This window comes from Paenibacillus wuxiensis (genome assembly GCF_040195695.1).
Taxonomy (GTDB): domain Bacteria; phylum Bacillota; class Bacilli; order Paenibacillales; family Paenibacillaceae; genus Paenibacillus_B; species Paenibacillus_B suaedae.
In genome coordinates this window covers 115,344-162,923 of the sequence record NZ_JBEFZI010000012.1, presented here as the reverse complement: position 1 = coordinate 162,923, position 47,580 = coordinate 115,344, and the positions used below count along the sequence as shown (strand labels likewise).

Annotated in this window: 44 protein-coding genes, 2 pseudogenes and 1 other annotated feature (1 of these 47 cut by a window edge); of the genes and pseudogenes, 17 read left to right on the top strand and 29 right to left on the bottom strand. The window is 47.3% G+C overall.

Annotated elements, in window-relative coordinates; all coding sequences use genetic code 11:
* From ABN764_RS24960 to ABN764_RS24910, 11 genes are all read right to left on the bottom strand, one after another.
* Positions 1-3,294 (bottom strand): non-ribosomal peptide synthetase (locus ABN764_RS24960; protein WP_446673430.1); only part of this gene is annotated, 3,294 nt, incomplete at its 3' end.
* Between the two features lie 671 nt (positions 3,295-3,965).
* Complete coding sequence (locus ABN764_RS24955) at positions 3,966-4,532, bottom strand: DL-endopeptidase inhibitor IseA family protein (RefSeq protein ID WP_446673429.1); 567 nt, start codon at positions 4,530-4,532, stop codon at positions 3,966-3,968.
* A 151-nt stretch (positions 4,533-4,683) separates the two neighbouring features.
* On the bottom strand, positions 4,684-5,850 hold the full coding sequence (locus ABN764_RS24950) for an alanyl-tRNA editing protein (RefSeq protein ID WP_446673428.1): 1,167 nt from the start codon (positions 5,848-5,850) through the stop codon (positions 4,684-4,686).
* A 38-nt stretch (positions 5,851-5,888) separates the two neighbouring features.
* On the bottom strand, positions 5,889-6,320 hold the full coding sequence (locus ABN764_RS24945) for a hypothetical protein (protein ID WP_446673427.1): 432 nt from the start codon (positions 6,318-6,320) through the stop codon (positions 5,889-5,891).
* A gap of 197 nt (positions 6,321-6,517) precedes the next feature.
* On the bottom strand, positions 6,518-6,985 hold the full coding sequence (locus ABN764_RS24940; RefSeq protein WP_072730748.1) for an NUDIX hydrolase: 468 nt from the start codon (positions 6,983-6,985) through the stop codon (positions 6,518-6,520).
* 88 nt (positions 6,986-7,073) lie between these two features.
* Positions 7,074-7,697: an alpha/beta hydrolase gene (locus ABN764_RS24935; RefSeq protein WP_446673426.1), complete on the bottom strand. Its 624-nt coding sequence runs from the start codon at positions 7,695-7,697 to the stop codon at positions 7,074-7,076.
* Positions 7,698-7,862: 165 nt separating this feature from the next.
* A complete protein-coding gene (locus tag ABN764_RS24930) occupies positions 7,863-8,657 on the bottom strand; it encodes a hypothetical protein (RefSeq protein WP_446673425.1) in 795 nt (264 codons plus the stop codon).
* 200 nt (positions 8,658-8,857) lie between these two features.
* Positions 8,858-9,187, bottom strand: coding sequence for a hypothetical protein (locus tag ABN764_RS24925; protein WP_083545283.1), 330 nt, complete (start codon positions 9,185-9,187; stop codon positions 8,858-8,860).
* Between the two features lie 179 nt (positions 9,188-9,366).
* On the bottom strand, positions 9,367-10,143 hold the full coding sequence (locus ABN764_RS24920) for an alpha/beta fold hydrolase (protein WP_446673424.1): 777 nt from the start codon (positions 10,141-10,143) through the stop codon (positions 9,367-9,369).
* 57 nt (positions 10,144-10,200) lie between these two features.
* Positions 10,201-10,551, bottom strand: a complete 351-nt coding sequence (locus ABN764_RS24915) for a hypothetical protein (protein ID WP_446673435.1) — start codon at positions 10,549-10,551, stop codon at positions 10,201-10,203.
* 104 nt (positions 10,552-10,655) lie between these two features.
* Positions 10,656-11,126, bottom strand: coding sequence for a hypothetical protein (locus ABN764_RS24910; RefSeq protein ID WP_446673423.1), 471 nt, complete (start codon positions 11,124-11,126; stop codon positions 10,656-10,658).
* A gap of 218 nt (positions 11,127-11,344) precedes the next feature.
* Positions 11,345-11,570, top strand: a binding site (T-box leader).
* A 308-nt stretch (positions 11,571-11,878) separates the two neighbouring features.
* Here ABN764_RS24910 and ABN764_RS24905 point away from each other — a divergent pair.
* The 5 genes from ABN764_RS24905 to ABN764_RS24885 all read left to right on the top strand — a co-directional run bounded on the left by ABN764_RS24905 (position 11,879) and on the right by ABN764_RS24885 (position 15,306).
* The gene (locus ABN764_RS24905; RefSeq protein WP_446673422.1) at positions 11,879-13,216 is read left to right on the top strand and encodes a sodium-dependent transporter; all 1,338 of its coding nucleotides are present in this window, start codon (positions 11,879-11,881) and stop codon (positions 13,214-13,216) included.
* Between the two features lie 148 nt (positions 13,217-13,364).
* Entirely contained in the window at positions 13,365-13,862 is a 498-nt protein-coding gene (locus ABN764_RS24900) for a MerR family transcriptional regulator (protein ID WP_072732259.1), read from the top strand.
* Positions 13,863-13,867: 5 nt separating this feature from the next.
* Positions 13,868-14,308 carry an SRPBCC family protein gene (locus ABN764_RS24895; protein WP_446673421.1) on the top strand — a complete coding sequence of 147 codons (441 nt, stop codon included), beginning with the start codon at positions 13,868-13,870 and terminating at the stop codon, positions 14,306-14,308.
* A 30-nt stretch (positions 14,309-14,338) separates the two neighbouring features.
* Positions 14,339-14,809, top strand: coding sequence for an SRPBCC family protein (locus ABN764_RS24890; RefSeq protein ID WP_446673420.1), 471 nt, complete (start codon positions 14,339-14,341; stop codon positions 14,807-14,809).
* A gap of 26 nt (positions 14,810-14,835) precedes the next feature.
* Positions 14,836-15,306 carry an SRPBCC family protein gene (locus ABN764_RS24885; protein ID WP_268627657.1) on the top strand — a complete coding sequence of 157 codons (471 nt, stop codon included), beginning with the start codon at positions 14,836-14,838 and terminating at the stop codon, positions 15,304-15,306.
* Between the two features lie 156 nt (positions 15,307-15,462).
* On the opposite strand, the gene ABN764_RS24880 is transcribed toward ABN764_RS24885, so the two are convergent.
* Positions 15,463-17,874 (bottom strand): penicillin acylase family protein, encoded by a 2,412-nt coding sequence (locus tag ABN764_RS24880; RefSeq protein ID WP_446673419.1) that lies wholly within the window; start codon positions 17,872-17,874, stop codon positions 15,463-15,465.
* A 313-nt stretch (positions 17,875-18,187) separates the two neighbouring features.
* On the opposite strand from ABN764_RS24880, the pseudogene ABN764_RS24875 reads away from it, so the two are divergent.
* The 4 genes and pseudogenes from ABN764_RS24875 (at position 18,188) to ABN764_RS24860 (ending at position 20,983) form a co-directional block, all read left to right on the top strand.
* A pseudogene (locus tag ABN764_RS24875) lies at positions 18,188-18,939 on the top strand (formimidoylglutamase).
* Positions 18,923-19,273: pseudogene (locus ABN764_RS24870) on the top strand (sodium/glutamate symporter); the annotation flags it as partial. The pseudogenes ABN764_RS24875 and ABN764_RS24870, both read left to right, overlap by 17 nt.
* 255 nt (positions 19,274-19,528) lie before the next feature.
* Positions 19,529-19,825: a thioredoxin family protein gene (locus tag ABN764_RS24865; RefSeq protein ID WP_315744941.1), complete on the top strand. Its 297-nt coding sequence runs from the start codon at positions 19,529-19,531 to the stop codon at positions 19,823-19,825.
* Positions 19,826-20,113: 288 nt separating this feature from the next.
* Entirely contained in the window at positions 20,114-20,983 is an 870-nt protein-coding gene (locus tag ABN764_RS24860) for a class I SAM-dependent methyltransferase (RefSeq protein WP_446673418.1), read from the top strand.
* Positions 20,984-21,049: 66 nt separating this feature from the next.
* Here ABN764_RS24860 and ABN764_RS24855 read toward each other — a convergent pair whose 3' ends face one another.
* The 9 genes from ABN764_RS24855 to ABN764_RS24815 form a co-directional block, all read right to left on the bottom strand.
* Positions 21,050-21,193: a hypothetical protein gene (locus ABN764_RS24855; RefSeq protein ID WP_174810249.1), complete on the bottom strand. Its 144-nt coding sequence runs from the start codon at positions 21,191-21,193 to the stop codon at positions 21,050-21,052.
* A 57-nt stretch (positions 21,194-21,250) separates the two neighbouring features.
* Complete coding sequence (locus tag ABN764_RS24850) at positions 21,251-24,094, bottom strand: GAP1-N2 domain-containing protein (protein WP_446673417.1); 2,844 nt, start codon at positions 24,092-24,094, stop codon at positions 21,251-21,253.
* Entirely contained in the window at positions 24,091-25,353 is a 1,263-nt protein-coding gene (locus ABN764_RS24845; RefSeq protein ID WP_072728534.1) for a hypothetical protein, read from the bottom strand. Before ABN764_RS24845 ends, ABN764_RS24850 begins: the two co-directional genes overlap by 4 nt.
* 13 nt (positions 25,354-25,366) lie before the next feature.
* A complete protein-coding gene (locus ABN764_RS24840) occupies positions 25,367-26,005 on the bottom strand; it encodes a beta-mannanase (protein WP_446673416.1) in 639 nt (212 codons plus the stop codon).
* A gap of 20 nt (positions 26,006-26,025) precedes the next feature.
* Complete coding sequence (locus ABN764_RS24835; RefSeq protein WP_174808867.1) at positions 26,026-27,306, bottom strand: vWA domain-containing protein; 1,281 nt, start codon at positions 27,304-27,306, stop codon at positions 26,026-26,028.
* Between the two features lie 70 nt (positions 27,307-27,376).
* Positions 27,377-27,508, bottom strand: a complete 132-nt coding sequence (locus tag ABN764_RS24830) for a hypothetical protein (protein ID WP_446673415.1) — start codon at positions 27,506-27,508, stop codon at positions 27,377-27,379.
* 18 nt (positions 27,509-27,526) lie between these two features.
* Positions 27,527-29,962: a transcription initiation factor TFIID gene (locus ABN764_RS24825; RefSeq protein ID WP_446673414.1), complete on the bottom strand. Its 2,436-nt coding sequence runs from the start codon at positions 29,960-29,962 to the stop codon at positions 27,527-27,529.
* Between the two features lies 1 nt (position 29,963).
* A complete protein-coding gene (locus ABN764_RS24820) occupies positions 29,964-33,353 on the bottom strand; it encodes a tubulin-like doman-containing protein (protein ID WP_446673413.1) in 3,390 nt (1,129 codons plus the stop codon).
* Between the two features lie 55 nt (positions 33,354-33,408).
* Positions 33,409-35,190: a vWA domain-containing protein gene (locus tag ABN764_RS24815; RefSeq protein WP_446673412.1), complete on the bottom strand. Its 1,782-nt coding sequence runs from the start codon at positions 35,188-35,190 to the stop codon at positions 33,409-33,411.
* A 389-nt stretch (positions 35,191-35,579) separates the two neighbouring features.
* On the opposite strand from ABN764_RS24815, the gene ABN764_RS24810 reads away from it, so the two are divergent.
* The 3 genes from ABN764_RS24810 (at position 35,580) to ABN764_RS24800 (ending at position 36,919) form a co-directional block, all read left to right on the top strand.
* Positions 35,580-35,732, top strand: a complete 153-nt coding sequence (locus ABN764_RS24810) for a hypothetical protein (RefSeq protein WP_174808863.1) — start codon at positions 35,580-35,582, stop codon at positions 35,730-35,732.
* Positions 35,729-36,670, top strand: a complete 942-nt coding sequence (locus tag ABN764_RS24805) for a hypothetical protein (protein WP_072728540.1) — start codon at positions 35,729-35,731, stop codon at positions 36,668-36,670. The genes ABN764_RS24810 and ABN764_RS24805 overlap by 4 nt, the downstream gene beginning before the upstream one ends.
* 96 nt (positions 36,671-36,766) lie before the next feature.
* Positions 36,767-36,919 (top strand): hypothetical protein, encoded by a 153-nt coding sequence (locus ABN764_RS24800; RefSeq protein WP_174808862.1) that lies wholly within the window; start codon positions 36,767-36,769, stop codon positions 36,917-36,919.
* 671 nt (positions 36,920-37,590) lie between these two features.
* Here the strand turns inward: ABN764_RS24800 and ABN764_RS24795 are convergent.
* Together ABN764_RS24795 and ABN764_RS24790 are read right to left on the bottom strand one after the other, a co-directional pair.
* Positions 37,591-37,731: a hypothetical protein gene (locus ABN764_RS24795; protein ID WP_227774501.1), complete on the bottom strand. Its 141-nt coding sequence runs from the start codon at positions 37,729-37,731 to the stop codon at positions 37,591-37,593.
* Between the two features lie 130 nt (positions 37,732-37,861).
* On the bottom strand, positions 37,862-38,818 hold the full coding sequence (locus ABN764_RS24790) for a LysR family transcriptional regulator (protein WP_446673434.1): 957 nt from the start codon (positions 38,816-38,818) through the stop codon (positions 37,862-37,864).
* Between the two features lie 119 nt (positions 38,819-38,937).
* Between ABN764_RS24790 and hutG the strand changes: the two genes are divergently transcribed.
* Together hutG and gltS are read left to right on the top strand one after the other, a co-directional pair.
* Positions 38,938-39,918: a formimidoylglutamase gene (hutG, locus tag ABN764_RS24785; protein ID WP_446673411.1), complete on the top strand. Its 981-nt coding sequence runs from the start codon at positions 38,938-38,940 to the stop codon at positions 39,916-39,918.
* Entirely contained in the window at positions 39,902-41,092 is a 1,191-nt protein-coding gene (gltS, locus tag ABN764_RS24780) for a sodium/glutamate symporter (protein ID WP_446673410.1), read from the top strand. Before hutG ends, gltS begins: the two co-directional genes overlap by 17 nt.
* Positions 41,093-41,300: 208 nt before the next feature.
* On the opposite strand, the gene ABN764_RS24775 is transcribed toward gltS, so the two are convergent.
* Positions 41,301-41,438: a hypothetical protein gene (locus ABN764_RS24775; RefSeq protein ID WP_446673409.1), complete on the bottom strand. Its 138-nt coding sequence runs from the start codon at positions 41,436-41,438 to the stop codon at positions 41,301-41,303.
* Positions 41,439-41,534: 96 nt separating this feature from the next.
* Entirely contained in the window at positions 41,535-42,599 is a 1,065-nt protein-coding gene (locus tag ABN764_RS24770) for an ankyrin repeat domain-containing protein (protein WP_446673408.1), read from the bottom strand.
* A gap of 318 nt (positions 42,600-42,917) precedes the next feature.
* On the opposite strand from ABN764_RS24770, the gene ABN764_RS24765 reads away from it, so the two are divergent.
* Positions 42,918-43,289 (top strand): MerR family transcriptional regulator, encoded by a 372-nt coding sequence (locus tag ABN764_RS24765; protein WP_028532044.1) that lies wholly within the window; start codon positions 42,918-42,920, stop codon positions 43,287-43,289.
* Positions 43,290-43,291: 2 nt separating this feature from the next.
* Positions 43,292-43,609, top strand: a complete 318-nt coding sequence (trxA, locus tag ABN764_RS24760; protein ID WP_446673407.1) for a thioredoxin — start codon at positions 43,292-43,294, stop codon at positions 43,607-43,609.
* 387 nt (positions 43,610-43,996) lie between these two features.
* Here the strand turns inward: trxA and ABN764_RS24755 are convergent, their stop codons facing one another.
* From ABN764_RS24755 to ABN764_RS24740, 4 genes are all read right to left on the bottom strand, one after another.
* Entirely contained in the window at positions 43,997-44,326 is a 330-nt protein-coding gene (locus ABN764_RS24755; protein ID WP_072730762.1) for a BLB8/JUQZ-1 family protein, read from the bottom strand.
* Positions 44,327-45,044: 718 nt separating this feature from the next.
* A complete protein-coding gene (locus tag ABN764_RS24750) occupies positions 45,045-45,455 on the bottom strand; it encodes a hypothetical protein (protein ID WP_268627490.1) in 411 nt (136 codons plus the stop codon).
* Positions 45,456-46,089: 634 nt separating this feature from the next.
* Positions 46,090-46,260: a hypothetical protein gene (locus ABN764_RS24745; protein WP_446673406.1), complete on the bottom strand. Its 171-nt coding sequence runs from the start codon at positions 46,258-46,260 to the stop codon at positions 46,090-46,092.
* Between the two features lie 349 nt (positions 46,261-46,609).
* Positions 46,610-46,999: a hypothetical protein gene (locus ABN764_RS24740; protein ID WP_021255866.1), complete on the bottom strand. Its 390-nt coding sequence runs from the start codon at positions 46,997-46,999 to the stop codon at positions 46,610-46,612.
* A 413-nt stretch (positions 47,000-47,412) separates the two neighbouring features.
* On the opposite strand from ABN764_RS24740, the gene ABN764_RS24735 reads away from it, so the two are divergent.
* Positions 47,413-47,580: the start of a CAP domain-containing protein gene (locus ABN764_RS24735; RefSeq protein ID WP_446673405.1), read on the top strand. Its footprint extends 549 nt past the window's final position; the window shows 168 of its 717 coding nt (coding positions 1-168); it begins with the start codon at positions 47,413-47,415; the stop codon falls past the right edge of the window.

Genomic DNA, 47,580 nt, shown 5'->3' with positions numbered 1-47,580 from the left:
GTACAGCGGACTGTTCGGTTCCAGTTGATCGAGGAACCAGAGCCGCTGCTGGGCATACGATACCGGCATATGCACGCTTCGTTCCACCGCTTGAATCGGCGGGCGTTTCTCTCCTTCTCCCCCTTGCGCTAACAGCGTTAATTGGCGGGATAAGCCTTCGATCGTCGGGTGTTGGAACAGGTCGCGCACCGCCACCTCCACGCCGAACACCTCGCACAGACGCGAAACCGCTTGCGTTGCCAGCAGCGAGTGGCCTCCCAAATCAAAGAAGGAATCATAGATACCGATCCTTTCCACGCCAAGCAGCTGGCTCCATACCGCCGCAACAAGCTCCTCCGCCGGCGTTTGCGGCGCCGCATAGCCCTCTTGCGACGACACTGTCGGAATCGGCAGCGCCCTCGTATCGATTTTCCCGTTCGGCGTTATCGGTAAACTATCAAGTTGCACAAAAAACGTTGGCACCATATAGCTTGGCAATCGCTCGCTCAAGTATGCCCGCCATTCCTGCGCGCTGCCTTCTCCGACCAGATACGCCGCCAGTTGCTTTTCCCCCGGCCTGTCTTCCCGCACGACGACGGTCGCCTGTCGCAGAGTCGGATGTTGGTTGAGAATCGCCTCAATCTCACCAACTTCGATCCGGAATCCTCTGATTTTCACCTGTTTGTCCATCCGCCCTAAATAAACCAGATTCCCATCGGGCATCCGCTTCACCCAATCCCCTGTCCGGTACATGCGCTCTCCCGCAACGAACGGATTGGACACGAATTTGTCCGCTGTCATGTCAGGCTGGTTCAAATACCCGCGCGCAACGCCGTCTCCGCCCAGACAAAGCTCTCCCGGTACGCCGACAGGATTTAAGTGATTGTGCTGATTGACCACATACGCCGTCGAGTTGCCGATCGGTTTACCGATAGGGATCTGTTCCTCATACGCACGGTCAATCAAGAAACAAGTTGAGAACGTCGTATTCTCGGTCGGACCGTACCCGTTCCACAGCGACAATTCAGGAGAAGAACGCAGCACCTGATTGACATGAACCGGCGACAGCGCATCCCCGCCGATGATGAGATGCTGAAGACCCGCGAACATAGCAGCGTCTTTTTGAACGAGCTGGTTGAACAATGGAGATGTCAACCACATCGTCGTCAACTGATGACGATGTACAAACGCCGCCAGCGCGGGCGCATCCAGCAACGTTTCCCTTGGGATAGGATACAGCGATCCTCCGTTCAGCAGCGCGCCGAACACTTCAAACGTGCTGGCATCGAACCCGATCGCACCGGTTTGAGCCATTCTATCTTCGGCGCTGAAAGGGATGTAGCCCGCTTCTTTCACCAGACGAACCACGTTGCGCTGCTCCACAACGACGCCTTTCGGGTTTCCAGTAGATCCTGACGTATACATGACGTAAGCTGCATTTTGCGATGTCGTCATGACCGGCGGATTCCGATCGCTCTCCTGTGACAGCATTTTCTGATCGGCAGCGCTGTCCAGACAGATGCGCGTGATAGGCTCCGGCACCCATCCGCTTGCCTCGTTCAGGGTTACCATTAACTCAATCCCCGCATCGTGAGTCATGTAAGTCAAGCGCTGCTGCGGATACGACGGATCCATCGGCACATATGCGCCCCCGGCTTTCAAGATCCCCATGATCCCGACGATTAGATCCGCCGAGCGTTCCATGCAGATTCCAACCAGCGTCTCCGGCTTCACACCCTTCTTTCGCAAACAGTGCGCCAGTTGGTTGGCCCGCGCATTCAGTTCCCCATACGTCAGCTGGCGGGCTTCGTCAACGACTGCCACCGCTTCCGGCCGTGCCGCCGCCTGCTCCTCGAACAGCTCCTGAATCACCTGATCCCGTGGATACGCCGTCTTCGTCCGGTTCCATGCCACCAGTTGCTGCTGCTCCTCATCCTGAGATAAAAGACGAATGTCAGCCATTCTTTCTTCAGCATTATCCAGCACCGTATGAATAAAATGATCAAAATGACGAATCCATCTTTGAATTGAATCTTCATGAAAAATATCTTTATTATATTCAAAATTCGCTGCAATCGTTCCATTACTTTCCTGTTCAACAAATAAAGTCAGATCGAATTTGGAGACCTTCTTATCCAAAGGAAACGGAGCGAGCTTTAGCCCGTGCAAATCGAAAACATTTGTAGCATTGCCCAGAAAAATAGCCGCATCTTGCTTGCAAGCTTTTTGCAATACAAACCCCGCTTGGAAAACTGCTGGAATACTCATATCACGCTGAAGACTGTTTTCGCTAACCATAAGCGAGAAGGGATAATCCTGATGATTGGTACAATCCGTTAATTCTTCTTGTACTTGCAGAAGCAATTGTTTAAAAGAGTCATTTTCACTAAAACGCATCCGAATTGGAAGTAAATTCACGAAGTAACCACAAGAATGATGGAAATTTCGATTCTTTCTACCGTATCTGGGCGTTCCAACGATAATTTCGTTTTGCCCCGATAACCGATGTAAAAAAGAAAAGTAAAGCGCTAATAACACGCGATTCAAAGACTTGTCTACTTTGTTGCAAAATGCAGACAGCTTCTCGCTCGTTTTTGCCTCCAAGGCAAAAGGCACCAGTCCTCCGGCAAAAGCAGGAACAGGCGGACGCTTCTTATCAGCGGGCAGTTCCAGCACAGGAAGTTCGCCTGATAGTTTATGTTTCCAGAACTGCGCTGATGTTTGCCCGGCTTCGCTCTGTAACAGGCTTTCCTGCCAACTGACAAAATCCGAATACGAGAACTCCACGCATTGCAGTTGGGTATTCTCTTGCAGATCTCCGTTATATAAACGTTTATACAATAAACCAAACTCATCTAATATCAGAGATAAAGACCAGCCGTCAAAAACAACATGATGGAGTACGATGTACAGCACATAATGTTCCTCGCTAAAACACAGCAACCTGACTTTAAACAATGGCCCATTGCTCAGGTCAAAACTCTCCTGAGACTCTGCCAACAGGTACTGGTTAACTGCCGACTCTCCCCAGTCCCCTACTGCGATTGACTTGAAATCGAGAACTGGTTCGCTATACACTTTTTGCACAGGCTCTTCTTCCATTATAAAGACAGTTCGGTAACATTCATGACGTTTTACGAATTCAATAAAAGCATTTTGTACAGTTTCTATATCCAGCTTTGAATAAATATGCCACGCAAACGATTCATTGTAGCAAGTGTTGTTTGGATACATCGAATCATGCGATAAAAGCGGGATTTGTCCCTTTGACAACGGAATTGTTTTGATAAACGTTTTACTTGACAAGTAAACCATCCCTTTCCGAATATGATTTTTTACATGTTCCCATACTCTGTTTCCTCACATCCGTACAGTACAGTTATTGAATTCATAATCAATGACGCTCTATTCAAGACGGACGTCATCACTTCCTTCCCTTCAATTTACTGGCACCTTGTCGCCCTAATCGTGGCGACAAATGGTACCTTTTGTAATTATATAAAGGAATTATTAAGAATCATGTCGAAATTCGTTAATTTTTTGTAACACAATACGAATTGTTGTTTTTTTGACATAATTGTAAAGTTTATGATCAATACCCAAAATGTGCATCGACCAATCCAAAATATGAGTTATGAACAGCTTCACTCCAGAAAAACGAAAGTAACACAAAGAAAGCCCGTACCTTAAAGGCACGAGCCGCCGACATTTATGTTCAAGCTTAACGATATTTAATCTTCAAATCACCGACACAGGGTAATGTAAGTATCTGCTTGATGAAGGCTTCTACGAAACATCTGCTAGAGTTCAAGGGCCGCATTGCCCACATGCGAATATTGTGTTAGGCGATCGATCTGCCATCCACTTGCAAACCTCATGTTCGTAATGAAGAGCTCCTGGGGGACAATGGTTTTAGGCGCTAACCATCCTCTTAAGCAGAGCTTTCGATTGTATGATCAAAAACATGACGGGAGTTTTCTGCCCTATTATTCCTTCATTTCTGAGAATAATAAACCGTTCGACGCAATCCTCCAGCCTGCTTTTTGTATATATTCATATTCTATTTTTGAAGTTTTAACGTCTCTTTCTCCGTCTAAGCCTACATACATATCGAGAATTGCTTTTGTTCTGTTCCCATTCTGTTCGATGGTAACATTGCGTATAGAATCCTTTGATTTTTGGGAGTAACCTCCGTCGAATAGTTCCGCCAGAACTCCGTTTTTATCATGTTGTATACGGAAATTTCCCATGATTTCATCAATATACTTCGGAGTGTAAAATGGATCCAGCTTGTTTCTAATGTCCGCTTCAGTTGTTGCATCACAAATATAAGTAAAGTAGTGATCTTCTGATTGAAAGCTATCACACCTGGGATCTAACGCTTTATTACGATCCATCTGGCCAAATACAACAATCGTCGATAACTGGTTTTCGCCTTCTATGGCCAATCGAATCGCTTCTTCTTTCGTTAATTCTTGCTCGACATTTGTCGTACAGCCAACCAGCAGAAAAAGCATAGATAACGACAATAATACTAATTTTAATATTTTCAATTTGATCGTCCCTTTTCATTGTCCTGAACATTTTATGTATTTGCTAGTCAATGCCCTCGATGACAGGTGTAAATACGTCGCAACCCAGCTTTAGATAGCTGGTATCTTAGGCCGGGTCGCGTGTTGTCTGTCTAAAACAAATCTATTTCCCTTATAATGACTCTGCTGCAAATTGATAAAATGCCTCTGCATCCTCTCGAGTAGCAAATCCGGCCTGTGCCATCTTATCGCTGCCTCCGCCTTTGCCCCGATAATCGGCCAAATGCTGTTTGAAGAAGGCACCGCAGGCGAGACCATCCTCTCCTCCTCGGGCGAGCAGTACCTTATGATCTGAGTTGGACATGAAAAGCACGATAACGTCAGCTTGTTCAGTGAGCTTAGCAGCCAAGTTCTGCATGTCCTTCAGCATCTTATCCGCGAATTCATGCTTAACTAAGCTTCCCTGGCGGTCTGCCAACAGCTTCTCAGCCAGATATGCATCATTCTCAGCCTTCACCGCATTCAATTCAACTTGCAGCTGCTTCTGCTCCTGATCCCATTTCTCAATCCGATCCAAGATCTCTTCCTTTCCCGTATTGAATCGGGCCGCTAGACTGCCGAGAATCTCCACACCGGCATTAAATTCGTTCAACGCACGGTATCCACACTTAAAATAGATACGCATATGCCCCTTCTGCTTCTCAGCTCTCAACAGCTTGATCATTCCAATCTCACCTGTTGCTGAGACGTGTGTGCCGCCACAAGCGTTATACTCGATACCTTCGATTTCAACGATCCGAATATCGTCAGTTACCTTGGGCTGCTTCACAAGCGGCAGCTCCGCAGCTTGCTCTTGAGTCACAACATAATTCGTGACCTTGCGATTCAGGTAAATCTGATCATTAACCTCCAGTTCCAACATCATAAGCTGATCCTTCGGCAAATCAGGTCGGGCAACATCAATCGTGGCATAATCCTCACCTAGGTGGAAGCTGAGCGTCTCCGCCTGGCATGCTTCCAGACACATAGCTGACAGCAGATGCTGACCGCTATGTTGCTGCATATGGTCGAACCTTCTATCCCAATGCAAGCGGCAGTCGACCTCTTCCACCTCAGGAGAATGCTCGACTTTGTGCAGAATTTCCCCTTCCTCGAGAACGACATCAAGAACTGGAATTTTATTGATCCACCCCAGATCGCAGGGCTGTCCCCCACCGTGTGGATAAAAGGCTGTCTCATTCAATACCAGATAGGTTCCATCCTCCCGCTCCAATCTGCGAGTGATTTGTGTCTTCCACTCCCGGATATAGGCGGATTCATAATATAGCTTCTTCGTCATCTTTATGTCCTCACTGTTCCTAGATTACATTTACTTTACTATAAAAGAGCTCTATATTCTTCTGGTATTAACTGAAGTCTTTGCTGAATTGTTAGTAATATACGATACGATTCTAAATCTCGGGTTTCAAGACCGAATCTAGAATCATCCATTATGATCGGCTTATCAAATTCAATAACTTCTACAACTTCCCCAGTATAAATCTCTTCTTTATATTGCTTATATGTAAACTTTTCTTCTTGCTTCACTCTTTCGATTTTCGTAAGTACTCCGTCCATGAAGGAACATTCAAATCGTGTACTTATATACTCACCATCAGCATCTTTTCGATGCTTAAACACGATAATATCCTCACATACAAGGTTGAAAAACACGATATAACCAATATCCGTCCCTGTAAAAACAACTACTCTGTCCTCAAAACAATCATAAAAAAATTTCCCTGACGACCAAATACCTAAAGTGTCCATGCTGCATTCATCCTTCAAATGATTGATTATTCAACATGATTCCTCATTCTGAAGAATCTTTCTATATACAACACCATGAATATGTACAAGCATTTTTTGCTTTTCTAATCCCTCAAATAAATTCAACATATCACCAAATGGATCTTCGAAATACGAAGCTAAGTGTTTAAGAATTATTATATTTTCTGAATTTGATTTCAAAATTCATATTTAGCAGGTCGATCCATGTAATTGATTTTATACGTTTTCAATCCTTTATTTGTTCTCCTTACTAGATCTAGTCTCTCATACATCTTATAATACACTTCTCCATAGTTCAGTCCTTCGGGTAATGATTTTATCAATCGTATTTCAGCGATCTCTGATTCCGGTAATTCATCTATTTCCTCTACCTCTGCATAAAATGCCATCCCATAACTATCATGAAACGCATATATGCCTAATGGTGATAATTCAAATTTTATGGAGCCTGTTTCCTCATACAATTCTCTGCTTGCTGTTTCTATAATAAATTCTCCTTCTTCTCTTCTTCCTCCTGGAAGCTCCCAAACTTCTCGATTCCTGTTTCTAATTATAATTAGTTCATTTTTATATTTTGCTATCATAACAACAAACGTAATCTTGTCATGTAAAATGTCATCTAGCTCGTACCATAGAAAATCCATAGGATTGTCATCCCTTCATCTTTTAAGATTCTGAATGCTCTTGCTGGAACAAATACCAAAAGTACATGCCTCTACAGAATACGGCAAATTACCTCGAATCTCTTTCCGTTAATATCTTTTTATATGTATCTACAACATTCTTTAATATACTAAGGTTTTCTTCTACATTCCCGGTTTCTAATCCATGATTCGCACCTGGGATTTCAATAGTCTTTTGTCTTTCTTCAATTTGTGCAGCATTGTCCTTCGTAAATGAAGGATCATTCCCACCATAAATTACAATTCCATCGGATGTATTTATAAATGGGATTGTCCCGGCCAATGGGGTCAGGAATACATGATAGACATTAAATAGTAATCTTCGATGTACTTCTCCAGCAATTATGGTTCCTAAACTTTTACTTATAAAAATGACTTGATCATAATTGGTAATGATTCTATTTATTGATTCACAGCATTCATCTATAACTATAGGTAAGTCTTTTTTGTCTAAGTTCGTTCTTGCTGCTTGATAACCGTACTCTAAATTCAATACATCATACTTTTGTTGTAATGCAGCATTACCCGCATAATAGAGAAGCGGAAGCTCACAAGGATAATTCCAACCAGGAAAAAGTATAACTAGCTTGTTATTTCCTTCTTGAACTGTGAAATGTTTATGTTTTAATTCAGTCCCCCAAACCGATGGTACATGTATAATATCCAATTTCATTTTCACTTTATCTCCCTTCATGCTTCAGATAATTTTCGTCTAATGTTTTTATATACACGAAATGACCCAGCCTATGATAGCTCTTATCTTAGGCTAAGTCATCATTCCTTCCACGATTATACAGCTTACAATCAAAGGGCGATAGCCTTGATCGTGTTATTCTTGTTATTCTCCATTTACCGCGATCATCTGCACCACCGGTCGGCCGTCACCCTTCAGTTCGATGTTACCAGCGAGTAGTTGTGAAGACCCGTCCCCGTCTAGAAATATGGCCTCATTCAACTCCCCATCGGCAATACTTCCCTTAATCGCAGTACGAAATTTTTCTGCCGTACATTTGGTAGAAGTAACAACCAGGTATAATTCCCCATAATTATCATAGACCATACCACTGCGAAGGCGCTCGTCATCGGGAAACGGCAACCCTTCTTTTTCAACCGCAATTCTATACCAGTTGCTATCGTCCTTTATATTCATACTGATTCCACCCTGAGCCCAGAACTTCGCAACATCTGAGATATACAGATCATCGACGCTTGCAGCTCGTTGCACGTTGACTATTTTTGTGACCCGATCATAAACGATGGTTCCCCGAGCATATTTGACGTTAAACCAGCCTGATCCATATTCTTTCGGACTTCCGCTTACGGGCATACCATCCATAACCGCGATGCTTAGCAACTGATTTCCCCAAAAGAATCCACCATTTATCCCATTGGTTCCCGATCTCACGACGTTGTCGTTTATGCTATGAAGCGAAATACGACTCGGCTCCGTCTTCAGCACATGAAGAACAACACCGTTATCAGCAGTTATTTGAAAGTAGTTCACTTCTTTTGGATGATCGCCTTTACTTAAGTGCCATATCGTAACGACCTCTAAAATTAGATATAAAGCACATAAATAAAATGGAAAGGAACGTCTTATAACAGCGAATCTTTCATTCGTAATTCCTTTCATATCCGCTCGTCCCCTTATTCGTTACTTGATAATAGATATGACGTTCTTGGAAAATTCGCTGCGTAGATGGTGTTATAAGTGGTTGGCGCCTTCCATGATTATACATCTGACATTCAAGGAAAAATAGTCTTCTCTATACTTAAATATGGTGTTAGATGAGGCCATGACTCTCTTCGAGTTACTATCGATTCCTGTAATCGCTAACATTCAAAAAAGGGAAACACAGCTATGTACTTATTAAATTTACCTTCCCATTCGTTCCAATCACCTGATCTCAGAGTCCCTGCAATCTGCAGCCCTGATGGTTCTACTGATGCCCATAGAAAGAAGTCAGTTTTACCTTCTTCACCAAACCAACATGGCTGACCAATATGATTCATAATTATTTGTGATGGAAGCAAAGAATAAATTTCAGCCAATCTATCCCATGAATCGTTAGTGAATTTCTCAAAATCCAAACAATATACACGATCAATATTAATAATTGGTTCGTCCTTAATCTCGGAATTATCGTAAAAACAAATTATCAATTTTGTCTCTCCTTATATACACTCGTAAAAATTAACTCGTTACTGTAATAAAAGCCTGATAAAAACCATATCCGCAATTTTAGCGACCAACCTTTCTTTGAGTAAGCAAACCTTTCTCCCGTAGGTAGGAAAACAGGTTGAACTGTAAATCAACGACTTTTCGAAGTTCTGTCAATCCATTACTTTACAAGGGTAAGTCCATACGGTAGTTCTCGGTCATTAATCCAAGCTTCAACAATCTTGTTAAATAACTCAGGTTGGGCAAGGGATACTCCATGACCAACATTAGGTATGATAATACCTTTACAATGGATTGTGTTGTCTACGATGTCTAATAAGGATTTCCTCATCATTTTCTTTTCTTTTTCCCCAACAGTTATCAAGATCTTTGCTGTAGACTTGCTGAAATCTGTTGGTATCCGAAAAGACATGTTTTCTTCTAAAATCTGAATAAGAAGGTTCATATCCATGTTACTGGTTTCTTTATAATAGGTTTCAAACATTTCCTCACCAATGTATAACTGTTTGGCTTGAAGCTTCGAGAAAGTTCGATTTTTTGTTAGCCCATAAGTTAACCGGATGGCAGGTTGAATCATTTTATTTACAAATGGAGCCGGTCTAACAAGTACACTATTTATTATTGAATAATCTACTATATCTGGGTTCATACTTAGTATTTCCATAGCAACTTGTGCGCCTAAAGAAAATCCGATTAAAATAACCTTTTTGCCTTGTGCTTTAGTTAGAATCAAATTTAATATTTCTTCAGCACAATTCTGAATTGAAAAGTCTGTGCAAGGACTCTTCCCATGTCCAGGTAAGTCCGGAACTAAGCAATGGTAATCTTTAAAGTATTCAATTTGCTTCGCCCACATCCAACCACTCACTCCTCCCCCATGTAAGAAAACAATGAGAGAAGCTTCTGTATTTCCCGACTCTGTGTAATGTAGCTTCAATGGATTCCACCCTTTACTGTTTCATTTGATCTTACGAGTTGCGCAACAATGATCTATTTACACTTTTTGATGTTCTTCCATCCATTCTTCAAGTGCCACTTTAATTAAAAATCGATCTTTTGACGAGATACTTTTAATTTGATTCCATTTTCCATCAACAAGTTGCAAATGGTAATGACCATTTATATCTGAATCTGGGTACCAACCTAGATCTAAGAGTAAAGTGTCATCACTTTCAGGAATGTACCATTTTCCATTATTAATTTTCAGTTTAACGATCTGTAATAAATCTTCTGTGAAGTATCCCCAGTTCTCAATTAGGTAATCATTACCCTCACTAAGGATAGGATCTATATCGTAGAATTTGTTATAGGTTACGGCATAACCTGCTGGCACCTTAAGTTGCATTAGATTCAATTATCTCATCCTCTCATACATCATTTGGTAATTTGGATCAGCTACACTTAGTTGGAAAGAGAAAATAAGGGTTGTTTATTTTAGATGATGCCACGTTATGAATCATTGCCGATATTCAATACAGTTACTGTTATCCCAGTATTACTAGTGACAAAGTTGATTGACCACATGTGGCTTACTGACAATTTCCCACTAACTTTATCATTAGTTCTTTTTACTAAGAACTTTTGATCTACGTTATAAATTACTGGATAAACTTTATCAAGGCCATGTTTAAGCTTCAGCTCTCTAGCCGCTTCACTTACAGATTCACTACTTGCTTGAATCGGCTTCAATCCGAATTTCTCAACTAAATATAAGCTAGATTCATTTCCAGTCAATATCTCACTTTCAAACCCGTTGGAAACAATATAATCTCTTATCTCAGGATTACTTTCAACCTCTTCAGCCTGTACCATTTCCAATTGAAAGGCTTCTGTGACTTGATTAACAATGCTCTCAATTTCATTCGCATTAACAACTGGAAGTACAGGCGACATTAGCAAAATCAATATTACAAAAAACAACCCTAACTCCCCTTTCCGTTATTTTTTCGGAAATTTCCTGACTAAATATTACAACCGTTTGCAATTTCAAGTAAAGGCATATCATGGAAAAATAGGTCCAGTAGTATTCATTCAAAAGTTTATTTATATCGAAAAATAATACATTGAAAATCAAAAATTAGTTGACACAATTTTTAATGCGTGATAAAAATGTTAATATCCATTTCGGAAAACTACATATTTGGGCTATGAAAGGATAAAGTAGTGGAAATCTCCCTATCTCAGAGAGCTGATGGTTGGTGTGAATCAGTATATAGATTATTCATGAAGTTCGTCCTGGAGCATCTTTCATAAATCTCACGTTGTGAGGAAATGAAAGACGGTAGTGAATACCGTTATCAAATAAAGTGGTGAAGAATTTTTTTTCACAACTAGGGTGGTACCGCGATATATATCGTCCCTACGTATTTACGTAGGGACGTTTTTTATTTAGGTCTTACTATTGTTGTATCTTCATAACTAGGGTGGTACCGCGATATTTTATCGTCCCTACGTATTTGCGTAGGGACGTTTTTATTTAGGTCTTACTCTTGTTGTATCTTCACAACTAGGGTGGTACCGCGATATTTCATCGTCCCTACGTATTTACGTAGGGACGTTTTTTTATTTGAAAGGAAGTGGTTGTATGAGAAAGGATCTACGATAGAACAATATGAATAAAGACCGAATCGTAATAGACAAAGAAATAGAAGAAGCAGAGAGGAGATAAAGAGATGGATTCACAGCAATGGACATCGAAATTAGGTTTCATTTTAGCTGCAGCAGGTTCAGCAATTGGTCTTGGAGCGATTTGGAAGTTCCCGTATATGGCCGGTATTGGAGGCGGTGGCGCGTTCTTTCTTATTTTCATCGGTTTCACTTTATTAATAGGTTTACCGTTATTATTGGCGGAATTTGTAATTGGAAGAAGTGTACAAAAAGAGGCTGTTGAGGCATATAGAGATATTGCTCCTAAGACGCTATGGCCGTTGGTAGGTAAATTAGGGATTGTAACCTGCTTCATATTGCTTTCATTCTACAGTGTTGTAGGAGGATGGATTCTATTATATTTGTGGAACGCAATTACAGGCAGACTATGGGAAGGAAATGGCGCGTACGAAGCAACTTTTGGTGAAATCATTTCCAATCCATATTTGGCTGTTGGAGCACAGCTATTATTTATTTTGATTACTATTTTTATCGTAAGTAAAGGTGTACAAAACGGTGTTGAAAAAGTAAATAAATATTTCATGCCCGCACTATTTGTTTTATTCTTTGTATTAATTGTTCGAGCACTTACATTAGATGGTGCTGGAGAAGGAGTTCGTTTCTTCTTACAACCAGATTTCTCACATGTAACATCTGAAATTGTGTTATATGCGATGGGGCAATCGTTCTTCTCATTATCTGTCGGTGTAGGAGTCATGGTAACGTATAGCTCATACTTACCGAAAGAAGAAAGTTTACCGCGTTCCGCGTTTTCTATCGTCGGTTTAACACTTGTGATTACATTGCTTGCTGGACTTGCTATTTTCCCGGTTGTATTCGCATTTGGAATGGAACCATCTCAAGGGCCAGGTCTATTATTTATTGTATTGCCAGCGATTTTCAGTAAAATGGCATTCGGAAAGCTATTCTTCATTATTTTCTTGTTACTATTTTTCTTTGCAACGATAACATCCGCAATTTCGATGTTGGAAATTAGCGTTGCCTCTTTAACGAAAAAAGGGAACGGAAAACGCGAAAAAATGGCACTGATTGTCGGATTACTAATCTTTGTCGTAGGGATTCCATCGGCGCTATCCTATGGCGTATTAAGTGATGTGGAATTGTTTGGCAAAACCGTCTTTGATTTAGCTGACTTTACAGTAAGTAATGTTCTTATGCCACTCGGTGTATTATTAGTTGCGATCTTTGTACCGTTAAAAATGAAGAAAGATGTATTAATGAGAGAATTGGAAGTAAGTAAAAATAGAGGCTATACATTATTCGTATTATGGTTATTCTTACTTCGCTATATAGCACCAATTGCAATTATAATCGTATTTTTAAATGTAATTGGAGTGATTTAGAAATACGAAGGGCCCTAGCATAACGTTATGTTAGGGCCTTTTCGTTATATTTTTTCCGTTTCAAGAGATAACACTTGCACCTGACGTAACGTCATGTTTTATAGTATAGTTGCCGGCAAATAGATGCGCAGCACAAAAAGAGGTGATTATGAAGCAGCTTTGGAAAGTCGGAGATCTTGCTAAGCTCACGGGACTCACATTACGAACATTGAGATTTTACGATCAGATTGGCCTGTTTTCTCCTTCGGCGCATTCCGATTCGGGGCACAGGCTGTATAACCAGGCCGACCTATCGAGACTGCAGCAAATTTTGTCCTTAAAAGAGCTAGGCTTATCGCTTGAGGAGATTAAGTCCGTAGTAACCGGCGGCCATTTTAGTCCGTTGCAAATTGTGTCGCTGCAAATCGCCCGCCTAAAAGAAACGATCCAGATGCAACAAAAGCTTTTGTCCGGATTGGAATCCGTGTCCGAACTCATGCTTTTGAAACAACCAGTGACGGTTGAAGATTTTACAAAATTATTAGAAATGATGAAAAAGAGCCAAGAAAAAGTGATCCTCGAACGTTGGATGAATTGGGAGCATCGCCTGGATCAGCTTGGCGATCTCCTCGACAAGGATGCCGACGAATCGAATCAAGGGAGCTGAAAATCATGAACGAACGATCTTCCATTCATCACACTTTCGTCGTTGAGCGAGTGTACAAAGCTTCGCCAGCAAAGGTTTTTGCCTACTGGGCGAATCCTCGCATGAAAGAGCAATGGTTTTCGAAAGCAGATGAGTTTGACTTCCGTGTCGGCGGTGGAGAACGCACTCAAGGTGGGCCTCCCGGCGGAGCGGTGTTTACCTTCAATGCCCGGTACCACGACATTGTGCCAGACGAGCGCATCGTTTATACCTATACGTTGGATATGGGCGAGACGCGAATTTCCGTTTCTGCAACGACCGTCGAGTTCAAGCCAGAGGGAGAAGGCACAAAGCTGATTTTCACCGAGCAAGGCGTCTTTCTCGATGGCCACGATACACCGGCTCAGCGCGAGCACGGAACCAAGGAGATGATGGATAAGCTGGGTGTGCAGCTGGAGATCGACTAACCTATTTTACTATGTAAAGGAGGAATGGGCATGACAGAAAAGCATGCGACAAATAGCGAAACCAACGCAGCGGAAGAATACGAATTGGTAACAACGAGGGTGATAAATGCATCCCCTGCTCTCGTTTACGAAGCCTGGACTAAACCCGAGCATTTGGCACAGTGGTGGGGTCCGAACGGGTTTACAAACACTTTTCACGAATTTGATTTACGGCCGGGAGGGACATGGGAGTTTGTGATGCACGGACCGAACGGAGTTGATTATCCCAATAAAAGCGAATTTGTCGAAATCGGGCCAGAACGGATCGTGCTGCGGCACGTATGTGAACCCCATTATCAACTCACGGCAACCTTCGAGGATCTTGGCGGTACAACCAGACTAACATGGCGCCAGCTTTTCGAAGACGCTGCCGTATTCAACGCCATCAAGAAAATTTCAACTCCAGCCAACGAAGAAAATCTTGATCGGCTCGAAGCGCAGTTGCAGAAGATGTCCATCTGAGAACCTAAGGCGAGGGAGGAACGGGCATGACGGAAAACCATGCGGCAAACTGTGAAATCAGCGTAGCGGAAGAAAAGGAGTTGGTAACAACGAGGGTGATAAGTTCATCCCATTCCCTCGTTTACGAAGCCTGGACTAAACCCGAGCATTTGGCACAGTGGTGGGGTCCGAACGGGTTTACGAACACTTTTCTCGAATTTGATTTACGGCCAGGAGGGATATGGGAGTTTATGATGCACGGACCGGACGGAGTCGATTATCCCAATAAAAACGAATTTGTCGAAATCGGGCCAGAACGGATCGTGCTGCGGTATCTATATGACCCCCATTTTCAACTCACGGCAACCTTCGAGGATCTTGGCGGCACAACCAGATTAACTATGCGCCAGCTTTTCGAAGATGAAGCCGTATTCAACGCCATCAAGGAAATCGCATCTTTACACACCAAGGAAAATCTTGACCGGCTCGAAGCGCATTTGCAGAAGATGTCCATCTGAGAGCCTGAGTACCTTTTCCGATAGACTCCTGCCGGCTGCGAGGCCGGTTTTTCCATGTATTCTTGTAAGCATCACACGACCCAGCCTTACATAGCGCTATCTTAGACTGGATCGTGTGTTGTCTTGGGAATCTATCGCATTTTTCTTCTCATTTTCTCATTCCGGCACTAATTTCAGTTCATTTCCTGCCTTTCGGTATTCATTCGGTTCGATGCTCGTGACGTGGTATTGTCCGGTCGACCAGTCATCCACCTGGTCATGGTACCACTTGCTCAGCACATGTCCGGATTGGCCGGGCCCCACCACATTCAACGAACGGGTCGGATTGGACATATCGATGACCGTTCGCCACGGTGCCCCATGGGTGACTTCGCCGCTCTCCGCATCCCAACCTGCAGCCCCGACGGTGACACGGCCGCCGCCCATCGGAACAGACTTGGCATTAAAAATCAGATCCAACGGCTTCACAGTACCAAGAGGATGGGCAAAATCAACCTGATGGAACTTGCCCCACTGCCATTTGTCCGGATGTTTGCCCTGCAGCGAAACAGCCTGATCCACTGCCAGCTGGAATGCCTGCAGCGCCACCTTCTCGATTCCGCCTTTTTCGTCGATCCATGGCTCCCGCTCGCCTTGAAGCGCTCGGCGGAGCATTTCATCCTTAACAACCGATTTATTGTTAAACAGTTCCATCAAATCAGCGTTGATTTCGGATTTGAATAGCACATCATCAAAACCCTGCATCCACAGCTCAAAGCCAAGCGGCGCAGCCTGATCCGGATCATTCACTTTATTCCAGCCTTGTATAAGCGAAAGCACGTCGCGGTCGATTTGCCGCAAATCCGGCGAGTCTTTGATCTTGGCAATCAACTCATCAACAAACTCTTCTGCCTGAAGGTTATGGCGGTCAAATTGAAGTTTTTCCATATCCTCTATGGTTAGCTTATCCTTGGCAGACAGCACCTGTTGGATACGCGCTTCACGGTATGGCTGGGACCAGACGTCCGTTAGATGATACGGATAGCTGTCGCCGATCACTTTATTGTTCGCCGTAGCGATATACCCTTCCTTTGGGTTCACGGTTGTGGGCAGTTCATCCCACGGGATATATCCCGTCCACTCATATTCATCCATCCAGCCTGGTACCGGAACAGAACCGTCGCCTTTTTTGCGGATCGGAATCAGACCGTTCCCACGGTAGGCAATCGTGCCATCCGTAGAAGCAAAAACAAAATTTTGAGCAGGTGCTTCAAAATGTGTCAACGCCTGCTTGAACTCCTCCCAATTCCGCGCTTTCGCGAACATCTGAACCGCTTCGAGCTCGGTTGTTGCATCTAAGGCGGTCCATTTCATCGCAAGCGCCGTTTCCTGCCGCTGATCATGCGCGAATTCAGAGATAATCGGGCCATGCCGGGTCACGACAACTTCATACGGCACCGGAGCCTCGCCTTTTACCTTAATTTCCTCTTGATAAACCTTGGCCTCCTCCCATTTCCCCATATATTCGAATTGATGCGGATTGTTCGGGTTTCTTTTCTCAATATAGAGATCCTGTACGTCCGGACTCAGATTCGTCACCCCCCAGGCTATCGTGTCGTTATGCCCGAGAATGATCCCTGGAACGCCCGCAAAAATCACTCCGCTCACGTTCAGCTCCGGTGCTGTGAGATGCGTCTCATACCAGATGGACGGCGTACTCAGACCTAGATGCGGGTCATTGGCCAGCATCGGCTTGCCGGATGCCGACTTCTCTCCAGATACGACCCAGTTATTGCTGCCGTTAAATGGATCCCGCGGAACCGCGGTAGCTGCCAGCGCTGTCAGATCGACCGGTCGTTCTTTTAACGCTTGAATGATCATTGCCCCATCCTTCGGATAGGTTGGCATAAGCGACTGAAATTTCTCTGTTGACAGCTTCTGCGCCATTGCGTACCTAAAAGCCTGCCCCTCCCAGTTGCCTGCCAGATCATAGGCCATGTATTTGCCAATCGTCAAGGAGTCCACAGGCTGCCATTCCGCGGGTTCATACCCCAGAATCGCAAATTCGACCGGTAGTGAACTGGCGGCTTTTGCATGCTTGATGTACTTGTTGACGCCATCCGCATACCATTGCAGCACCTGTCGGTACTCTTCTGAGTAAGCTCCCAGAGAAACCTCTGCCGCACGCCGCAAACTAAACGCCCGGAAAAATTTATCCCGATCGATTGCCTTAGCCCCCACCACTTCACTTAGCTGTCCGGAAGCCTGTCTGCGGCTCAAATCCATCTGAAACATGCGATCCTGTGCCGTTACGTAACCTTGAGCCATGTAGAGATCATGTTCATTTTGCGCCTCGATATGCGGAACGCCGGAAGCATCCCTCCATACCGTCACTTCCTTTTCCAGTCCAGAAATATTGAGTTTCCCTTGTACGACAGGCAGACTTTTATTCACGAACCAATAAACATATCCCCCTGCGCAGGCAAGCAAAAGAACTAAGACCAAAACAATGATTCCGGTAATGCGCGGCCAGCGTTTTTTCTTGTGACGTTTGACGCTCGGAACGGTTACAGCGGCCAAAAGATTCATGCAGAACCCCCTCTAGACTAATTTGGATATTTGTGGATTATCAACCATTATAAGTGGTTAAGCGCTTACAAACAAGCACAATATCTATTCATAATCATATTAATGAATACTCTTTCTAATGTTCATATTTACGGGTAACGTGAAAAGCCGTAAATCATCGGATAACCCGATGACTTACGGCCTGGCTGTTGAAATTTCTAATGTACAATCCCGAGAGAACCTTAAGGGAGCCCCACGCGACCGATGGTGGATCTAGCTTCGTAGCAAACAGACAACCCTAGATCTTATCGATTTAAGTTGATTTCTTCGATTTATTGGAGCCGATGTATGGATCGGCCGCACGGATCATGCAGAGAGAAGAAGCAGCTTCCGCTACCATCAAATTGTGGAACGGATGGAACTGGATGCACCAAAGAAAACCTTTTCTCCAAACACTTGCGCCATCATCGGATTTGAATGCGAGGAAGGCGGAGGACATGAGACGCTATATGGACATTATTTAGGTGTCCGGCAGCATATCGGGCCAGATGCTTCACTTGGAATTATCAACATTGACGCCCATTTCGACCTACGCCCCTACGACACTCAGCCATCATCAGGAACGATGTTCCGTCAAATACTAGAGCAGGATCGCAATAGCAGCTACTTGGTGCTTGGCATCCAGCGTTTCGGTAATACACAAGAACTGTTCGACAAAGCGGACGAGCTCGTTACCCGCTACATTCTAGAAGAAGATATGTATGAAGGACAGATGGATAGCATCCTTTCAACCTTACGAGTGTTCATCGAACAGCAGGATTATGTCATGCTCACACTTTGTACCGATGTTCTCATGCGGCATTTGCGCCGGGAGTCAGTGCTCCCTCTCCTTTCGGATTAACACCGATGGTCGTTCGTACCCTTATTCGCACAGTCGCCGCTCATAAGAAAACGCTTTCGTTTGATATTTGCGAGGTGAACCCGGCTGTTGACGAGAACGGAAGAACCATAAAATTGGGAGCATACTTGACGAATGAAGCTATCATGACATTTATGGGGAGGAATACTGATGACGCTGGCGCTTAATCAAGTGAGTACGATATTTTTGGCTGTAGCCCTGCTTGTACTTGGAACCTTTTTTGTCAGAAAATCGGGAGTACTGCAAAAGTTTTGTATTCCAGCGCCCGTTGTTGGTGGACTGCTGTTTGCTATCCTAGCAACGATCCTGAAAACGACAGGTCTATTGGAAATTACCTTTACTTCGCTCCAAAGTCTATTCATGCTCACGTTCTTCACCACGGTAGGACTGGGGGCAAGCTTTCAACTCATCAAATTAGGCGGCAAGCTGCTCGTCATTTACTGGCTTGCCTGCGGATTTCTCGCTTTGGCGCAAAATAGGATCCTTGGTGCACTTTTAGGGTTCACCATTCAAAACAAAAAGACCTCCAGCCCACGATGTGGAACTGGAGGTTTTGCTGTATTTCTGCAGATGTTAAGACACTTCTTGTTGTTTGACTATAGTTATTTTCTGTCAAGAAGTACTCCCGATTTATGAACAAAAGCTTGCGGAAATCGACGAGCAAATCCATTTTCTTGAATCTATAAAGTCCAACCTGCAAGAGCGCATCCGCTTCATTCTAGACGAAAGACAAACAACAAACTGGGAGGAATAACGATGAGTATGTACGAAGTTAATGAACAATCATTTCAAGGATTTATTCGCGTGCAAGGGGTTACACTTGTTGAATTCGGAGCATCATGGTGTCCGCCATGTAAGGCGCTTCTGCCTATTCTCGACGAGTTGGATCATCAATATGGGGAACAGGTAACCGTACTCCAGGTAGACTGTGACGACTCCCCTGCCATCGCGTCCGAATACCGCGTTATGTCTATGCCAACCGTCATGATGTTTCATAACGGTGAGCCGGTAGAAAAACTTATCGGGCTAAGGCTGCTTCATTTTTTTTGGTAACCGCTCATAGTTGTAGACTGCCACTTATCCAACGGGGAAACTGGTTATGGTACTGCAATCCAGTGTGTCTGCCAAGGAATCGAGCGTAATAAGATTTGCAGCCTCATGAAGATAAGCTCCAGTCGCTCCCTTCCTGCTGTCGTATTCACAGCCGGGCATACAGACCACCCAATGTCAACAACACGTCATGCCAGCCTTGTTCCGCGATTGTTCCTGATTTCTTTTTTTAGGATAGAACACAATGCTCCACGAAGTCATATACCATAATGTGAAGGGGGAGGGCTATCCATGAATTGTCCGATATGCAAATCACAATTTATTACATACTTTCATCGTTATAGCCAATTTAACTTATTGCAATGTTCTAATTGCGAGTTGGTATTTCAGGAAGGATTATCAAATATCAATACTAAAAAATTTATTCCGGAAATTTATAATGAAGCTTGGTTATCTATGAGAGAGCCGTATAAAGAATCTACTTTTGTTGAATTTGCATTATTCAATATCACTTTAATTCAACAATTTCACGCAACCAAAGGAAATCTGCTTGAAATAGGTTCTGGCACCGGTGAATTTTTATACGCTGCACAAGCTGCGGGATGGAATGTTTCAGGTTTAGAACCATCCGCCACTTCTTGCCAGTATGTTAAAGAAAATTACGGTATTAAATTGAATAACAGCATGTGGGAGCGATCGCTTTTCCCCACACAACCAACCTTTAACGCCGTTGCTTTTTGGCATGTTCTCGAACATGTTCCGGAACCAATTACTTTTCTACAAGAAGTTCATTCTGTACTTTATGAGGATGGTTTGCTATTTTTTAGCGTTCCAAACCATCACTCCTTTACCAATGAAATTTGCGGAGTTGAATCTTTACTCTATACAGAAGTCGATCATTTATTTCATTACTCTAGTGATAATTTACCTTTATTGCTGGAACAGGCTTCATTTGAACCAATTACTATCTTTTCTCGCCAAGCTCCGCACCGAATTCATATGGATATCAATCTAAGTCTACAGAAATCAGACCGATACAAAGAAATTTCTATACCACAGAAGATGGCTCTTATTCCCCATCTCCAAGCAAACATGCGCGGACATGAATTGTATGTCGTAGCACGTAAAAAGACGGATGTCAAGCCAAACGCGACAAAATGATTTAGGCCGTTTTCCAAACTAGACATTGTATATCCGACATCCCCCTAGTAACCTAGCATTCAATGTTTATTCGAATCTATCTTTCTCTGCACCCGCCGCCACATAGCGGACGCCCCACAATCCAATCGTCAGCACGAGCGATGGCACCGTTCCCATCGAATCCATTCGCGTTCGCGGTTCAAGCGTACCGGCAGCGAGCGCATGGCTCACAGTCTTCTCTGTCTTTCGGTACAGGATGACAAAAAAATAGAGGCTGACTGTCAGCCTCTATTTCTCAATATACTCAACTATTTTCTGATTCACAAGTACTCCGCTTATTTTTCCGATATCTATCATTTTACCCAAAGAAACAATCGCTTGATAGGATCGCTGCTGGGTCGGCTCGGCCGAAGTCCCGCCAGTGCTGCCATCTGCTCCTCCGGCTGGTTGTCCGCTCCCGTCGCCATTCTGATCCTGCTGCCCGCCGCTTGTGGAAGAAGAAGCGGCCCCCGAAGAACAGAGATTCTGCACAGGACGATCCTTATACGTCTGCTCGGTGCCACCCTCCAGCTTCAATGTAATCGTGCCCGCCTGAAAAGCGGAGCATTCCGCCTCCGTCCCGAACTCGAATATAAGCTCTGTCGTCGGCTTCCATTCGCCGTCCACGAAATCTTCGACTTGCCTCGCGTAGACTTGCGGTTCGATCTTATTTGCCCGTTCTTGCGGAGACGGCGCAGGATTGGACGCAGTGATATCCGCCACTGCGGGCTTGCCGCTGTCGAAGACGCCGGAAGCCGCCAATCCGCCGCAGATGCCGCAGATGACCAGGATCGCGGTCGCGAACCACACCATCGCTTTCCGGTTGCGCCGCAGCCATCTGACGATGGGCGGCGATAACTCACTGCGGGCCTTGACGTATGCAGCCTGAAGCGGCGCGCCCGCCTGCTCGAAATAGAGCTTACGGTTCGTCCGGTTTTTGAACGCGTCTTGGTCGTAATTTTTGAAATAAGCGACCACCGCCGCGACATATCCCGGCTCGAGCTTCCTTTCTCGCGAGAACAAGCGCTGCTTCTCGGACCAGTTCATGAACAGATAGACGGTCTCCCGGTTCGGCGCATGCAGGTGCAAATAATGGAGCAGCGCTCCGTATTCGATCAAGCCTGTGTCGGCATCCCGGTAGAACGCCAGCACTAGACGCCGGAAGCGGGACGGCTCCAGATCCTTCTGCAACCAGCGTCGTCCAAGTTGCTGCAACCGATCCAGCTCGGCAGGCGATAAGCCGCCGAAGATCGATTCATCCGGCTCAGCGTCGCGGAACCAGCGGTATGCAGCCAGCATGACATTCGCCGTGGATTGCACCTGAGGCGAATAACGGGCGACCCATTCCCTCACCTCGCCCGGGTGCGCTAGGAAACCGATCTGGAGGAACGCTTCCTGGCGCGTCTCCTCCAGATTCAGCTCCTTCAGCAGGAACACATTCGCCGCATAAGACAACTGCTCCATCAAGAGCAGCATATCTTCGTCGGCAATCCGCCCCTTCTCCGCGAGCAGGCGGTCTACCGTATCCAGAACCGCGTTCACGGCGGACACCGGCTCCGCATCATGCCGCAGCTTCTCGGCGAGCTGTCCGGCAGCCAGCTCGGTGAACTCAGCCTTGCACAGCAGTACCGGATGCTGGCTGGACCAATGGTGAGCCAGCTTCACAAGCTCCTCGGCCCGGACGATCTCCTGGAATTTCTGCCGCATATACGGGAAGAAAAGCTCCACCGTCTTGCCGCCCCGCAGCAACGTGTCGAAGAAAGGCTTGCTGACGCTGTCGCTGCCCTCGATGAGCGCATAATAGGCTTCCGTTCGCTCACGGCTCTTCGCCTGATTGGCTTCATATAAGCTCCGGATCAAGTACCCGAGCAGATCGCTGCCCAGCGCCGCCCCGGCAAGCGCTTCGAATTCCATGAAGCATTTCACGATAGCCGGATCGGGCATCTCGCCCTGCTTGACGAGCTCATACTCGCGCTGGAAGGCTCCGCGTAACAGCTCCGCCAGCCGCCGCTTCGACTGAACAGCCCCTTCCGGCGCCAAGTAATCGAGCATCGAACGCAGCGCGCCAACCCGATTCTGCATATACATAGAATTACTGCCTTCCTCGATCTGGTACAAGACAGCCAGCTCGTGGCAGCTCGCGATCGCGGTATGCCGCTGCGAGTCCATACCCTCCAGCATCTGCTCGTGGAAGACATAGAAGGCTTCCGCCCGCCCGGGCTGATCCAGATTGCTCCAGGCGAAGCTCAAGTAGGGCTGCTTCCCCAGATCGATATCGACATTCGTCACCCGCTTGGACGCGAGATCGAAGGTATAATCCTTGTCGATGCTGCGATCATTCGGGCGCAAGCTCCCTTGCTCGACGAACGTCAGATGAATGCCCTTCCGGCTCTGCGGCTCCTTCGAGAACGTCAGGAAGCCGAACGCACGGCGGTACGCATACGGCAGACTGCCGTACAGCACGCCGACCAGCTGCAAGGCAGTCTCCGACAATTCCTCCACCGCGACGTCGAGCGCCACGAACACTTTGCGTCTTGTGACGACGGACGAGATGACGGCGAACAACAGCTTCTTGAACATCTTCTCATCGATGCCGAGGCTGGCGAGCAGGGAGGTCGGCGAAGCCGAACGGCGCGCTTCCGCCGCGGCAGGAATCCTCTCCAACTCAGGCAGCTCTGTACCCTGCTCGATATCATAGCTGCCGCCGAAGTCCGCGTTCAGCAGCGAGGGGTAGTCCTTCACCGCTTCAGCCGCCTGATCGGCGGGCATAATATAGTTATGGGTGAAGAAGGCGCTGCGCAAGCCCGTGAAATCCGCCGCCTGATAGATGCTGCGGCCTAGGACGAGCTGCCCCATCTCAGCGTGGAACAGGTGCAGTGCTTGCGGATAGCGTGCTTCGTCCTTCTCACCGCGCGCGGCCAGCTCCGCCGGTGCGTCATAGACACAGAACGGATGCAGTACTTTTTTGATGAATCCGGTATCAAGCCCGCCGGAGACCGCGATCGTGTCGAAGCCTTCGTTGAAGCGGAAAATACCGCGCCGCTCCCGCGTGTACATTTGCTGCTGGATGCGAGAGGATCTGTTCGATGTCAATGCTGCTCTCTCCCCTCGATATAATCCAATTGATGCAACAGCCAGATGAACGGCTCATCTACCCGGATTGGACTGACAACCCCCTGCAGCTTCTGATTGACCGGGTTGCTGCCCAATGCCGACACGGCGAAGTAGGCCGTATTGGAGAAATAGACATCCATCGTTCCTTTGAATGGACGGTCCACCTTCTCGATGAAGCGCCGGATCTCGCCGTCGATATTATGGAATTCCGTCAGATCGAGATATTTGCGATGAACCATATTGTGGAAAATATTGCTATTCGACTTAATATAGTCTCCATCCTCATCCTTCAACGCATGCAGCATGTCGCTCTTCGTCAGTACGACCGCCGTCGGAATGTCGGTCTTATTCTTGTCCTGGTAAGCGATGAAGTCGCCGAACAGCGTCAGCACGACATCGCGCGGCTCGTCATATTGCGGTACCCAATCGTCCGAGGCTCCGCCGTATTGCATACGGATTTTTTCACGAATCGACCGAATTTGCAGCGGATCGATCATGAACAGAATGCCGGTCGAATTTTTAATATGCTGGCCATGCAGGCCGAGATAATCCTGATCAACCATCCCTTCCCCCGCGACATCAAAAAACACCAGTGTGAGCGGCGGCTTCGTCTCATCCTTGAAGACGAATTGAAAGATAAACGGCTCCTGCATCTTCTCCTTCTGCGTCGACGCGAGCAGATCGCCGCGTTCGAACAGAGGCTCCTCGTACAACGTGCGGAACTTGCGGCTTATCTCCGCATTGAGCGGCATGCAGGCGGCATCGAAATGATCGGCCGTCACATGCTGGAGCGTATGAATCAGCGAGGTCATGTAGACCGATTTGCCGACCTGGGAAGCTCCGATAATGGAAATGATATTGCTCGGCACCTTCCCTGCCGTTACGGGCAGCTCATTATGGCAGTGCGGGCACAGCCTTCTGCGCGTGACGACGCCATAGCGGTCATTCAGCCCGATAAGCACATGGTCGGAATACAGATGATGCTCCTCGGGAACATCGCGCGGCTCGATGACCGCCTCCATATCATAGACCGTGTCCAGGCCGAAGCGGTCCCGGTATTTGTTCAGCTTCTCATCCTCCTGCAGCGCATAATTCTCGTCATCCTCGCGGTGATGCGCCGCGCGGAACACGACCTCCGCCGGCGAGAACTTGCTGAAGCAGTACGGGCATACGATATCATAGAACAGCGGCCGTGACGCCGGCTGCGGCTTGCGCTTCAGAAAATCAAAAATCCCCAATGTCTTCTCCTCCTCATTCCGGTATCAGCTCGTACAGCTGGCCGTATTGGCGGCCGTCGGTGAAGAAGAGCCGAATATAATCGTCCTTCCCGATCTCAATCTCCGGCAGCATGTTCCGGCCCGGGGCGAACGGCTCGACGAACGGGTAGACCGTGCCGTCGTCTTTACTGGCGGGATAGCCGCCGTGCTTCTTCACATAGCACAGCACATCCGCAGGGAGCGGCACCTCTGCCGCCACCTGGATTTGCGCCGTCTTGAATGTTTTGAACCAGCCGCCTTTATAGCGGATCGAATAACAGATTCTCGCCCGGCCGGTGCTCAGTGCGATCCGGTTCCCGCCATCCTGCTGGATGACGAGCTGCTGCTGTCCATCCTCCTGCAGTAGACAAGCGTAGATGGTATAGACGAGCCGCCCGATCCCATCAATCCGGTCATGGTACCCGTTGTTGGCTTTGTACTCGTCTCTCGTATACAGCTTCAGCTCCGCGACCGGCGGACGCTCGGCCGCCAGGCGATCCGCCGCCGCCTTGTGCACGTAGACGGCCTGAATCGTATCGGGCCACAGCCATCGCAGCGTACATCGATCTTCGTCAATACTATGTGCCAGTCTGCGGATGATCGGCGTCTCCGAACCCGCTTCCGAATAATACATCTATCATAGCCCCCTCCACACTAGAATCCACGGCTGTTCTGATCGGGCTGCCGTCCGGACAGGCTGCTGCCTTCATTCCCTGCCGCTCCTCTTCGCCGGCGGCTTTCCTGCTGCCGCTGGCTCTCCTGCACAGGCACGGCCAGCGTGAACATCGCAATGACGCCCGCCAGCACTAGATCGGCGCCGAGGCGCACGGCTCCGTCCGCAAGCGGTCGTCCGGACAAGCCGGCCTCCAGCAATAGACCAGCAAGCAGCCCCGCCACAGCCCCGCCGATAGCGAAGCTCTTGGCGAGATAGCGGTTGTCGAACACGAGGCCGAGCGACAAGCCAAGCGCAGTGCCAATCAGCGCGAGGGCAATGACATGCAGCGCCTTATAATAGCCGCTGTCCCGAAGCGGCCCGGAACGCTCCGTCACCAACGTCCGATCGCCGATGCTGCTGTAGATCTGCTCGAAAACGAACGACAGATCGTCCGCTTTGGACACATCGTAATACTGGCCGCCGGTCTCGTCCGCGATCTGGCGTAGTAGGCCCGAGCCTTCCGCGTCCACCAGACTGAGGCCGATCGTGTGAACGGCAATAAGCTTCGCCTTATAATCAGCGAGCACTTCGTTCGTATTCACTTCGCTGAAGCCGTCCGACAGCAGGACGGCCATCGTGCCGCCCGAATCAGCCGGATTGTCCTTAATATGCTTCATCGCTTCGGATAGAGACAGGCCGATATCCGTACGGCCCTGCGTCGGCTGGAGCCCATCCATCTTATCGAACAGCTCATCCTTGACAGCCTGATCCTTCACTTGCACGAAAGGCTGAAGCAGGGTCACGCTGTCGTTAAATACAAACACAGCTACCCGCTTGTCCCGATCCATCTCTTCGATCATTCGCTTGGCCGCTTTATAGCGATCCTGGTTCGGATCCGTCTGCTCCATGCTGCCCGAATTGTCGATCACAAGCACGATATTTTCGACCGACTTCACGCCGCCCGCTTCAATCTGGTAGGCCGCTTCGAGCGTCAGCCCCGCGATGAACAGCAGGACAAGCGTCGCGGGCACGAGCACCAGCCACGATGTGCCCGCATACCGCTGCCGCCACGATTGGCCATTCAGCCGGGGCGAGATCATCTCGGCCGTCAGACAGGCCAGGCCGATGAATAGGGCGATGATCCCGAAGTAGAGCCCGCTCACCACGACATCCGGCCAGTGGCCAACCAGACGACACAGCAGCCACTCCCCGGCGGCCCAGCCGACCGTGCCTCCAATCAAGCTGAACAGCACCATGAGCCAATTCACTTTTCGCTGCATAAATATAGCATCCTCTCACATAATCTCACATAAAATACGTGTTCATAAAGGCCGGTATTTACATATACGCTCAGGTAATCGTCATGACCCGCTCCATGCCAGGTTCGCTGCCCCGGATGCAGCTTCTGCCCTTCGGATCAATGCGCTGGCGTTCCGCTTCCCCCGAGAACGGCAGCAGTCCGTACGGAAGCCCGGCGGACACTCGCCTGGCATACCCGGATTAACGGATAGACGGCAGCAGTTCAGGATCGATACCATGGAATCGGTACCCGTTCTGCACGTAGCTCTCGTAGTACATTTTGCCATTCCGGTAATACATCAGGTCCTCGACGCGGAAGCCGCCCATCATGTTCAGCTTCTCTACCCCGCTGCTTCGCTTCTCGTGCACGCAGCCGAGCTTGTAGATACGGGACGTCTCCTCCTCGTTCAACGCATACCGCATAAATTCGCTCGTCGCGTCGCCGAAAAAATATTTCTCCTCGTAGCGGTGCTTATGCGTATAATCGAGCAAGCGGATATGAATGCCAGCATACTCCTCCAGCGTCCGATTCAGCTTCTTGAACAGTTCGTCCCGCGACAGCACCTCCTGGTTGCTGTAGTCGATCGTCACGTTCGCCCGCCGCAGCAGTTCTTCCTCGAACGTCTGCCGGAACGGAGCCGCGGTCAACATATGATCCCGGCATACCTCGCACAGTCGCGCGGCCAAAGCTTCTATCCCCTGCTCCAGCAGGCGGGTGATGCTGCCCATATATCGTTCTTCGCCGAAGGCCCCCGGCCCCCGCTTCGCCTCGATGTCCCGCATGACATCCGCCGTCACACGTTCATAATACTCCATAATATTTTGGCCGATATAATCATCAGCCCGGCGGATGCTGGCGAGCGCCGCTTCCCGGAGCGTCCGTTCCAGCGACTCCATCTGCTGCACATACTGCTTGCAGATCGCGTGCAGCCGTTCCAGCTCCGCTTCATATTTCCGATACAGCCGCAGCTCCGTCTCCAGCCGCAGCACCTCCAGCTTCTGGCAGTACACGGTGTCGAAGAAGGCGCGGATGAAGCTGCGTACATTGTGCTTATCCATCAACGGCAGCCGTTTGAACGATTGCGCCTCCACCGTCTCGCTATACTTCTGCTCCAGCTCCGCCCGCGCCGCTTCCAGCGCTCTTGCCGCATCGCGGATGCGGCCGTGCAGAAGCGGCCAGACGCTGCCCGCTTCCTCGGCCTCGTTCGTCCAGACGTACACATGATAGAAGCAGGTATCCGTCTGGGCGGCCAACCGCTGCCGAACCGCATCATGCAGCTCGTCGTCCGGAAGCTGCCGGATCGCGCTCTCGGCGGCCCGTTCATAGTTCTCCCGGAAAAAAGCGGTGCAGCCGCTGCCGAACAGCGCTTCCTCTGCTTCGCGCAGCGTCATGCGCTTCAGCTGGCTGAAGCTGATGCCATGCGTCATCAAGCCGTTCATGTCGCCGAGCCGCTCCGCGGCCGGGACCGTCTGATCGACCTGGGCCTCTATCGCTTCCGTGTTCAGTCCGAACCAGGCAAGCTTCTCCGCGGCCGTTCGCTCGGGTCCGCCCTTCATCCGCTCGGTCAGCTCCCGGCAGAAATGGTACAGCACAGCGAGCGCTATCGAATGATTCGGGCGCTTCACCTTCGAGAAGCCCGCCGAGACGAACCCGATCCGGCCGGATTCGGTCATCAGATTGTTGCGCAGGGAGGTGTTGTTGTAGCTATCCATTCCATGCGCCCCAGCCGAGTCGATCCGCTTCCGGTTTTTCAACAGGTTCATATGGCAAATGATCTCGTAATTGTCTTCTTCGTCGAAAGATGACATGCCGCGTTCATTTTTGTCCGTCAGCACATAGACGAGATCGAATAACGGCGAAGCGGGATGCGTCACCTCGATCGCAATCCTGTCTTCCGTCACATGCAGCGGGGCCGAGAACGAGTAGTCCGGACTCTGCATATAATCGAGCTCACGAAGGAACGCGACTCCCGCCGAGCTGGCATAGCCGAAGGATTCGGCTTGTTCCCGCTCGCTGATGAGCGCGTACAGATCCGTCTGCACCGACTTGAACGATTGCTGAAAAATAGCTTCCGCCAGCAGCGTAATTTCCGGCACCAGCACAGTGAGCGGATCATCGGCCCGCGTAATGACCGCCAGATGAATCCGATCGAACGAAGCATAGAGGCGGCCGTACTCCGCGATATCGCTGCTCACCTTCCGCAAGATGCGGTTGAGCTCAAGCAGGCCGCCCTCCTCCGCGTAGAACATACGGTGCACATCGCGGCGTATCGTCCTGCGGCTGTCGCTATCCCCGCTTCCGCCGAGCGGAAGCACGAGCCGGGCAACTCTGCCGCCGGGTTCTGCGCCATGCCGTGCGGAAGAAGCGGCGCTGCGGGCGGCGGAATCTTCCCCGCCGGAGACTTCTACCCCTAGACCACGGGACGCAATGTGCACGTACATGACGCCGGCACTGTTATCCCATTTCCGCTCGCTAATCTGGATCATCGGCTCAATCGCGTCCCCCGCCTTGTTCCCGATGAAGAGGAACACCGTCGGATAATGAATGCTGCTCTGGTTATCGTCCCGGCCGGTGAGTCGATCCTCGTCGCGCGCATATTCGGTTGCGAACCTTTCCACTTTGGTCTGCGTCATCATCTTATTTCAACTTTCTCCGAATGGCGTTCAGCTTGGTCGTCAACTGCTTGTAGAACTGGTACGTATCCTCGCCGTTCGCCAGTTCGATTTTCTCGTATTCCAGCCGCTCGCGCGCCTCTAGGAACGCCGTGTACAGCTCATCCAGCTTCGCCAGCAGCGGATCGACATCCTCCGTTGCCGTCATCTCGGCGGCGCGGCGGGCCGATTTGCGCAGCAGCGTGCCGCGATGCTTCTCTTCCAGGCCGCGGAAATGCTCGTATACCTCGTACTCGACATAATCCCGGCTCTTCATTAGATTGACGAACGGCTCCCACGCTTCCTCTTCCTCGTCGCGGTCATATACATAGAGCGCGCCTTTTTTGCAGATCGTTCCGGTGTACATCGCTTCGATGAATTGATCCTGCTGCTTCTCCTCGTCCTGATGCTGTCCGAGCAATTGCTCGAACTTCACCACCTTCGCCTTGATCGCTTCGTACTTGGCCAGCTCCTCACGCAGACGCGCGATCAGCTCCGGCGAACGGATCAGATTCTCCTTCGCCAGCTCCTCGCTGATGCTGCCGAAAATATCTTTGGTCTCAACCGGCTCCAAGCCCTCTTCGAGCAGCCGCTTCAGATCCAGGTATGCGCGCTTCACTTCCCCGAGATTCGGCTTCGCGGCCTGCAGCTGCAGATCGTAGCTTGTGAGCATGTCCGTGAGGTTGAACGGCTTCGTGAAGACGACGGCATAGCGGTTGCTCGTATTGTCGTCCATCCCCTTCTCGATGACGGTCTTGAACCGCGCGCCCCGCTCGAACTCGGTGCGGACGCGGGCGTTGTATTTCTGCACCCGTTCGTTCCGGTACGTATCTCCCCATGATTGCTCCGGGATTGGGGAAGGAAGATACGTCCAGTTCGCCTTGTCTGTCTGCACGAGATGGCGGCCGATCCCTTCTTTGTCGAGAATCGTGCGCTCATAACTCTCCTCGTATACTTTGAGCGGCGTATAGACGAAGAGCGGCACCCCGTTATGCGTATTCAGCCAGAATATGCGGTTCTTCACCTCACTCTCCTTGACGGTGAAGTTCGACTTGCCGACCGCATTGTTCTGGTAGTTGCGGATCCCTTTGAGAATGCTCGGCGCCTTGACGGGCACTGATACGAAGCCCCAGCGCGGAAAATGCAGATTGCCCGAGCTGTTGCTCAAATGGAACACCGGAACCGCCTCGTCATCCAGCTTGCTCGCGATCTGGCGCTCGACGAACTTATCGATCGACTCGTCGTTGCCGAACTTCATGACAAGGAACTCTTCCATGGATTGCGTAATCAGATCGCCGAACTTGTCCGACAGGAAATCCGAAATCGATCTGACGATATCAAGCTCCTGCTCCTTGACCCATTGGTTCGAGTGATTCAGCAGTTCCAGCGAGAAGTCGCGGATCAGGTCGTCGACTTCCTTCTGATCCATAATGTTGCTGATCACTTTCGAGATGTCCGGTACGCTGACGATGTTCCAGTAATAGGTCCGGTTCCCCTTATGGTCGGCTTGCTCCTCGCCGTTGATCAGAATGTCGCCGTTCTTCTCGAAGATCGAGTTGAGCGCGTTCAATATTTCAGTAAATACGCTATAAATGCGGTTGTTCTCATGGTTCAACAACTGATACAGATCTTCGTAGAATTCGATCATCTGCTCCGTGCGCTCCACATCGGCATGCAGCCAATATTCCTGAATTTTGGCTTCGATGTACATATTTTTCTTCTTGTCCTTGGAAATAAAGGCGCTCTTCGCATCGCCGAGACGCTCGCTCGCCTGCTCTTGTGCCGCCTCGATGTCGCGCGGAATATGATGCAGATTTTCGCGCAGCGTCTCGATGTAGGAGAGCAGCATTTTCAACAAGCAGAAGCCCTTCTCCGTGTAGATAAGACGAGACACATAGAACGGCCCCTGCTCCGGATGGAGGAACATCCGCCGGATCTGATCGGTGAAGCTGCCGACGATCTCGCCGGGAAGCTGCTTCTTCGCCTTGATGTATTCCTCGCGCGCCCGTGCTAGGAATGTCTGCTCCAGCTCCGTATCCATATTGACGACTTGCATTTTGATGACATTGTTATAGCTCAGGCGCTCGCTGTTCTCGAAGCCTGGCAGCGGCTCCGGCACGCGCGATTCGAACGTCTGCACCATCGTGTCGAGATCGACGCCTAGCTTGCGGGCGAACTTCTCGACCTCCTCCTGGCTCGGCGCCTTCTGGAACATCTTCTCCATCTTCTGGAACAGGCGGTACCCGAGATAGGTCGTCATCTCTTCAATCGGCAAGACGGCCGACGAAGCCCCGATGATGTTGTATTCGTAATTCGCCGGATACGCCCGGTTCATCTGGGCGATATTCGTGCGGATGTTGCTGATGTAATCGTGAATCGCGAATTCCTCGCCGGACTGCTTCTCCTCGCTCGCCATGAAGTTCGTGATGTTCTCCGCCGTCACGTTCATACAGTAGTCATACGCGTTCTCCAGCAGCTTCCCTTCCGTGTTCGTCGCCGAGATCAGATGGCACAGGTTGAACGGTGACAGCGGAGAATTGACCGTCAAAATGTTGCCGTACTTCTGCCGGAAGCGCTCGCCGCGGCTATCGACGTTCATCCAGTAATCAAGCTCCTTGAGCGCAGCGTAGCCGTTCTTCTTGATATATTCGCGCGTATGCTCGCTTAGGCTCTTGTTCGACAGGTTCACGTCCGGAGTGAACAGATAGCCGAGCGTATTGACGCGATCGATGCCCGCCGAGCCATAATCCCGCTCGATAATGCCGCGCACGATATAGGCGATGTCCAAGAAGCAGCCGCTGCCGGTCCCGCCGGACAAGCCGGACAGCAGAAACACCATCAGCTTCTTGTTCGTGCCGACGGACAGCGTCTTAATCTTCTTGTCAATCGCCTGCACGACCTGATTGATCTTGGTGAACAGAAGCAGGCGGCCCGCCTGGCGCACGCCGGCGGCGCCGTTCATTCCGTCGGTGATGCTCAGCTCAGGGGAGAGCCACTCGGTAATATATGGCTCCAGAATGCTGCGGTTCTGCAGCAGCCCGCCTATCTCGGCGTTCGACAGCAGCACGAATTCATTGAGCGGATCGAGTCCGATGCCGCGGTATGTTTTGTTGCGATCCTGTTCATTCGTCTCGAATGCCAGGAACTCCACATTGTCCGGCTTCCCGCGCTTCTTCTTCGAGATCGGATCCTCTGGCAGCTTGAATCTGCGATTGATCTGATACTTCAAGCGCAGCAGGGCGTCGATGCCGGTCCCTCCCAAGCCGATAATCAGGATCGGATTGTCGATCGTGTCGACGCGGATCTTGTCGCTGACGATGCCTCCGCCTAGCGATACGTCCAATTGCTGAATATGTTCTCTGACGATTGGTTTCATAAATGGATGTTCCTCCCTATCATTTCAAGTTCAAAAACGGGCTTGCGGAACGGTTCTACACGATATATTCAATCCAGACCGTTTTATCAACCTGTTGCAGCGGCACTGTAATCCGGTCGCCGCTCTTCATCTCCAGCCCTCTGCTCGCATCGACGGCGCGGCCCGATTTCTCAACTGTCCCGGCCGATCCGTTCTTGAGCAGGATGCGGTCGCTCTTGCCCGGCATAAACACCATCTTCTCGGTCTCCTTGAACTCAGGCGCCAACTGCAGCAGCTGGTGAATCGTGAATTTGCCTTTGAAGGCGGTCAACTTCTTATATTGCGGATAGGTCTTCTCTCCCGTATTCTCATCGCGGATCTCGATGACCATCTGGCCGACGAAGCCGCGGTTCGCCTTCTTCCATGCCGCGAGGAGGAACCCGGCGGCCAGAGCGAGGACGATGAGGACGATAGCCGCATAGACGATCCACGTCGGGAACGGCTTAGCCGCATCTCCTTCGCCTGCCCCTGCTTGAGCAGACGATCCGGCGCCCGCGGGCTTGGCGCTCACCTTGACCGGCTCCGTCTCCCGGTAGAAGCTTTTCTCCTCCGCCCTTACTATGATCTCGTAATCATGCTTGTCCTTCACCTCGAATTCCCCTTCGAAGCGGTTGCCCGCCTGAGCGAGGGGAAGATCGTACGTATCGCCGGTATCGAGATCCTTGACATTCAGCACGGCGCTCATGTTCTGGTACAGCGCATCATTTTGCAGCTTCCGGCCATTGCTGGTCAAGTAGGCGCCGATTTTGATTTTATCGCCTTTTTTATACGTTTTGGCCGAAATCGGGTCCATCGTCAGATCCAGATCATAGTTGAAGACGAGATTAATATCGATCTTGTCCTTATCCGCCCCCTTGACCTTCAGCTTCCAGTCGCCCTGGACCGGTTGGATCAGCTTCAGGAGCGAATAGCTATTCGAACGGGATAGCTGGACGTCATCGGAAGGAATCGCGACCTCCTTGCCGGACGGGTCGTACAGCTTCAATTCAACCGGCTTCGAGGACAGGATCGAAATATTGGCCTCCATGACGTTCGCATTCGGCACGTTCACCGTCACGTCCTGATAGCTCCCGTTCCCGGTGATCGGCTGGATCGGAACGATTTTCAGCTTCTGATGGCTGGCAAAAATCTCGCTCAATATTTGCGGAAGGTCGTCCGCCGACGATGTGACGAACGATTTGCCGTTCGTCTGCTTCGACAATTCGGCCAGCGCTTCCTTGTTCAACTGCCCGTCGGCGTTCAGTCCGATCGTATAGATCGGGATGCCCTTTTGCTTCGCTTCTTTTACCGCCGCGCTCAGCTCCAGATCCGACTTCGCCTGCGTGCGGCCGCTGTTCTTGTTCAAATAGTTGTTGCCGTCAGCCAGCAGCACGATCATCGGCTCATGGGCCGGGTCGGCTCCCTGCTCGAGCACCTTGACGCCTTCCTTCACCCCAACCGCGATATCGGTATAGGCCCCGCGGTTCAATTGATCGATGAACTGCTTCAGATCCTCCTTGTCCTCCTGGGACTGAATTTCCAGCAGCGCTTTCTCGCGTTCGATTTTATCGGTATAAGCGACGATGCCGACTTTGTCGCCTGCGGAAGACAGCATATCGATAAACATCTTCATCGCTTCGTTGCCGATCTTGTCTGTATCGCTCGTATCCATCGAATTACTCACATCGATAACAAGCATGGCATCGATCTTCGAGGCCGCCTCGGCCGCCTGCGCTGCAGGCACCTTCCCGAGCATGGGCAGCAAGCCGAATGCCAGAGTGAATAACATCATGTAAGCAGCTAATTTTCTCCGAAGCATAATTGTACTCCTTTATCATAAAGTGATAGGTTAATGGCAGGCACACATGCGCCACTGAAGAAGGCACTATTTTGTTATACCTTATAGTTATTAAGATTAGATGAACATTTTCTGAATTTTCTCGACTTCCCCGCCACCATATCGTCTGAAATGACAATATATTTGTCGATTCTATCACCAATCTGTCATTATGATATAATCAGTAACTATAAAGTTCAACCTTATTCGACACTATGCAATAGGGACAAAGTCATCCGAATGAAGGATACCATTGTCGAAATTTGTCTAATCAGTATACGATACAAGGACACGCAGCCTTGATAGTTTACTATGGGCTTGCGGAGCATATCCTATTACTCTAGTTTGCTGTTAAAAGGAAGGAACTCACTATGTTAGCATACTGTTGTATCGCAATTTTGTTTCTATTTGTCGCCAGCCAGACCGTCCTCTATTGGGTTCGGCGGAAGACGACGCCTTCGCCGGCGGATATTGACGCCCGGCTTGTCTCTATTGTGAACGGAGAGAGCGGGAGATCGACATGAAAAAAATACCTGTCTATTTCAGACCGTACCGCAAGCCGAAGCAGCTCTATCATCTCGTGCATCGATGCGGCTCGTGTCAGGCCTTCACCGCGCTGGAGGAAGATGTCTGTCCTGTCTGCGGCAAAACCTCGCTGCGCCCAATCGAACGGTACGCGGCCGCCCGGGTGAGGCGATCAATGCAGACGAAGCAGCTCTTCGCCCTGCTGCTTGGGCTCATCGGCATCCTGCTTAGCGACACATTCGGTCAGATGGCGCTCTGCGCCGCAGCGTCCATTCTGCTTATCGGCCTGCTCTGGTTCGTCCAGCGCAAGGCGAGGTCCGCAGAAGCCAGCCGTGAGCTGGACCAGCTGCTGCAGCGCGAGCAGGAGAAGCTGGCTCAGGATCTATACCGCGACTGGGAGCACGCCTTCTCGCATTGGGATGACGACAAGCAGCTCACCTACGAACTGCTGCGCCAGCTGCTGCCGTTAATCCGCAACGATACGATTCGGCTGCAGCAGTTGGCACTGCTTCATTACTTCGCACTGCGCAAAGATATGGAGCTGGAACTGGAACCGCTCTTGCTACAGCAATATGATCCGCTATTGGCCGATTACATCGGCGAGATCGCCAAAATCAAGCGGGATCTGATCAAGGACCGCACGTTCCAGTTCGTCATCCATTATGAGCCGGAAATTCTCGGGCTGGACAACGGCCAGGACATCCTGGCGGGCGTGGCCGGCGCGGCCGTACGCATGAAGCGTTACGTGCTCGCCTATCCCGGATTGGTACGACGCTACGCCCATCGACTGCCGAAGGTGCGCTTGCTCCGGCTGCACCGGATGATTCGACAGCACCCGCATGAAAAATGGGATCGCATCGCCGACGAGGTGAACCGGATTGTGCGCGAGAAATACGAATGGGATCCTGACTTTCAGGACTCGGCCGGGAGAGGCTAATGTATATGACGATCCGAGACGTCCTGAACCCGCTGAATATGATGATTTTGTTATGCACTGCCGCGGTGGTAATGATTGGATTCAAAGGGGATTCAAATGCTGGCCTCCGTGCGGGCCGCAGACCGGATGCAGGAGCATTACAGCCGGTTCAAGGATTATTTCGAGGCGCAACTGGAGGACAGCGGTGATGCATCGATCAAGACGAATCTGCTGGCCAATCCGATCGTCACGGTCGAAGCTGTCGAATAGCGAGGGCTTGTCATCCTCCTACTTCTGTAGGGGGATTCTTTATTTCTACTGCATCTTCAATTGGTAAAAATATGTGTGAAACGTTGCTAAACTCTTTTTTCAACCGACTCAGGCCTACTGTGGACAAAAATCTCAAACCCAAGAAACAACGCAAGCGTAAAACAAAACAAAGAAAGGCAAGAAGGGAGAAAAAGCTCCTACCACGACTCCAAGAAGAATCAAGCGTCTCGTGGAGTGGATGATGCGTCACACCGACAAGATTGACTATTGAAATTTCATATAACGATCTTATCTACGCTCCGAGAGCCTACCTCCTAGTTACGATGGATCGAGCTTTGGAACATAAATATTCAACCCTAGATCTTATCCATTTAAGTTGATTGCTTCGATTTGTTCTCTTAGCCTTTCGTGTAACGTCGCCTACTGCTCTTAATTTTTTAATCTTAATTCGAATTCTTCACATGCGATCGTCGTCATATGTATATATTACATTTTGCTTTAACTCCATATTTCTTGCATTTTTTATATCTCTAAGTATTTTTGTATTATATATTTCCGCAAAACTACAACATTCATTGTATGAATCATCAAACATCTGAAAACTCACATCTAACTCAACCATATTAAAGTAATAAACTTTCTTGAATAGCAACTCGTATCCAATAAACTCATCATAATCCGATTCTGTACATAATGAACCACTTATCTTTAACTTCATTCTTTTGATAATTGAATTGAATATCATCCAGAAAGATCGCGTCTCTTCCATGAATTTCACCTATTTCGGTTTTTATAGCTTTGATTTGTTCCATCTCATTGATACCTCTTTCATCTTATTATTGAGCTTTCTCATGATTTTTGCGAAGCTTGCAAATACCACGATGATATCTATGAACTTCACGAACAGATACAAAGTAAAGAAATGGCACGAACCTCCTTACCTTAAAGATTACTACTCTCTAACTTCTCTTTTTCACCCTTACCCATACTATATATCACATCCGTTGCTTTATGCCTCAGCTCAAAGTTACGTCGAATCTCTTCCAAAAAGCATTGAACCGCAGGTGCCAAATACCGGTTTTTCATAACCATCAAATAGACGGTACGTTCCAGCGCTGGTGAATCCAACGTTTTGCGGACAATCGATTCATCCTTCGGTTCGACTAAATAATTTTCAGGGATAATGGCGACCCCAAGATTCTCTCTTACCAATGTCAAAGCGGTCTCGAACCGCTCGATTTCGAATTTGATGTTCGGTGATGCTTGCTCAAGCGCAAAGGCTCTCAAAATATCTTCTCTCGTCTGGAATCCTTCCATGCTAATAATGAAGGGTTCTTTCTCCAACTCTTTGAATGTAATGGAATCCTTCTGGGCTAAAGCGTGTTCCCGATGCAGCACTAGGACTAACCTTTCCTTATACAAAGGGAGCGATTCAATATCGTCTTCATGGATGCACTGGTTCGTAATGACGAGGTGGGTATGGTATTTCCGCAAGGAATCGACCACCGCCTTTCTGCTCAGTACCTCGAACAGCTTAATATGCATCGAAGGAAAGCGGCTGTGATATTCACGGATCACTTGGGGCACCCATTGCCTTACGGACTCGATCATGCCAATCACGAGCTCCCCTCTTCCGGTCAGCTTTACTTCCTCCATCTCTTTTTTCAAAATGTTCATTTGGGAGAGCAGCCGAATCGACTTCTCATACAACACGCTGCCCGCGTCCGTCAGTTCGATTTTTCTCGTGCTTCGTTCGAACAACGGCGATCCGACCTCATGCTCCAAATTTTTAATTGCGTTGCTTAAAGAGGGCTGTGAAATATGCAGTTTTTGCGCAGCTCTGGAATAGCTCAACTGATCGGCAACCGTTACAAAATAATGGAGTTGTTTGATATCCAGAACGATCTTCCTTTCTCTATTTATAGCTTAAAGCTATTAATATATTTGTATTATATATTTAAAATTATAAGAATGTCATCATATAATGAAACAACAGCATACGAGAAAGGGTGGGGTCAATGCGAAAATCGATTGGAGCCGATGTATGGGTCGGCCGAACGGATCATGCAGAGAGAAGAAGCAGCTTCCGCTACCATCAAATTGTGGAGCGGATGGAGCTGGATGCACCATGGGAAACCTTTTCTCCAAACACTTGCGCCATCATCGGTTTTGAATGCGAAGAAGGCGTGCGGCGCAATCAAGGGAGATTAGGTGCAGCGAACGCTCCAAATGCGATCAGGCAAGCGCTCGCAAGTCTCCCTTGGAGAACAGCGGAGGGTCATCGCCTTGTCGATGCGGGAAATGTGACTTGTTCCAATGACAAACTTGAAGATGCCCAGGCAGCATTGGGCTGTGCCGTCTCTGATCTCTTTGCCAAATCTGCTACTCCCATTATTTTAGGCGGAGGACATGAGACGCTATATGGACATTATTTAGGTGTCCGCCAGCATATCGGACCAGATGCTTCACTAGGAATTATCAACATTGACGCCCATTTCGACCTACGCCCCTACGACACTCAGCCATCATCAGGAACGATGTTCCGCCAAATAGTAGAGCAGGATCAGAGCAGCAGCTACTTGGTGCTTGGCATCCAGCGTTTCGGTAATACACAAGAATTGTTCGACAAGGCGGACGAGATCGGTGCCCGCTACATTCTAGAAGAAGACATGCATGAAGGACAGATGGATAACATCCTTTCATCCTTACGTACGTTCATCGAACAACAGGATTATGTCATGCTCACCCTTTGTACCGATGTTCTCAATGCGGCATTTGCGCCGGGAGTCAGTGCTCCCTCTCCTTTCGGATTAACACCGATGGTAGTTCGCACGCTTATTCGCTCGGTCGCCGCTCATAAGAAAACGCTTTCTTTTGATATTTGTGAGGTGAATCCGGTTGTTGACGAGAACGGGAGAACCATAAAACTGGGAGCATACTTAACGAATGAAGCAATCATGACATTTATGGGGAGGAACACTGATGACGCTGGCGCTTAATCAAGTGAATACGATATTTTTGGCTGTAGCCCTGCTTGTACTTGGAACCTTTTTTGTCAGAAAATCGGGAGTACTGCAAAAGTTTTGTATTCCAGCGCCTGTTGTCGGTGGACTGCTGTTTGCTATCCTAGCTACGATCCTGAAAACGACAGGTCTATTAGAAATTACCTTGGATACTTCGCTCCAAAGTCTATTCATGCTCACGTTCTTCACCACGGTAGGATTGGGAGCAAGCTTTCAACTCATCAAGTTAGGCGGAAAACTGCTCGTCATTTACTGGATTGCCTGCGGATTCCTCGCTTTGGCGCAAAATGTAATCGGGGTTTCCCTCGCCTCCTTATTCGACATTCATCCGCTTATTGGGATGATGGCAGGAGCCGTGTCTATGGAAGGCGGACATGGAGCGGCAAGCGCATTTGGACAAACCATTGAAGATCTGGGAATCCATTCGGCATTGTCTATTGGGATCGCGTCAGCTACCTTCGGTCTAATCGCAGGGGGGCTGGTTGGCGGCCCGACGGTAAAATATTTGATAGCGAAATACAACCTGAAGCCGACGGAAACAAATGAAGAAGCAGCAGCGAGCATAGAAGCATACGTTCAACCGATAACGACAAATTCCTTCTTCATCCAAGTGCTGCTCATTACATTCTGTATGGCGCTTGGCACGTATTTGGGAGAACTGTTCACGTCAGCGACAGGCTTTGTCCTTCCTGGATATGTCGGAGCCATGTTCGTGGCTGTTATCGTCCGCAACATTGTGGACAAATTTAATCCGAATGCCATCGACATGAAGAGCATCAATCTGGTTAGCGATGTTACACTTGGCATCTTCCTGTCCATGGCGCTTATGAGCATCAAGTTGTGGGAAGTGGCAGATCTCGCCCTTCCGATTCTCACCATCGTGCTGGTTCAAGTCCTCTTTATCGTTCTGTTCGGGATATTTGTTTTGTTCAGGTTACTGGGCAAAGACTATGACGCCGCCGTGATGGTCGCCGGGTTCACCGGACATGGCCTCGGCGCCACACCCAATGCAATGGCCAATATGGCTGCGGTAACGGAACGCTTCGGGCCTTCCCGCAAAGCGTACCTGATCGTTCCCATTGTAGGCGCCTTTCTTATCGATGTGTTTGCCATGCCGATCATCATTACGACGTTGAATTTATTTAAATAGATACTTGGTGCCCTTTTAGGGATCACCATTCAAAACAAAAAGACCTCCAGCCCACGATGTGGAACTGGAGGTTTTACTGTATTTGCGCAAATGCCATTACTGTTGGTTTGGAATAAATTTTTCCTTCTGAATATTTGTGTTTATTATGGGTCGAGACGTTGAAAGCTTGCATTTCTTTCCGAGAGATCCTATTCTACTATGGATTCTGTTATTTTCTCATCAACATATGCGCGTCTGCAAAGCTTCTGAGGTTAGTCGTTTCTATAAAGTCTTTCTGGTTTTCTCCGACTTCAAGTGCTATTACTTCATCTATGTTATCCCCGGTTATTTTTCGTAATTCAATCATTTTTTTATCTCCTCTCTAAGACAAGCCACTTTCACTCCTAAAATATCCCCAAAACTTGGGATTAGCGCTAATTAAAAAGTAGACTTCCTCGCTTCCCTATGTCTCGATTTCAGAATCATACTCGAAATTAATAATACGGTCGATATAAATTCCCGGATTGCGTAAGAAGCTTTCCCAAGTCATATCATGCAAAATATATACCCACTCATGTTCAATGTCCACACTGACAAACTTGTTCAAACTCGGGCACCATGTGAAAAAGCCAAATGCGTCATAATTATCTACCTCTAACACGAGATTATATAATTCATAGTCATAATACACGAAACGCACAACATCAAAAATGGTACCTAAAATAAGATATTCACTGTAATTATCTGATTCAAAATCAATTCGCTTTTCTACGGTTCCTAATTCCTTAATAACTTCTTTAGGCAAGCCACTATTCACTAGCTGTTCCGTTCGTTTTTGATAGTCATGATATTCGGAAGGCTCATGTGACTTGATGTATTGTTCTAACTCAGCCTCAGCGTATTTGTAAATTCTTGAATAGTTGTATGCACGGCACCCTAATTGATCAGTTATTGTAGTGTCAGCACCGTTTTGAATGAAATATGTAACGGTCTCTAATTGCTCACCCTGCACAGCAGCAATTAGGGGTGTAACGCCATGAGAATATGAATGGCTATCCGTTATGTAACAGTTAATGTTCACGCCTTTACTTACAAGAAGTTCTATAAAATGATTTCTGCCGTCATAAGCACAATCGATGAGCGTTCTCTCACCTGTAATTCTTAAATCGATTCCTAAATCAATTAGCGCGTAAGCACCTGTTTCATTGTCGAATGCAAGAGCTCTGCTAAGTGCAGAGTGGCCAACATGATTAATTGCATTTATATCCGCACCCTTAGAAAGCAAATATTCAAATAGACTACGATCTGCACATCTAGCAGCATTGACCATTACATCGTTCGAGAGTAACGTGCCAAAATCAATGAATAATCTTGCAATTTCAATTTGTTCATAATCAAGAGCACATTCCAAGTAAGAATCATAACAGCTTACGGACTGATGTGGGTTTAATCCATCTTGTAAAAGCAATCGAATACGTTCTACGTCACCTTCTTTTATGAGCTTCTCTACTAGTTCGGATTGTTCCATATTATCATTCATCTCCTTAATCATTAGACACAAACACAAAGATATCCATTTCTCTATTCTTTCTTAATTTCCAAACCTCTTACTCTCAGACTCCCATTGCTTCTCACAACACGATCTGGAACTGTCCAATCCTAAGTATAACTTCCGAGCATTTTATTGGAAATAATATTATCAATCGGGGCTTAGCATTTACAAAGCCCATATCCATAAAGGTTAGATAAACAACTATTTTGATACTTCACATCAAACAGGAGTTGACCTTAACACTAATGTCAGGGTTTATAATGAAGAAGAATCATTCGTGAAGGGGATTTGAACATGAGAATCGGTGAACTTTCCGCCCGAACTGGGGTTAGCCTTCGCTCACTGCGTTATTATGAGCAGCAGGGATTGCTTACTCCCGCTAGGCATACGAATGGCTACCGCGAATATTCAACGTTTGCGGAAGAACAAGTTCGCACCATTCAGTTTTATTTAAGCCTTGGACTTACAACGGAGCAAATCGCCGGATTTCTGCAATGCGTCCTCAAGAATGAAGAAGCCTTCTGTCAAGAAGTGCTCCCGATATATGAGCAAAAGCTTGCGGAAATCGACGAGCAAATCCATCTTCTTCAATCTATAAAGTCCAATCTGCAAGAGCGCATCCGCTTCATTATGAAGGAAAGACAAACAACGAACCGGGAGGAATAACGATGAGTATATACGAAGTTAATGAACAAACATTTCGCGAATCTATTCGCGAGCAAGGGGTTACACTTGTTGAATTCGGAGCAACGTGGTGCCCTCCATGTAAAGCGCTTCTGCCAATTCTCGACGAGTTGGATCATCAATATGGGAAACGGGTAAACGTAGTCAAGGTAGACTGCGACGACTCCCCTGCCATCGCGTCTGAATACCGCGTTATGTCCATGCCGACCGTCATTATGTTTCATAACGGCGAGCCGGTAGAGAAATTAGTCGGACTCCGTCCAAAAAGTGTGTATGAAACGCTGATCGAGCGGTACGCTTAAATTAGGATCTCCATTTCTTATGGAACAAAGAAGGGCATTCCTGTCCTGTTTTTATCCATGACTGAACTTATCCCCGTAAAATAGACAGTTTCAATTCGCAAATGACAACTTTAATCGAATTAATCGCAATAATAAGTAAATAAGTAAGTCTGGCGTTATAACAGTTTGAAAAGTCGCCTAGATCATAGATATCCAGTCTAATACTTTATTTTCTGCTGACACATTATAGCTGCAGCTCATTTTTCTAGTTCGAAAAAAGAATTTTAGGATGGTAGAAATAGAAGAGGTATAGCCAGAACGACCAGGCTATACCTCTTTTTGTTGGCTTATAACTTTGGACATCTGTTGTTCAAACTTCTCTTGCTTCAATAGAGGAGCGCCATTTGATTAGTTGCTCGCAGCTATATAATAGCGAGCAATACATCTATCGTTTTTGTCAAAAACTTTTACGTCTGCATTTCCTCGTTCGTGGGCAAGCACATAACGACCATTAACAATTTCAATATTCTCTTTAGAAGCAATCGAGTAGCTTGCGCCTTTCGTAGGTATTAACCATTTTACTCCTACTTCAATAGGTTGCACTGCGCCAGCAGAAGGACATTCTGCTCTCATAGCGCTGATGTTACCTTGACTGCTTACTGATGGAGCAGCCAATGCAGAACTTGCTACCGAAAACAAAAGCACGACACTTAATAAGCCCATCGTTACTTTTTTCATTTTAATAGTCTCCTTTTGTTTGATAGTTGCTCCTCTGCCTTTATTATATGATGCGCTAAAGGAATGAAATAGCAGACAATGATTACTTTTTATAGTGATCTTTTTGACTTTAATAAAGAGTCCAAAGTCATTTAGGTACGAAAAAGGCCGACCCTTATCGGATCAGCCTGGAATATCTAATATAGACCTAACGAGCTAAAGGAACTTAAATTTCCTTGTTTATGAAAGTATGCTCCCACTGCTGAACTTGAATCGTTTTTCCCAGTTCCAGGAGTATAAGCATCGTAACCTTTCCAAGACCAGTCTTGATAACATTTTCCTCCTTAACTATTTACGCCCATAGGTCTATAACCATATAGAGTATGATCGTCTAACATATCATAGCTACCTGACCATGCTACACCAAACTTATCTGTTAAGTTGAAGAAGCTCGTTCCAAGTTTCAATTTACTTTGCTTTGATAATGTGGATCTTAATCTATGCGCCTCAATTATCTCTTTAATGGTACTGTTGAGTGTACTGCGGTAATACTTGTCGCCAACAGGCTAGTCTTGTCTAATTTAAGTATTCATTAGTGTAATTATCTCAAGCATATAAAACATTAAAGGGCAGTGTCTAAAAGACACCGCCCTTTTTAACATGCAATATTCGTCTTGGGAATGTGTCTATCAGCTTAGAGGTAAGTTCTATTGATGAGCTGACAATTTATTGTGAGAGATTAGTAACGCCAAGGAACGTAAACAGGAGTCTCATGGTTTGCATAAACATAAGCGACTGGAACATAACCATCTCGCGCTTTTTCCCCATTGTGAAGGAAAACACCCACCCAAATCGAATAATCATCAGTAGGTAATCCATGAAGGGTAATTGAAGTACCAGTAACTACCAAATGTTCAACCACCATTTGTCCTGTTCTATTGTTTTTCACTGAGACTTTATTGTGATTAAAATTGCCTGAAAAAGAGTCCCAGTTAATTTTCAAACTTCCAGTAGCGAGTGGTTGTACATCTTCAATTTTCGTTGCTTTAACAGATGGTTTTGGAGCCTCTTGTGCAGCAAGAGCAGAACCTGTTCCAATAGATAGCAGCATTGCTACCGAAAGGAGTGAAAAAGTAAAACGTTTAAACATGATAAATACCTCCTATTACATAATTTGTGTTACACTCCTTATTATACATAAATATCAATAAAATAGAATGATTTTCATCAATGTTTCAACTATATTTTTTCAAAATATAGTCTGTCGGCTCGATATACACAGTCTGACCGCTTGCCGATTCATCCAAGACGGTTCCATGGAACTGCTTTCGCAGCTCCTTCTTGATGGGAAGCACATATCGGCCCTAATCTTTTTTCATAATGCTGTTCTACATAATCCCGAACGAATCGATCACGCGACGATCACAACAGGCTTCTCGTACCATGAAAGGGAATAGCTAGTTATGACCTTCCTCACTGGATGAGATACCGTGTAGTTCATTACCAATTAGGAATTAAGATCCGTAAAAATAAAAAAAGATAGCAACCAGGTATGATCTAGGTTGTTATCTTGGCATTGCGATTAGAAGTGAATAAGAAGTTCTATGAAATTTTCTGAGTTAAATTCGTTATATCCATGTCCCCCGCTAATGACCACATGAACATCATCCTGTCTTGTATGAGGATTTTCGTTGACTGTTGCTTGAAGAACACAGGTCTCTCCTTCGATATCCCTATGCACACAAAAAGCTGCGATCATTTAATGCTTGCGCTCGGGACGCTTCTTATATTAGTAGATAAAGGAGCTTTTTCTTTTCATCATCTGTGAAAGTTATATCATCACCTGTCAACTCGGTGAACTTATCATAAATGGTTCCATAGAAATCTCCATGTATTCGGACATCATAGTAACCTTCACGAATTCCTACTTCTTCTATACCAGCCACATATCCCAAGGGGTTACCTCCGCCCAATCTGGCGGAGGTTCATGTCCATTCCAAGCAATATATTGCTCTCGGGTGAAGAGATCCATCTTGCTGTAACCGCAGTGATATCTGCTTTTTCCACTACTAGATCCCTTATTCAATTCTCCAATCATGTATATCATCTTGGAACGCCGATATGTCGCTGTGTAATTTCCCATTGCCTGTTTTCGTAAATAATTTCAACCTGCCGCCCAAAGTAATATTCCTGATGCATATTCAACATTACAAAATTAAGGCTCATACATAAAAAATTACCCCCGTAAAAAAACTACGAGGGGTAATTTTTTTCAAAAAGTATTCTATTTGAGATCTGATCCATTTAATTAATGAAATTTTGAGGAACACATTCACGAACACCAGCATTTTTCAATGAGTTAAATAAAGCTGCATCGATGATTAATATAACATTGTTGTCACTTCCATTTTCTAAATCATAGATTACCCAGTATGCGTTATCTACTGTAAAAATACACTTTCGTTCTAATTTAAATCCAGGTGGTACAATTGGAAGTGTCGCAACTGGTACACACTCGTTCGTATCTCCTTCAGCACTGATAAAATTGAAAGTTTGCTGGTCAATTTCATAGATATTAACCGGATCAATCTCCACACCTTTATCTGGAACTGTAATTTCATCTTCGACTAATAGGAAAAAACGTTCGTTTCGAAAATTGAAAAGACATCTCGCCCCAATTTCAAATGAAGCCATTTATATCCATCCCCTTTTCGCAACATTTGTAGATTGCACGTTGCATTACATAATATGCTATATTGATAGATTTGATAACGGCACGTACCAGTCAGAAGAAAATCAAGGTTTACAACTACCTTCCAGGTAAAAGCTTCCCCCACCTATTTAGTGCTGGCCGTGATCGTGATTACATTCTTTCTGCACACCAGACTTTTAAGTGATGATATTATCGTGCAGAGATGAGGTGATAGGATTCATGAATACGTACAGAACAGCAGAAATCGCGCGTAGCATTGGAATCCATCCTAATACTGTGCGCCTTTATGAGGAACTTGGTCTTACGCCAAACCGTACTGAGGAATAAGTAAAAGGCTTGCAGGAAAACCTAAATCCGGTAACTTTATTAATTAACGGATCTAGGAGGTTGGCTAATGGCAAAGTTTTTTGTATTAGCAGTATTATTATTGGTGGCAGGTTGTTCGTCCCATAACAATATGATGCAAAAGCAAGTGACTCCTATGCAAACACGAATTTCAACTCATGATCATGCTACTGCGCCAAACTCTGTCCTCACACAGGCATCATCAACAGCTACGTCA

Bases quoted from the DNA above. Each gene is read 5' to 3' on its own strand.
- ABN764_RS24940 (WP_072730748.1), bottom strand. From the start codon at position 6,985: ATGGATTTTCTATGGTACGAGCTAGATGACATTTTACATGACAAGATT.
- ABN764_RS24815 (WP_446673412.1), bottom strand. From the start codon at position 35,190: ATGCTTCGGAGAAAATTAGCTGCTTACATGATGTTATTCACTCTGGCA.
- ABN764_RS24765 (WP_028532044.1), top strand. From the start codon at position 42,918: ATGAGAATCGGTGAACTTTCCGCCCGAACTGGGGTTAGCCTTCGCTCA.
- ABN764_RS24800 (WP_174808862.1), top strand. From the start codon at position 36,767: ATGCTGGCCTCCGTGCGGGCCGCAGACCGGATGCAGGAGCATTACAGC.
- ABN764_RS24945 (WP_446673427.1), bottom strand. From the start codon at position 6,320: ATGGACACTTTAGGTATTTGGTCGTCAGGGAAATTTTTTTATGATTGT.
- ABN764_RS24950 (WP_446673428.1), bottom strand. From the start codon at position 5,850: ATGACGAAGAAGCTATATTATGAATCCGCCTATATCCGGGAGTGGAAG.
- ABN764_RS24820 (WP_446673413.1), bottom strand. From the start codon at position 33,353: ATGAAACCAATCGTCAGAGAACATATTCAGCAATTGGACGTATCGCTA.
- ABN764_RS24915 (WP_446673435.1), bottom strand. From the start codon at position 10,551: ATGCAACTTAAGGTGCCAGCAGGTTATGCCGTAACCTATAACAAATTC.
- ABN764_RS24935 (WP_446673426.1), bottom strand. From the start codon at position 7,697: ATGAAATTGGATATTATACATGTACCATCGGTTTGGGGGACTGAATTA.
- ABN764_RS24860 (WP_446673418.1), top strand. From the start codon at position 20,114: ATGAATTGTCCGATATGCAAATCACAATTTATTACATACTTTCATCGT.
- trxA (WP_446673407.1), top strand. From the start codon at position 43,292: ATGAGTATATACGAAGTTAATGAACAAACATTTCGCGAATCTATTCGC.
- hutG (WP_446673411.1), top strand. From the start codon at position 38,938: ATGCGAAAATCGATTGGAGCCGATGTATGGGTCGGCCGAACGGATCAT.
- ABN764_RS24900 (WP_072732259.1), top strand. From the start codon at position 13,365: ATGAAGCAGCTTTGGAAAGTCGGAGATCTTGCTAAGCTCACGGGACTC.
- ABN764_RS24810 (WP_174808863.1), top strand. From the start codon at position 35,580: ATGTTAGCATACTGTTGTATCGCAATTTTGTTTCTATTTGTCGCCAGC.
- ABN764_RS24905 (WP_446673422.1), top strand. From the start codon at position 11,879: ATGGATTCACAGCAATGGACATCGAAATTAGGTTTCATTTTAGCTGCA.
- ABN764_RS24755 (WP_072730762.1), bottom strand. From the start codon at position 44,326: ATGAAAAAAGTAACGATGGGCTTATTAAGTGTCGTGCTTTTGTTTTCG.
- ABN764_RS24890 (WP_446673420.1), top strand. From the start codon at position 14,339: ATGACAGAAAAGCATGCGACAAATAGCGAAACCAACGCAGCGGAAGAA.
- ABN764_RS24825 (WP_446673414.1), bottom strand. From the start codon at position 29,962: ATGATGACGCAGACCAAAGTGGAAAGGTTCGCAACCGAATATGCGCGC.
- ABN764_RS24805 (WP_072728540.1), top strand. From the start codon at position 35,729: ATGAAAAAAATACCTGTCTATTTCAGACCGTACCGCAAGCCGAAGCAG.
- ABN764_RS24770 (WP_446673408.1), bottom strand. From the start codon at position 42,599: ATGGAACAATCCGAACTAGTAGAGAAGCTCATAAAAGAAGGTGACGTA.
- ABN764_RS24880 (WP_446673419.1), bottom strand. From the start codon at position 17,874: ATGAATCTTTTGGCCGCTGTAACCGTTCCGAGCGTCAAACGTCACAAG.
- ABN764_RS24835 (WP_174808867.1), bottom strand. From the start codon at position 27,306: ATGCAGCGAAAAGTGAATTGGCTCATGGTGCTGTTCAGCTTGATTGGA.
- ABN764_RS24795 (WP_227774501.1), bottom strand. From the start codon at position 37,731: ATGGAACAAATCAAAGCTATAAAAACCGAAATAGGTGAAATTCATGGA.
- ABN764_RS24865 (WP_315744941.1), top strand. From the start codon at position 19,529: ATGAGTATGTACGAAGTTAATGAACAATCATTTCAAGGATTTATTCGC.
- ABN764_RS24930 (WP_446673425.1), bottom strand. From the start codon at position 8,657: ATGAAAGGAATTACGAATGAAAGATTCGCTGTTATAAGACGTTCCTTT.
- ABN764_RS24740 (WP_021255866.1), bottom strand. From the start codon at position 46,999: ATGGCTTCATTTGAAATTGGGGCGAGATGTCTTTTCAATTTTCGAAAC.
- ABN764_RS24885 (WP_268627657.1), top strand. From the start codon at position 14,836: ATGACGGAAAACCATGCGGCAAACTGTGAAATCAGCGTAGCGGAAGAA.
- ABN764_RS24840 (WP_446673416.1), bottom strand. From the start codon at position 26,005: ATGTATTATTCGGAAGCGGGTTCGGAGACGCCGATCATCCGCAGACTG.
- ABN764_RS24895 (WP_446673421.1), top strand. From the start codon at position 13,868: ATGAACGAACGATCTTCCATTCATCACACTTTCGTCGTTGAGCGAGTG.
- ABN764_RS24775 (WP_446673409.1), bottom strand. From the start codon at position 41,438: ATGATTGAATTACGAAAAATAACCGGGGATAACATAGATGAAGTAATA.
- gltS (WP_446673410.1), top strand. From the start codon at position 39,902: ATGACGCTGGCGCTTAATCAAGTGAATACGATATTTTTGGCTGTAGCC.
- ABN764_RS24750 (WP_268627490.1), bottom strand. From the start codon at position 45,455: ATGTTTAAACGTTTTACTTTTTCACTCCTTTCGGTAGCAATGCTGCTA.